This is a genomic window from Pseudomonas sp. ES1 (assembly GCF_050586605.1).
GTDB lineage: Bacteria > Pseudomonadota > Gammaproteobacteria > Pseudomonadales > Pseudomonadaceae > Aquipseudomonas > Aquipseudomonas sichuanensis.
This window is the reverse complement of sequence record NZ_JBOBDM010000017.1, coordinates 1-57,671: the sequence shown is the minus strand read 5'-3', so window position 1 is coordinate 57,671 and position 57,671 is coordinate 1. Positions and strand designations below refer to the sequence as shown.

43 protein-coding genes and 1 pseudogene (1 of these 44 running past the window's edge) are annotated in these 57,671 nt (G+C 64.3%); 27 read left to right on the top strand and 17 right to left on the bottom strand.

Going from position 1 to position 57,671, the window contains the following annotated elements; genetic code table 11:
- The 10 genes from ACQ4N9_RS09655 to ACQ4N9_RS09610 form a co-directional block, all read left to right on the top strand.
- Positions 1-502, top strand: partial view of a glucokinase gene (locus tag ACQ4N9_RS09655; RefSeq protein ID WP_125465298.1) — the 3' portion only. 455 nt of this gene lie to the left of the window's left edge; 502 of the gene's 957 nt are visible here — the last part of the coding sequence; its start codon lies off the left edge, out of view; it ends in the stop codon at positions 500-502.
- A 138-nt stretch (positions 503-640) separates the two neighbouring features.
- Positions 641-1,363: a response regulator gene (locus tag ACQ4N9_RS09650; RefSeq protein WP_430932742.1), complete on the top strand. Its 723-nt coding sequence runs from the start codon at positions 641-643 to the stop codon at positions 1,361-1,363.
- On the top strand, positions 1,347-2,801 hold the full coding sequence (locus tag ACQ4N9_RS09645) for an ATP-binding protein (protein WP_430932729.1): 1,455 nt from the start codon (positions 1,347-1,349) through the stop codon (positions 2,799-2,801). Before ACQ4N9_RS09650 ends, ACQ4N9_RS09645 begins: the two co-directional genes overlap by 17 nt.
- A 150-nt stretch (positions 2,802-2,951) precedes the next feature.
- Entirely contained in the window at positions 2,952-4,169 is a 1,218-nt protein-coding gene (locus ACQ4N9_RS09640; RefSeq protein ID WP_390968320.1) for an AGE family epimerase/isomerase, read from the top strand.
- Between the two features lie 116 nt (positions 4,170-4,285).
- Positions 4,286-5,572: an ABC transporter substrate-binding protein gene (locus ACQ4N9_RS09635; RefSeq protein ID WP_390968318.1), complete on the top strand. Its 1,287-nt coding sequence runs from the start codon at positions 4,286-4,288 to the stop codon at positions 5,570-5,572.
- Between the two features lie 134 nt (positions 5,573-5,706).
- Positions 5,707-6,615 (top strand): carbohydrate ABC transporter permease, encoded by a 909-nt coding sequence (locus ACQ4N9_RS09630; protein WP_323830273.1) that lies wholly within the window; start codon positions 5,707-5,709, stop codon positions 6,613-6,615.
- Positions 6,608-7,453: a carbohydrate ABC transporter permease gene (locus tag ACQ4N9_RS09625; protein ID WP_125465294.1), complete on the top strand. Its 846-nt coding sequence runs from the start codon at positions 6,608-6,610 to the stop codon at positions 7,451-7,453. Before ACQ4N9_RS09630 ends, ACQ4N9_RS09625 begins: the two co-directional genes overlap by 8 nt.
- A gap of 3 nt (positions 7,454-7,456) precedes the next feature.
- Positions 7,457-8,605 (top strand): ABC transporter ATP-binding protein, encoded by a 1,149-nt coding sequence (locus ACQ4N9_RS09620; RefSeq protein ID WP_390968315.1) that lies wholly within the window; start codon positions 7,457-7,459, stop codon positions 8,603-8,605.
- An 89-nt stretch (positions 8,606-8,694) separates the two neighbouring features.
- A complete protein-coding gene (locus ACQ4N9_RS09615) occupies positions 8,695-9,987 on the top strand; it encodes a carbohydrate porin (protein ID WP_390968476.1) in 1,293 nt (430 codons plus the stop codon).
- A gap of 119 nt (positions 9,988-10,106) precedes the next feature.
- On the top strand, positions 10,107-10,961 hold the full coding sequence (locus ACQ4N9_RS09610) for a D-hexose-6-phosphate mutarotase (RefSeq protein ID WP_258704990.1): 855 nt from the start codon (positions 10,107-10,109) through the stop codon (positions 10,959-10,961).
- On the opposite strand, the gene hexR is transcribed toward ACQ4N9_RS09610, so the two are convergent.
- Positions 10,954-11,817, bottom strand: coding sequence for a DNA-binding transcriptional regulator HexR (hexR, locus tag ACQ4N9_RS09605; RefSeq protein WP_178125804.1), 864 nt, complete (start codon positions 11,815-11,817; stop codon positions 10,954-10,956). The genes ACQ4N9_RS09610 and hexR overlap by 8 nt on opposite strands.
- Before the next feature lie 215 nt (positions 11,818-12,032).
- On the opposite strand from hexR, the gene zwf reads away from it, so the two are divergent.
- The 3 genes from zwf to ACQ4N9_RS09590 are packed head-to-tail and all read left to right on the top strand — an operon-like array spanning position 12,033 to position 14,894.
- Positions 12,033-13,502: a glucose-6-phosphate dehydrogenase gene (zwf, locus tag ACQ4N9_RS09600; RefSeq protein ID WP_390968313.1), complete on the top strand. Its 1,470-nt coding sequence runs from the start codon at positions 12,033-12,035 to the stop codon at positions 13,500-13,502.
- A complete protein-coding gene (pgl, locus tag ACQ4N9_RS09595; RefSeq protein WP_390968311.1) occupies positions 13,489-14,202 on the top strand; it encodes a 6-phosphogluconolactonase in 714 nt (237 codons plus the stop codon). The genes zwf and pgl overlap by 14 nt, the downstream gene beginning before the upstream one ends.
- Before the next feature lie 17 nt (positions 14,203-14,219).
- Entirely contained in the window at positions 14,220-14,894 is a 675-nt protein-coding gene (locus ACQ4N9_RS09590) for a bifunctional 4-hydroxy-2-oxoglutarate aldolase/2-dehydro-3-deoxy-phosphogluconate aldolase (RefSeq protein WP_390968309.1), read from the top strand.
- A gap of 206 nt (positions 14,895-15,100) precedes the next feature.
- Here the strand turns inward: ACQ4N9_RS09590 and ACQ4N9_RS09585 are convergent, their stop codons facing one another.
- The 5 genes and pseudogenes from ACQ4N9_RS09585 to xseA all read right to left on the bottom strand — a co-directional run bounded on the left by ACQ4N9_RS09585 (position 15,101) and on the right by xseA (position 21,763).
- Entirely contained in the window at positions 15,101-15,967 is an 867-nt protein-coding gene (locus tag ACQ4N9_RS09585; protein ID WP_374046961.1) for a methyl-accepting chemotaxis protein, read from the bottom strand.
- Positions 15,965-16,945, bottom strand: a pseudogene (locus ACQ4N9_RS09580) (nitrate- and nitrite sensing domain-containing protein); the annotation flags it as partial. The pseudogene ACQ4N9_RS09580 and the gene ACQ4N9_RS09585, both read right to left, overlap by 3 nt.
- 520 nt (positions 16,946-17,465) lie before the next feature.
- A complete protein-coding gene (gene leuA, locus ACQ4N9_RS09575) occupies positions 17,466-19,139 on the bottom strand; it encodes a 2-isopropylmalate synthase (protein WP_258642951.1) in 1,674 nt (557 codons plus the stop codon).
- 413 nt (positions 19,140-19,552) lie between these two features.
- A complete protein-coding gene (locus ACQ4N9_RS09570) occupies positions 19,553-20,380 on the bottom strand; it encodes a peptidoglycan DD-metalloendopeptidase family protein (protein ID WP_390968307.1) in 828 nt (275 codons plus the stop codon).
- Positions 20,381-20,383: 3 nt separating this feature from the next.
- The gene (gene xseA, locus ACQ4N9_RS09565) at positions 20,384-21,763 is read right to left on the bottom strand and encodes an exodeoxyribonuclease VII large subunit (protein ID WP_390968305.1); all 1,380 of its coding nucleotides are present in this window, start codon (positions 21,761-21,763) and stop codon (positions 20,384-20,386) included.
- Between the two features lie 138 nt (positions 21,764-21,901).
- Between xseA and ACQ4N9_RS09560 the strand changes: the two genes are divergently transcribed.
- The gene (locus ACQ4N9_RS09560) at positions 21,902-22,666 is read left to right on the top strand and encodes an N-acetylmuramoyl-L-alanine amidase (RefSeq protein WP_390968303.1); all 765 of its coding nucleotides are present in this window, start codon (positions 21,902-21,904) and stop codon (positions 22,664-22,666) included.
- On the opposite strand, the gene ACQ4N9_RS09555 is transcribed toward ACQ4N9_RS09560, so the two are convergent.
- Entirely contained in the window at positions 22,654-23,553 is a 900-nt protein-coding gene (locus ACQ4N9_RS09555) for a LysR family transcriptional regulator (protein ID WP_390968301.1), read from the bottom strand. The two genes, ACQ4N9_RS09560 and ACQ4N9_RS09555, sit on opposite strands and share 13 nt — an antisense overlap.
- A gap of 97 nt (positions 23,554-23,650) precedes the next feature.
- On the opposite strand from ACQ4N9_RS09555, the gene ACQ4N9_RS09550 reads away from it, so the two are divergent.
- The 4 genes from ACQ4N9_RS09550 to guaA all read left to right on the top strand — a co-directional run bounded on the left by ACQ4N9_RS09550 (position 23,651) and on the right by guaA (position 28,270).
- Positions 23,651-24,406, top strand: a complete 756-nt coding sequence (locus tag ACQ4N9_RS09550) for a sulfite exporter TauE/SafE family protein (protein ID WP_390968299.1) — start codon at positions 23,651-23,653, stop codon at positions 24,404-24,406.
- A gap of 46 nt (positions 24,407-24,452) precedes the next feature.
- Positions 24,453-25,010 (top strand): sugar ABC transporter ATPase, encoded by a 558-nt coding sequence (locus ACQ4N9_RS09545; RefSeq protein WP_390968297.1) that lies wholly within the window; start codon positions 24,453-24,455, stop codon positions 25,008-25,010.
- Between the two features lie 86 nt (positions 25,011-25,096).
- Complete coding sequence (gene guaB, locus ACQ4N9_RS09540; protein ID WP_125465273.1) at positions 25,097-26,566, top strand: IMP dehydrogenase; 1,470 nt, start codon at positions 25,097-25,099, stop codon at positions 26,564-26,566.
- A 126-nt stretch (positions 26,567-26,692) separates the two neighbouring features.
- A complete protein-coding gene (gene guaA / locus ACQ4N9_RS09535) occupies positions 26,693-28,270 on the top strand; it encodes a glutamine-hydrolyzing GMP synthase (protein WP_125859986.1) in 1,578 nt (525 codons plus the stop codon).
- A 45-nt stretch (positions 28,271-28,315) separates the two neighbouring features.
- Here the strand turns inward: guaA and ACQ4N9_RS09530 are convergent, their stop codons facing one another.
- The 3 genes from ACQ4N9_RS09530 to ACQ4N9_RS09520 all read right to left on the bottom strand — a co-directional run bounded on the left by ACQ4N9_RS09530 (position 28,316) and on the right by ACQ4N9_RS09520 (position 33,870).
- Entirely contained in the window at positions 28,316-28,789 is a 474-nt protein-coding gene (locus ACQ4N9_RS09530; RefSeq protein ID WP_390968295.1) for an OsmC family protein, read from the bottom strand.
- A gap of 43 nt (positions 28,790-28,832) precedes the next feature.
- On the bottom strand, positions 28,833-30,713 hold the full coding sequence (locus tag ACQ4N9_RS09525; protein WP_390968293.1) for a sulfatase-like hydrolase/transferase: 1,881 nt from the start codon (positions 30,711-30,713) through the stop codon (positions 28,833-28,835).
- 214 nt (positions 30,714-30,927) lie between these two features.
- Positions 30,928-33,870: a dermonecrotic toxin domain-containing protein gene (locus tag ACQ4N9_RS09520; protein WP_390968291.1), complete on the bottom strand. Its 2,943-nt coding sequence runs from the start codon at positions 33,868-33,870 to the stop codon at positions 30,928-30,930.
- A gap of 206 nt (positions 33,871-34,076) precedes the next feature.
- On the opposite strand from ACQ4N9_RS09520, the gene ACQ4N9_RS09515 reads away from it, so the two are divergent.
- Together ACQ4N9_RS09515 and tadA are read left to right on the top strand one after the other, a co-directional pair.
- Entirely contained in the window at positions 34,077-35,459 is a 1,383-nt protein-coding gene (locus ACQ4N9_RS09515; RefSeq protein WP_390968289.1) for a multicopper oxidase family protein, read from the top strand.
- A complete protein-coding gene (gene tadA, locus ACQ4N9_RS09510; protein ID WP_390968287.1) occupies positions 35,459-35,938 on the top strand; it encodes a tRNA adenosine(34) deaminase TadA in 480 nt (159 codons plus the stop codon). The genes ACQ4N9_RS09515 and tadA overlap by 1 nt, the downstream gene beginning before the upstream one ends.
- Positions 35,939-36,015: 77 nt before the next feature.
- Here the strand turns inward: tadA and mltF are convergent, their stop codons facing one another.
- Positions 36,016-37,473, bottom strand: a complete 1,458-nt coding sequence (gene mltF, locus ACQ4N9_RS09505) for a membrane-bound lytic murein transglycosylase MltF (protein ID WP_110993284.1) — start codon at positions 37,471-37,473, stop codon at positions 36,016-36,018.
- A 324-nt stretch (positions 37,474-37,797) separates the two neighbouring features.
- Between mltF and purL the strand changes: the two genes are divergently transcribed.
- Complete coding sequence (purL, locus tag ACQ4N9_RS09500) at positions 37,798-41,697, top strand: phosphoribosylformylglycinamidine synthase (protein ID WP_390968285.1); 3,900 nt, start codon at positions 37,798-37,800, stop codon at positions 41,695-41,697.
- Between the two features lie 2 nt (positions 41,698-41,699).
- On the top strand, positions 41,700-42,011 hold the full coding sequence (locus ACQ4N9_RS09495; RefSeq protein WP_390968283.1) for an NGG1p interacting factor NIF3: 312 nt from the start codon (positions 41,700-41,702) through the stop codon (positions 42,009-42,011).
- A 247-nt stretch (positions 42,012-42,258) separates the two neighbouring features.
- Here the strand turns inward: ACQ4N9_RS09495 and ACQ4N9_RS09490 are convergent, their stop codons facing one another.
- From ACQ4N9_RS09490 to ACQ4N9_RS09465, 6 genes are all read right to left on the bottom strand, one after another.
- Complete coding sequence (locus ACQ4N9_RS09490; protein WP_390968281.1) at positions 42,259-44,310, bottom strand: HET-C-related protein; 2,052 nt, start codon at positions 44,308-44,310, stop codon at positions 42,259-42,261.
- A 201-nt stretch (positions 44,311-44,511) separates the two neighbouring features.
- On the bottom strand, positions 44,512-46,545 hold the full coding sequence (locus tag ACQ4N9_RS09485) for a PhoX family protein (protein ID WP_390968279.1): 2,034 nt from the start codon (positions 46,543-46,545) through the stop codon (positions 44,512-44,514).
- 142 nt (positions 46,546-46,687) lie between these two features.
- On the bottom strand, positions 46,688-51,208 hold the full coding sequence (locus tag ACQ4N9_RS09480) for a hemagglutinin repeat-containing protein (RefSeq protein ID WP_390968277.1): 4,521 nt from the start codon (positions 51,206-51,208) through the stop codon (positions 46,688-46,690).
- Positions 51,209-51,235: 27 nt separating this feature from the next.
- On the bottom strand, positions 51,236-52,915 hold the full coding sequence (locus tag ACQ4N9_RS09475; protein ID WP_390968275.1) for a ShlB/FhaC/HecB family hemolysin secretion/activation protein: 1,680 nt from the start codon (positions 52,913-52,915) through the stop codon (positions 51,236-51,238).
- A 161-nt stretch (positions 52,916-53,076) separates the two neighbouring features.
- On the bottom strand, positions 53,077-53,634 hold the full coding sequence (locus ACQ4N9_RS09470) for a L,D-transpeptidase family protein (RefSeq protein WP_347148728.1): 558 nt from the start codon (positions 53,632-53,634) through the stop codon (positions 53,077-53,079).
- 20 nt (positions 53,635-53,654) lie between these two features.
- Positions 53,655-54,209 carry an NUDIX hydrolase gene (locus ACQ4N9_RS09465; protein WP_390968273.1) on the bottom strand — a complete coding sequence of 185 codons (555 nt, stop codon included), beginning with the start codon at positions 54,207-54,209 and terminating at the stop codon, positions 53,655-53,657.
- 135 nt (positions 54,210-54,344) lie between these two features.
- Between ACQ4N9_RS09465 and ACQ4N9_RS09460 the strand changes: the two genes are divergently transcribed.
- From ACQ4N9_RS09460 to purT, 5 genes are all read left to right on the top strand, one after another.
- Positions 54,345-54,944, top strand: coding sequence for a CoA pyrophosphatase (locus tag ACQ4N9_RS09460; protein ID WP_125465258.1), 600 nt, complete (start codon positions 54,345-54,347; stop codon positions 54,942-54,944).
- Between the two features lie 45 nt (positions 54,945-54,989).
- Positions 54,990-55,514 (top strand): gamma carbonic anhydrase family protein, encoded by a 525-nt coding sequence (locus ACQ4N9_RS09455; protein WP_125465257.1) that lies wholly within the window; start codon positions 54,990-54,992, stop codon positions 55,512-55,514.
- Positions 55,504-55,701: a DUF1289 domain-containing protein gene (locus ACQ4N9_RS09450; RefSeq protein WP_390968270.1), complete on the top strand. Its 198-nt coding sequence runs from the start codon at positions 55,504-55,506 to the stop codon at positions 55,699-55,701. Before ACQ4N9_RS09455 ends, ACQ4N9_RS09450 begins: the two co-directional genes overlap by 11 nt.
- Before the next feature lie 252 nt (positions 55,702-55,953).
- Entirely contained in the window at positions 55,954-56,421 is a 468-nt protein-coding gene (locus tag ACQ4N9_RS09445; RefSeq protein WP_125465255.1) for a VUT family protein, read from the top strand.
- A gap of 74 nt (positions 56,422-56,495) precedes the next feature.
- Positions 56,496-57,671: formate-dependent phosphoribosylglycinamide formyltransferase (gene purT / locus ACQ4N9_RS09440; protein ID WP_430932713.1), on the top strand; the 1,176-nt coding region annotated here is incomplete at its 3' end.

Sequence of the window (57,671 nt, the reverse complement as noted above, 5' to 3'; positions counted from 1 at the left end):
GGCGCTGCCGGGCGAGGGTGGGCATGTCGACCTGCCGGTGGGCAATGCCCGCGAAGCGGCGATTCACCAGGAGATTCAGCGCCAGATCGGCCATGTCAGTGCCGAGACGGTGCTCAGCGGTGGTGGGCTGGTGCGTTTGTACCAGGCGCTCTGCGCGCTCGATGGCGACACGCCCAGGCACAAGACCCCGGCGCAGATCACCGATGCGGCACTGGCCGGTGAGCCACGGGCGCTGGCGGTGGTCGAGCAGTTCTGTCGCTTCCTCGGTCGGGTGGCGGGCAACAATGTGCTCACTTTGGGCGCGCGCGGCGGGGTCTATATCGTCGGCGGGGTGATTCCGCGTTTTGCCGAGTTGTTCTTGCGCAGTGGCTTTGCCGCGAGTTTCGCCGACAAGGGCTGCATGAGCGGGTATTTCGCCGGGGTGCCGGTGTGGCTGGTGACTGCGGAGTTTTCCGGGTTGCTGGGGGCGGGGGTGGCCTTGCAGCAAGATCTGGGTAGCTGAAGCACAAGGCGATTGCTGTGGGAGCGGGTTTACCCGCGAATGCGGCGGCTGCCTTACCGACGCTTTCGCGGGTGAACCCGCTCCCACAGGATCCGTACAGCAGGCAGAAGATCTGCGCATACAAGAGGACGGACCATGATGACCACTGCCGGCAAATCGATCCTGATGGTCGACGACGACCAGGACATTCGCGAACTGCTGCAAACCTACCTGAGTCGCGCCGGTTTCCAGGTGCAGGCCGAGCCCGACGGTCAGTCCTTCCGCCGGGCACTGGACGCCAACCCCTGCGACCTGGTGATCCTCGACGTGATGCTGCCCGATGAAGACGGCTTCAGCCTGTGCCGCTGGGTGCGCCAGCACCCCCGGCTGTCGCGGGTACCGATCATCATGCTCACCGCCAGTTCCGACGAGGCCGACCGGGTCATCGGCCTGGAGCTGGGCGCCGACGACTACCTGGGCAAACCCTTCAGCCCGCGTGAGCTGCAGGCGCGGATCAAGGCCCTGCTGCGCCGCGCCGACTTCGGTCAGGCCGCACCGGCCAGCGCTGTGCTGGCGTTTGACGACTGGCGCCTGGACACGGTGAGCCACCGGCTGTTCCACCGCGATGGCGAGGAGGTGATTCTCTCCGGCGCCGACTTCGCCCTGCTCAAGCTGTTTCTCGATCACCCCCAACAGATCCTCGACCGCGACACCATCGGCAACGCCACCCGTGGGCGCGAGCCGATGCCCCTGGACCGCATCGTCGACATGGGCGTCAGCCGCTTGCGCCAGCGCCTGCGTGACACCGAAAAACCACCCCGGCTGATCCGCACCGTGCGTGGCAGCGGCTACTTGCTGGCGGCCCATGTCAGCCTGGCCTAGCGAGCGGCGCTGGCGCCTGCTGCCACGCTCTCTGCTGGGGCGCATGTTGCTGCTCACCCTGCTGGTGGTGGTACTGGCCCAGGGGCTTTCCAGCGTGATCTGGGTCGCCCAGCTGCGCGCCAGCCAGCTGCAGGGCCTGCGGGCCAGCGCCAGCAGCCTGGCCCACTCGATGAGCGCCAGCGTCAGCTACTTCCGTTCGCTGCCCGTGGCCTACCGGCCAATGGTGCTCGACCAGTTGCGCAGCATGGGCGGCACGCGCTTCTTCGTGTCGCTCAACGTCAAGCCGCTGGACATGCCGGTGCTGCCCGTCACCCCGCGCAAGCAGGCGGTGATCGAGGTGTTCCAGCAGGTGCTGCACGAACGCCTCGGGCAGCAGATGGACATCTCGGTGGAGTTCGTCAGCCCCGACGACCTGCGCATCTTCAACAGTGGCCTGAAGCTCGATGAGCTGCCGCGCTCGTGGGCGCATTACTCGCTGACCCTCGAACCGCTCAACCCGCCGGTGCTGGTCACCCAGATCCGCCTGGGCGAGGGCGAGTGGCTGTATATCGCCTCGCTGCTGCCCGAGCCCTACACCAGCCTTGAAGCCGAACGCCTGCCACGCCAGCAGATCGGCTTCATCGCCCTGACCACCGCCCTGTTGCTGCTGTTCATCGGCTTGCTGGTGCACTGGCAGAGCCGGCCGCTCAAGCGCCTGGCACGGGCGGCCCGGGAGCTGTCGCTGGGCGCCGATGTGGCACCGGTGGCCGAAGGCGGCGGCAGTGAAGTGGTGGAAGTGGGGCGGGCTTTCAACAACATGCGCGAGCGCATCAGCCGCTACCTGACCGAGCGCTCGCAACTGTTCAGCGCCATCTCCCACGACCTGCGCACACCGATCACCCGCCTGCGGCTGCGGGTCGAGCTGCTGGAAGACGAAGCCTTGCAGGCCAAGTTCAGCCGCGACCTCGATGAGCTGGAGCTGCTGGTCAAGGGCGCGCTGCAATGCGTGAAGGACACCGACATTCACGAGAACATCGAGCCGATCGATCTCAACCAGGTGCTGGAGCTGCTGGCCGAGGCTTATCTGCGCGACGGCCGCATCACCCTCGAAGGCCGGGCACTGGCGCCGTACCCGGGCAAGTCGCTGGCCCTGCGCCGCTGCATCGGCAACCTGATCGACAACGCCATCAAGTACGGCGAACGGGCGCAACTGCGCATCATCGACAGTGCCGAGAGCTTTGTGTTGCAGGTCGACGATCAGGGGCCAGGGGTGCCGGAGCAGCGCTTGGAGCAGGTGTTCGAGCCGCACTTCCGTTTGGCCGGGCAGCAGCAGGGATATGGGTTGGGGCTGGGGATTGCGCGCAATATCGCCCATAGCCATGGCGGTGAGGTGAGCCTGTTGAATCTGCGTGAGGGTGGGTTGCGGGTGACGCTTTACCTGCCGCGTACGCCTGATTGATGCCAATCGCGGGCGCTGACCCTGTGGGAGCGGGCTTGCCCCGCGATGAGGGCCTCGATGTAACGATGTGGTGACAATCGACCCAGTCTTCGTGACATGCCACCCAGGACGGCTGGCTAGAATCGGCTGACAACAACAAGGAAGACGCCAATGACCCGTAGCTGGCTCGATTCCCCTGTACACCACGCCTGGCTCACCACCGAGGCCTTGCGCCTGCTCGATTTCGCCAAGGCCGCACGCCTGCCCCAGGGCTTCGGCAACCTTGATGACGATGGCCGCCTGCCGCGCGGCGCCCTCGCCGAAACCCTGAATACCGCCCGCATGACCCACAGCTTTGCCCTGGCCCATCTGCAGGGCGTGCCGGGCTGCCTGCACCTGGTCGAACACGGCGTCGCCGCCCTGCAAGGTCCGCTGCGTGATGCCGAATACGGTGGCTGGTTCACCCATCCTGAAGGTCAGGCCGGCAGCGACAAGGCCGCGTACCTGCACGCATTCGTCGCCCTGGCCGCCAGTTCGGCGGTGGTGGCGGGTGTCGCCGCTGCTCCCGCGTTACTGGAGCAAGCGATCGAGGTCATCGAAACCCGCTTCTGGTGCGAAGCGCAGGGCGCCCTGCGTGAGTCCTTCAGCCGCGACTGGCAACAGGCCGAAGCCTACCGCGGCGCCAACAGCAACATGCATGGTGTCGAGGCATTCCTGGCGCTGGCGGATGTGACCGGCGACGCCTTGTGGCTGGACCGCGCCCTGCGCATCGTCGAGCGGCTGATCCTCGGCCAGGCCGCCAGCGACGGGTTCCGCGTCACCGAGCATTTCGACCCAGGCTGGCGAGCGCTGCCGGACTACAACCGCGACAACCCCACCGATGGTTTTCGCCCTTATGGCACCACCCCCGGACATGCCTTCGAATGGGCGCGCCTGCTGTTGCACCTGGAAGCTGCCCGGCTGCGTGCCGACCTGCCGGTGCCCAAGGCGCTGCTGAACGGCGCCAAAGGCCTGTTCGGCAGCGCTTGCCGCAACGCCTGGCTCGCCGACGGTACCCCAGGCCTGGTCTACACCCTGGACTGGCGCGACCGCCCGCTGGTGCGCGAGCGCTTGCACTGGGTGCATGCCGAGGCGAGCGCCACCGCCGCCGCCTTGCTGCGGCGCACTGGCGAGCCGCACTACGAGCAGTGGTACCGCTGCTTCTGGGACTTCATCGCCACGCATTTCATCGACCGCGTACACGGCAGCTGGCACCACGAACTGGACCCGAGCAACCAGCCCAGCGCGCGCATCTGGGGCGGCAAGCCCGATCTCTACCACGCGCTGCAGGCCCTGTTGCTGCCGCGCCTACCGCTGGCGCCGAGCCTGGCCACTGCGCTGGCTTTGTAACCAAACGCTGACATTCGCGCATCCGTTCGTTACCTGGCGCCGGGCGCGAGGTCCTTACACTCACTGCAAAGCAAGCGACAGTCTTGCCACGCATAACAACAAGAAAGGTATTCCCCATGCATTCGACGCTTCGTCTCGCCGCCGCGATCTCGTTCGCTTCCCTGTACGCCCTCAGTGCCCATGCCGCCGATACCAAAGGCAGCGTGGAGGTGGTCCATTGGTGGACTTCCGGCGGTGAAAAAGCCGCCGTGGATGTGCTCAAGGCCCAGGTCGAAAAAGACGGTTTCATCTGGAAGGACGGCGCGGTTGCCGGCGGCGGCGGTGCCACCGCCATGACCGTGCTCAAGAGCCGCGCAGTGGCTGGCAACCCGCCCGGCGTGGCGCAGATCAAGGGGCCGGATATCCAGGACTGGGCGTCCACCGGATTGCTCGATGCCGATGTATTGAAGGACGTTGCCAAGCAAGAGAAGTGGGACAGCCTGCTCGACAAGAAAGTCGCCGACACCGTGAAGTACGACGGTGACTACGTGGCCGTGCCGGTGAACATCCACCGCATCAACTGGCTGTGGATCAACCCGGAAGTGTTCAAGAAGGCCGGGATCGACAAGGCCCCGACCACCCTCGATGAATTCTACGCGGCAGGCGACAAGCTCAAGGCCGCCGGTTTCATCCCGCTTGCCCACGGCGGCCAGCCATGGCAGGACAGCACCGTGTTCGAGAGCGTGGTGCTCTCGGTGATGGGCGTGGAGGGTTACAAGAAGGCCCTGGTCGACCTCGATGAAAAAGCCCTGACCGGCCCCGAGATGGTCAAGGCGCTGACCGAACTGAAGAAGGTCGCCACCTACATGGACCCCGACGGCAAGGGCCAGGACTGGAACCTGGAAGCCGCCAAGGTGATCAACGGCAAGGCTGGCATGCAGATCATGGGTGACTGGGCCAAGAGCGAGTGGACCCTGGCCAAGAAAACCGCCGGCAAGGACTACCAGTGCGTAGCGTTCCCCGGCACCGACAAGGCCTTCCTCTACAACATCGATTCGTTGGTGGTGTTCAAGCAGAAGGACAAAGGCACGGCGGCGGGCCAGCAGGACATTGCCCGCAAGGTGCTGGGCGAGGACTTCCAGAAGGTGTTCAGCACCAACAAGGGCTCGATCCCGGTGCGTAACGACATGCTCGCCGACATGGGCAAGTACGGCTTCGACGCCTGCGCCCAGACTTCTGCCAAGGACTTCCTGGCCGACGCCAAGAGCGGCGGCCTGCAGCCGAGCATGGCGCACAACATGGCCACCACGCTGGCCGTGCAGGGGGCGTTCTTCGATGTGGTGACCAACTACATCAACGACCCCAAGGCAGAGCCTGCCGATGCGGCGAAGAAGCTGAACGCGGCAGTCAAGGCGGCCAAGTAAGGATCTGACGGCCCGATCGCCGGCAAGCCGGCTCCCACAGGTACATCGATCAGCCTGAGGGCACCTGTACCTGTGGGAGCTGGCTTGCCAGCGATGAGGCCAGCGCAGGCAACCTCGCATCGAGAATCCAGATCATGACTACAGCAACCGCCCGCCTGCGGGCCTCACCCCTGGACGCGCTCCAGCGCTGGCTGCCAAAACTGGTACTGGCGCCGAGCATGTTCATCATCCTGGTGGGGTTCTACGGCTACATCCTGTGGACCTTCGTCCTCTCGTTCACCACCTCGACCTTCCTCCCCACCTACAAATGGGCCGGGCTTGCGCAATACGCACGGTTGTTCGACAACGATCGCTGGTGGGTGGCGAGCAAGAACCTGCTGCTGTTCGGTGGCCTGTTCATCGCCATCACCCTGGTCATCGGCGTGTTCCTCGCCGTGCTGCTGGACCAGCGCATTCGCCGTGAGGGCTTTATCCGGACGATCTATCTCTACCCCATGGCACTGTCGATGATCGTCACCGGCACCGCCTGGAAGTGGCTGCTCAACCCCGGCATGGGCCTGGACAAGCTGCTGCGCGACTGGGGTTGGGAAGGCTTTCGCCTGGACTGGCTGATCGACCCGGACCGGGTGGTCTACTGCCTGGTGATCGCCGCGGTGTGGCAGGCCTCGGGCTTCATCATGGCGATGTTCCTCGCCGGCCTGCGCGGGGTCGACCAGTCGATCATCCGCGCCGCGCAACTGGATGGCGCCAGCCTGCCGCGCATCTACTGGACGGTGGTGCTGCCCAGCCTGCGCCCGGTGTTCTTCAGTTCACTGATGATCCTGGCGCACATCGCCATCAAGAGCTTCGACCTGGTCGCGGCCATGACCGCCGGCGGCCCCGGCTACTCCTCCGACCTGCCGGCGATGTTCATGTACGCCTTCACCTTCAGCCGCGGGCAGATGGGCATGGGCTCGGCCAGTGCGATCCTGATGCTCGGCGCCATCCTGGCGATCATCGTCCCCTACCTGTACTCGGAGCTGCGGGGTAAACGCCATGAGTAGCCGCCTCGACAAACCCGCATTGAGCTTCAGCCGCCTCGCCATCCACGCCGTGCTGCTGCTTGCCGTGCTGCTGTACCTGGTGCCGCTGGTGGTGATGCTGTTGACCAGCTTCAAGACCCCCGAAGACATCAGCACCGGCAACCTGCTGAGCTGGCCGACGGTGTTCACCGGCATCGGCTGGGCCAAGGCCTGGGCCACGGTCAACGGCTACTTCGTCAACTCGGTGCTGATCACCGTTCCGGCGGTGCTGATCTCCACCACCATCGGCGCGCTCAACGGCTACGTGCTGTCGATGTGGCGCTTCCGTGGCTCGCAGTTGTTCTTCGGCTTGCTGCTGTTCGGCTGCTTCCTGCCGTTCCAGACCGTGCTGCTGCCGGCCTCGTTCACCCTCGGCAAGCTCGGCCTGGCCAGCACCACCAGCGGCCTGGTGCTGGTGCACGTGGTGTACGGGCTGGCCTTCACCACGCTGTTCTTTCGCAACTACTACGTGAGCATCCCCGATGCCCTGGTCAAGGCTGCGCGCCTGGATGGCGCCGGGTTCTTCACCATCTTCGGGCGGATCATCCTGCCGATGTCGACACCGATCATCATGGTCTGCCTGATCTGGCAGTTCACCCAGATCTGGAACGACTTCCTGTTTGGCGTGGTGTTCTCCAGTGGCGACTCGCAGCCGATCACCGTGGCCCTCAACAACCTGGTCAACACCAGCACCGGGGCTAAGGAATACAACGTCGACATGGCCGCGGCGATGATCGCCGGGCTGCCGACGCTGCTGGTCTACGTGATTGCGGGCAAGTATTTCGTGCGCGGGCTGACCGCCGGCGCGGTAAAGGGGTAAGTCATGGCAACGCTCGAACTTCGCAACGTGAACAAGACCTACGGCGCCGGTTTGCCGGACACGCTCAAGGACATCCAGCTAGCGATCAAGGACGGCGAGTTCCTGATCCTGGTCGGCCCCTCGGGTTGCGGCAAGTCCACCTTGATGAACTGCATCGCCGGCCTTGAGAACATCAGTGGCGGGGCGATCCTGATCGACGATGAAGACGTCAGCGGCATGAGCCCGAAGGATCGCGACATCGCCATGGTGTTCCAGTCCTACGCGCTGTACCCGACCATGAACGTGCGCGACAACATCGCGTTCGGCCTGAAGATCCGCAAGCTGCCCCAGGCGGCCATCGACGAGGAGGTGGCGCGGGTCGCCAAGCTGCTGCAGATCGAGCACCTGCTCGGCCGCAAGCCAGGCCAGCTCTCCGGCGGCCAGCAGCAGCGCGTGGCCATGGGCCGGGCGCTGGCACGGCGGCCGAAGATCTACCTGTTCGACGAGCCGCTGTCGAACCTCGACGCCAAGCTGCGGGTAGAGATGCGTACCGAGATCAAGCTGATGCATCAGCGCCTGAAGACCACCACGGTGTACGTCACCCACGACCAGATCGAGGCCATGACCCTGGGCGACAAGGTGGCGGTGATGAAGGACGGCCTGATCCAGCAGTTCGGCACGCCGCAGCAGATCTACAACGATCCGGCCAACCTGTTCGTCGCCAGCTTCATTGGTTCGCCACCGATGAACTTCATCCCGGTGCGCCTGACCCGCCAGGACGGCCGGGTGCTGGCGCTGCTCGACAGCGGCCAGGCGCGCTGCGAACTGCCGCTGGGGGTGGATGCCGAGGTGCTGGACGGGCGCGAGGTCATCCTCGGTGTACGCCCGGAGCAGATTTCGCTGGGGGGCGTGGAAGGCAACGGCCTGCCGGGTATCCGCGCCGAAGTGCAGGTGACCGAGCCCACCGGGCCGGACCTGCTGGTGTTCGTCACGCTCAACCAGACCAAGGTCTGCTGCCGCCTGGCGCCGGATGTGGCGTGCCGGGTGGGCGATAGCCTGAACCTGCAGTTCGACCCGGCGCGGGTGCTGCTGTTCGACGCCGCCAGCGGCGAGCGGCTCGACCTGGTTGCTAGCGCCGTGAAGGACAACGTGACCCGCTTCAAAGGCCGTTAAACCGTTCTGTTAATAACAAGAAAAGAGGACGCAAAGGGATGGAACAGCGCAATCGCATCAGGACATTGGGCTCGCTGGCACTGCTGGCCATGGTCGGCAGCAGCGGGGCCCAGGCTGCCGAGGCTTTCTCGTCGGAATCGAAATGGATGACCGGCGACTGGGGCGGCACTCGCACCGAGCTGCTGGACAAGGGCTATGACTTCACCCTCGACTACGTCGGCGAGGTGGCCGGCAACCTGCACGGTGGCTACAACGACGACAAGACCGCGCGCTACAGCGACCAGTTCGCCCTCGGCGCGCACCTGGACCTGGAGAAGATCTTCGGCTGGCACGATGCCGAGTTCAAACTGGCGATCACCGAACGCAGCGGCCGCAACCTGTCCAACGACCGCATCAGCGACCCACGCGCCGGGCAGTTCAGCTCGGTGCAGGAGGTCTGGGGGCGCGGCCAGACCTGGCGGTTGACGCAGATGTGGGTCAAGCAGAAGTACTTCGACGGTGCGCTGGATGTGAAAGTCGGCCGCTTTGGCGAAGGCGAGGACTTCAACAGCTTCCCCTGCGACTTCCAGAACCTGGCGTTCTGCGGCTCGCAGGTGGGCAACTGGGTGGGGGGCATCTGGTACAACTGGCCGGTCAGCCAGTGGGCCCTGCGGGTGAAATACAACATCACCCCGGAATTCTTCGTCCAGGTCGGTGCCTACGAGCAGAACCCTTCGAACCTGGAGACCGGCAACGGCTTCAAGCTCAGCGGCAGCGGCACCAAGGGCGCGATCCTGCCGGTGGAGGCGGTGTGGTCGCCCAAGGTCAACGGCCTGCCGGGCGAGTACCGCCTGGGCTACTACTACAGCACCGCCAAGGCCGACGATGTATATGACGACATCAACGGCAACCCGCAGGCATTGACCGGGCAGGACTTCAAGTCGCACTCCAGCAAGCATGGCTGGTGGGTGGTGGCGCAGCAGCAGGTGACTGCCCACGCCAGTGATGCCAGCCGTGGCCTGAGCCTGTTCGCCAACTTCACCGTGCACGACAAGGCCACCAACGTGGTCGACAACTACCAGCAGGTCGGCCTGGTGTACAAAGGCGCCTTCGATGCTCGGCCCAAGGACGATATCGGCTTCGGCGTGGCCCGTATCCATGTCAACGACGACGTGAAGAAACGCGCAGAGCTGCTCAACGCCCAGTCCGGCATTGCCGATTACGACAATCCAGGCTTCGTGCCGCTGCAGCGCACCGAGTACAACGCCGAGCTCTACTACGGCTTCCACGTCACCAATTGGCTGACCGTGCGGCCGAACCTGCAGTACATCAAGAGCCCGGGTGCGGTGGACGAGGTGGACAACGCGCTGGTCGCAGGGTTGAAGATTCAGTCGTCATTCTGAGACGAATTGTTGTAAATTTACGCCATCTATTTTCGGCCCTCCGCTAACCACTGGTCTGCAGTGGTTAGCGGGTACGGGCTGAGACAGCGCTATCTCGAACAACAAAAGAGCTTGGAACCATGGCAGAACATCCGCTACATCGCTTCTTCACCTCGCAACGGCCGAGGCCGACCTTCGAGTGGGAGCGTTACCAGCAGCGCGATGTGCTGATCATCGACCACCCCCGCTGCCAGGCGGTGTTCAGCCGCCAGGGCGGGCAATTGCTGCATTTCCAGCCCACCGGTGAAAAGCCCTGGCTGTGGTGCGCCGAACAGTGGCCGCAGGTTGGCGCCATCCGCGGTGGCGTGCCGGTGTGCTGGCCCTGGTATGGGCGCCACCCCAGCGAGGACCTGTGGCCGGCCCACGGCTGGGCACGGCTGCTGGACTGGAAGCTGGTGGACAGCCGTGAGGACGAGGAGGGCGTGACCTTGAAGTGGCGCCTGGACCTGTGCGACTGGCAGGTCGACCTGCATGCGCGCCTGGGCGCCAGCATGGAATTGAGCCTGAGTACCGAGCACCAGGACAGCGAGCCCTGCCAGTTGAGCCATGCGCTGCTGGCTTACTGGCGGATCAGTGACGTGTCAAAGATAGCGCTGTCTGGGCTTGAGGATATCGAAGGCTACGACCGCCTCAACCGCCAGGCTTGCCGCGAAGACGGCGCGTTGAAACTCAAGGGCGGTTGCCAGAAGGTCTACCCCGGCACGCCCAGGGTGCAATTGCAGGACCCGGCCTGGCAGCGCGAGCTGTGCATCGACACCGGCGACAGCGACGACACCGTGGTCTGGCACCCAGGCAACCGCCCGCTGATGGGCGTGAGCGGGCGCGAGTGCCAGGGTTTCGTCTGCGTCGAGGCGGCCAGCGGCAGCGACGAGGGCCTGAGCCTGAGGCCGGGTGAACGTGCGCACCTGCGGCTGCAGGCGCATCGCCTCAGCTGAGGTCGTCGTCCTCGATCGGGTAGCGGCTGGCGTTGAGGCTTTCCTTGATCTTGCGCAGGTGCGGCTGGAAGTCCACGCCGCGGCGCAGGGTCATGCCGGTGGCGAGCACGTCGAGCACGGTGAGCTGGATGATCCGCGAGGTCATCGGCATATAGATGTCGGTGTCCTCCGGCAACGGGATGTGCAGGCTCAGGCTGCAGGCCTGGGCCAATGGCGAGCCGGCGGCGGTCAGGCCGAGCACCGAGGCGCCGTTTTCCCGCGCCACGCGCGCCACCTCGACCAGTTCGCGGGTGCGCCCGGTGTAGGAGATGATCACGAACAGGTCGCCGGTGTGGGCCACCGAGGCCAGCATGCGCTGCATCAGCACATCGGCATGGGCCGACACGGCCAGGTTGAAGCGGAAGAACTTGTGTTGCGCATCAAGGGCCACCGGGGCGGAAGCACCGAGGCCGAAGAAGTGGATCTGCCGGGCCTGGATCATCATGTCCACGGCGCGGCTGACCTGCTGTGGGTCGAGTTGCTGGCAGGCGCTGTCGAGCGAGGCGATGGCGCTGCCGAAGATTTTCTGGGTGTAGGCCGCCGGATCGTCGTCGGCCTCCACCGCTCGGCTGACGTAGGCCGCGCCGCTGGCCAGGCTCTGCGCCAGTTGCAGTTTGAGCTCGGGGTAGCCGTTGACGCCGAACGAGCGGCAGAAGCGGTTGACGGTCGGTTCGCTGACCGAGGCCGCCTGGGCCAGCGCGGCGATGCTGAAGCGGGTGGCTTGTTGCGGGTTGAGCAGGATGACTTCGGCGACTTTGCGTTCGGCCTTGTTCAACTCGTCCAGGCGGCCCTGGATCTGTTCCAGGAGGTTACGCACGCGGTCCATGGGGTGTCCTTGGTCGGCTCTAGGTGACAGCCGGCTGGCGGGGCAGCAGGCTTTTTGCAGTGTTGTGTATCCTACTGGCGGTGAGATTGTCACACCACTGGGTTGTAATAGATGTAAGTAATGTTGTGGTTTTTACTACATTAGGCCTTGAAAACCCGCTTTGAAAGCGGTATTCCTAGCTCAACTTTAATAAAAGAACCAACATCATGGCTGCGATAAGTGTCGAACCTTGCACATTTGCCCTCTTTGGCGCCTTGGGCGACCTGGCATTGCGCAAGCTGTTTCCTGCGCTCTACCAGCTCGACCGTGCCAACCTGCTGCACCCGGACACCCGGCTGCTGGCCCTGGCCCGTGAGCCGGGCACCGCGCAGGAGCACCTGGGCACCATCGAGGCGCACCTGCGCCGCCACGTCCCCGACGCGGACATCGACGCCGTTGCCCTGGGCCGCTTCCTCGAACGCCTGAACTACCTGCATGTGGACTTCGCCCAGCCCGAGGATTACCAGGCGCTGGTCGAGCAAGCGCCAGGCGAGCTGCCACTGATCGCCTATTTCGCCACGGCCGCCGCAGTCTATGGGGCGATTTGCGAGAACCTCGACAAGGCCGGCCTGGCGCCGCGCACCCGGGTGGTGCTGGAAAAGCCCATTGGCCACGACCTGGAGTCGTCGCGCCGGGTCAACGACGCCGTGGCGCGGTTCTTCCCGGAAAACCGCGTCTATCGCATCGACCACTACCTGGGCAAAGAGACGGTGCAGAACCTGATTGCCCTGCGCTTTGCCAACAGCCTGTTCGAAACCCAGTGGAACCAGAATTCCATCTCCCACGTGGAGATCACCGTCGCCGAAAAGGTCGGTATCGAAGGCCGCTGGGGCTACTTCGACAAGGCCGGCCAACTGCGCGACATGATCCAGAACCACCTGTTGCAGCTGCTTTGCCTGATCGCCATGGACCCGCCCAGCGACCTTTCCGCCGACAGCATCCGCGACGAGAAGGTCAAGGTGCTCAAGGCCCTGGCGCCGATCACCGGAGAGGGCCTGAGCACTCGCGTGGTGCGTGGTCAGTACATCGCCGGCTACAGCGACGGCAAGCCGGTGCCGGGCTACCTGGAAGAAGACAACGCCAACGCCCAGAGCGACACCGAAACCTTTGTCGCCCTGCGCGCCGACATCCGCAACTGGCGCTGGTCGGGCGTGCCGTTCTACCTGCGCACCGGCAAGCGCATGCCCGGCAAGCTGTCGCAGATCGTCATCCACTTCAAAGAGACGCCGCACTACATCTTTGCTCCGGAACAGCGCTTGCAGATCGGCAACAAGCTGATCATCCGCCTGCAGCCGGACGAAGGTATCTCGCTGCGGGTGATGACCAAGGAGCAGGGCCTGGACAAGGGCATGCAGCTGCGCAGTGGCCCGCTGCAACTGAATTTCTCCGACACCTGGCGCAGCGCGCGGATTCCTGATGCCTACGAGCGCTTGCTGCTGGAAGTGATGCGCGGCAACCAGAACCTGTTCGTGCGCAAGGACGAAATCGAATACGCCTGGAAATGGTGCGACCAGCTGATCGCCGGCTGGAAGACCAGCGGCGATGCCCCCAAGCCCTATGCGGCCGGTTCCTGGGGGCCGATGAGCTCGATTGCATTGATTACACGTGATGGGAGGGCCTGGTATGGCGATATCTGAACTGCAACTGCCGGCGAGCGTGAAGGCGCATGCGCTGGCCGATTCGAACAGCCTGGCGGCGACCCTGGCCCATGACGTGGCCGAACGCCTGCGCCAGGCCATCGCCAGCAAGGGCCAGGCCTGTGTGGTGTTGTCCGGCGGGCGCAGCCCGGTACCGTTCCTCGAGCAGTTGGCTGCGCAAGTGCTGGACTGGTCGAAGGTGACCGTGAGCCTGGCCGACGAGCGCTGGGTGCCGGTGGAGCATGCCGACAGCAACGCAGGTTTGCTGGCCCGTCACTTGCTCAAGGGCACGGCGGCCAAGGCACGCTTCATCGGCCTCTATCAGGGTGCCGCCAACCTGGAAGCCGCCGCCGAACAGGCCGACCAGGCACTGGCCGAGTTGCCGCCGATCGATGTACTGGTGCTGGGCATGGGCGACGATGGCCACACCGCCTCGCTGTTCCCGGCCAGCCCCAACCTGCGCCAGGGCCTGGCCAAGGTGGGTGAGCGCCGCTGCCTGCCGATGCTGGCGCCCAGCGTGCCGCACCAGCGCCTGAGCATGACCCGCGCGCTGCTGGCCAGCGCCGGCTTCACTGCGCTGTCCGTGCAAGGGGCCGGCAAACTCGCTACCCTGCGCGCCGCGCTGGCGGGCAACGACCTTACCGAAATGCCGATTCGCGCTTTTCTTCACGACCCCCTGAGCATCTACTGGTGCCCATGAGCCAAGGATCCACAGTCATGACCACCCTCGAACGCCCACAGCCTTTGCTCTCGATGGCCGAGAAAGCCGAACGCATCGACGCGATCTGCGCCAAGGCGCGCATCCTGCCGGTGATCACCATCGCCCGCGAGCAAGACATCCTGCCGCTGGCCGACGCCTTGGCCGCCGGTGGCATCCGCACCCTGGAAGTGACCCTGCGCTCGGCGCTGGGCCTGAAGGCCATCCAGGTGCTGCGTGAGCAGCGCCCGGAGCTGTGCGTCGGTGCCGGCACCGTGCTCGACCGCAGCATGTTTGCCGCCGTGCAGGCCGCTGGCGCGCAGTTCGTCGTCACCCCGGGCATCACCCAGGACATTCTCGAGGCCGGCGTGGACAGCGACATCCCGCTGCTGCCCGGCATCAGCACGCCGTCCGAGATCATGATGGGTTACGCCCTGGGCTACCGACGCTTCAAGCTGTTCCCGGCCGAGATCAGCGGCGGCGTGGCGGCGATCAAGGCTTTCGGCGGCCCGTTCGGCGACATCCGCTTCTGCCCCACGGGCGGGGTGAACCCAGCCAACGTGCGCAACTACATGGCACTGCCCAATGTGATGTGCGTGGGCGGCACCTGGATGCTCGACAGCAGCTGGATCAAGAACGGCGACTGGGCGCGCATCGAGGCCTGCAGCGCCGAGGCGATGGCGTTGCTGGACTGACCGATTTCGTTGTGTGCTACACGGCTTGTGGGGCGCTTGGTCGGCGCCCCTTTTTTTTGCCTGCGGATTATGTAGAGCCTGCCTTGGTTCAATCGCCGGCAAGCCGGCTCCCACCCGACCGCATTGGCCTCAAGCCCTGTGTCGCACCTGTGGGAGCCGGCTTGCCGGCGATAGGGCCGGGGCAGGCAACGAAAGAAGCGAGGCCGTCATGCCAGGCGGAAGCGGCTGACCAGTTGCTGTTGATGTTCTGCCAGGCGGGCCAGCTCCTGGCTGGTCACCGCAGTCTGCTGAGCGCCTGCACTGACCTGTATCACCAGGTCATTGATTGCGTTGACGTTGCGGTTGATGTCTTCGGACACCGCGCTCTGCTCTTCGGCAGCAGAGGCGATCTGGATGTTGCGGTCGCTGATGCGGGCGACGCCCTCGGTGATCGACGCCAGCAGCTCGCCTGCGCGGCCGATGCGGCTGGCGCCGGACTGCGCCTTGCCCAAGGTTTCCAGCATGGAACTGCTGGCCCGATCAGAGCCGGCCTGCAGGTTGCTGATCATCTGCTGGATATTGCCGGTCGATTCCTGGGTGCGCTGTGCCAGGGTGCGCACTTCCGAGGCCACCACGGCGAAACCGCGACCGTGGTCGCCGGCACGGGCGGCTTCGATGGCGGCATTCAGGGCCAACAGGTTGGTCTGTTCGGCGATACCCCGGATCACGTCCAGTACCGATGAAATCGCATCGCTTTCCTGCTTCAGCTCATTGATCAGGTTGGCGGTCTGTTCGGCCTGGGACGACAGCTCGCGGATCAGTTCGATGGTGCCTTCGACTTCGGCCTGGCCCTGGCTGGTACTGGTGTGAATCTGCTGGGACAGATTGGCCGCGTCGTTGGTGCTATGCGCCACTTCACGCACGGTGGCGCTCATCTCGTTGATCGCGGTGGCCACCAGCTCGGTGCTCTGGCGTTGCTGTTCGACACTGCGGCTGGTCTGCAGGGTCACCGCTGAGGACTCTTCAGCGGCGGTGGCGACCTGGGCAGTAGCGCTGCCGATCTCGCGGACGATTTCGCCGAGTTCGTCGGCCATGCGGTTGAGGTTGTCGGCGATCTGGCCGAACTCGTCCTTGCTGCGGTAACCGCTGCGCGCAGTAAGGTCGCGGCGGGCGAGGCCATCGAGGGCGCTGTTGATGTCCTGCACCGCCTTGCCGATGCTGTGGATGATCAGCCACGACAACAGGGCTACGAGGGCCAGCGCCAGGAGCGCGCCGCCGAGCGTCAGCCACAGGGCTTGGCTGGCGTTGCCATGGGCGTCGGCGGCAAGTTTGCCGACGCGCTCGGCCAGGGCCTGCTCGACCTCGCTCATCTGGTCGATGCGCTGGGTCGAAATGTCGAACCAGGCTTCCGGTTTGATCCCCAGCGCCTGGCCCAGCGGCACCTCGAAGGCCAGGCGTTGCAGCCTGCTCACTTCATTGGCGGCAGGCGATTGTTGGCGGGCCTGGAACTGGCTCAGCAGTTCAGCTGACGCCTTGCGCTGGAACCCGTCGGCATAGGCGGAAAACTCACCGAGGTTGCGGCTGAAGCGCGACAGCAGAGTAGCGTCGAAGTGATCTTGATTGAATGCCAGGCCAAGGATGACCCGCTCACGGCCGGCCCGCTCCTTCAGTTCGATGAACTGATTGAGTGCACTCAGCGCATGAACCACCGCGGTGTTGTTGACGCGTTTTTCCAATGAGTGGGTATAGCCGATCAATTGCTGGATCATCTCGGTGTAGCGGGCGCCGGATACAGTGCTGTCAATCGATAACTGGCTCACCTGCTGGCGCAGCTCGGTAATCGCCTGCAAGGTGCCGAGTAACTTGGCGATGTCGCTGTCATTGGCTGTCGGCAAGCGTCGGACCGCTTCGATGGCGGCGCTGCTTTCTTCGCGGATTTGCCCCAGGCGGTTGCCCATGGCCGTGCCGCGGCTGCCGATGAACACCCCGCTCGCACCGCGTTCACGCTGCAGGCTGGTGATCAACACGCTCAGCGATTGCGCCGTGCTGCTGGCGCTTACGGTGCTTTCCATGTCGCGCAAGGTTCGATAATTGTCGAGCAGGTAAACACTGCTCAGTAGTAGGAAACCGAGTAAGGGAAATATCAGTATCAACAACAGCTTCAGGCGAAGCGGGGCATTGGTCAGCATGCGTCTGGCCTCTGGGAAGTGGGCAGTAGGTTAATAGGCGAATGCCGCTGCTGTTGTTGTTTGATGGCTCGCTGCCACTATTTTACTTTTATTGTGTTGCACTAATAAAGAGTAAGTAGCGACAGGTTTTGACTAATGAAAATGCACTTATTTAGTTCAAGCAATAAAGTATTGATCCATATCAGTGCATCGGCGAATTAATAAGCTTTGATCGGAAGTTGTAAAGCAGGCTGCCTGCATTGTGCTTCCCTGTAGGCAGGCGGCTGCGCCGCTTGATCCAAGGCATCCTGCAAATTTTTCGCCATGGCGAAATGACGGCGTTGACTGACGCACCTTGCTGGATATTTCGGGCATAAAAAAACCCGCATCAGAGGATGCGGGTTTGCAGGCGAGCAGGGCGGGTTTATGCCGCCTTGGCTTCCTGTTGGCTCAGGGAGCGGTTCAGCGCGCTGAACAGCGCCTTGAAGCTGGCGGTGGTGATGTTCTCGTCGATGCCCACGCCGTGCACCGGGCGACCGCCCGCGACGCGCAGCTCGATGTAGGCCGCGGCTTTGGCGTTGGTGCCGGCGCCGATGGCGTGCTCGTTGTAGTCCATGATTTCCACGGCCACTGGCAGGCCGGCCACCAGCGCTTCCAGAGCACCGTTGCCTTTACCGTGCCAATGCAAGGTGGTCTCGCCTTCACCGGAGACTTCCACTTGCACGTGGCTGCTGCCGTTCTCTTCCTGCAGACGGTGGCTGACCAGCGCGTACGGCGCATTGGCTTGCAGGTATTCCTTTTGCAGCAGGGTGTAAATCTGCTTGGCGGTCATTTCCAGGCCCAGCCGGTCGGTCTCACCCTGCACCACCTGGCTGAACTCGATCTGCATGCGTCGCGGCAGGCTGATGCCGTATTCCTGTTCGAGCAGGTAGGTGATGCCGCCCTTGCCCGACTGGCTGTTGACGCGGATCACCGCCTCGTAGCTGCGGCCGATGTCGGCCGGGTCAATCGGCAGGTACGGCACTTCCCACAGCTCGCCTTCCTGCTGCTTGGCGAAGCCTTTGCGGATGGCATCCTGGTGCGAGCCGGAGAAGGCGGTGTGGACCAGGTCGCCAACGTACGGGTGACGCGGGTGCACCGGCAACTGGTTGCACTCCTCGACGACCTTGCGCACGCCGTCGATGTCGGAGAAGTCCAGCTGCGGGTCGATGCCCTGGGTGTAGAGGTTCAACGCCAGGGTCACCAGGTCGACGTTGCCGGTGCGCTCGCCGTTGCCGAACAGGCAGCCTTCGGCACGGTCGGCGCCGGCCATCAGGCCCAGCTCGGTGGCGGCGATGCCGGTGCCACGGTCGTTGTGGCAGTGCAGGCTGATGATCACGCTGTCGCGGCGGCTGACATTGCGGCAGAACCATTCGATCTGGTCGGCGTAGATGTTCGGCGTGGCGACTTCGACGGTGGCCGGCAGGTTGAGGATGACCTTGTGCTCAGGGGTCGGGTTCCACACCTCGATCACCGCGTCGCACACCTCTTTGGCGAACTCCAGCTCGGTGGCGCTGAAGGTCTCTGGCGAGTACTGGAAGGTCCAGTGGGTTTCCGGCTGCTGGGCGGCGTACTTGACGAACAGCTTGGCGGCGTTGACCGCGATGTCCTTGACGCCCTGCTTGTCCTGGTTGAAGACGATGCGGCGGAACGACGGGCAAGTGGCGTTGTACAGGTGGACGATGGCCTTCTTGGCGCCGCGCAGGGATTCGAAGGTGCGGGCGATCAGGTCTTCACGGGCTTGAGTGAGCACCTGGATGGTGGTGTCGTCCGGGATGTGGCCGTCTTCGATCAGGGTGCGCACGAAGTCGAAGTCGGTTTGCGACGCGGACGGGAACGAGGCTTCGATTTCCTTCACGCCGACCTGCACCAAGGTCTTCCAGAAACGCAGCTTCTTCTCCGAATCCATCGGCTCGATCAGCGACTGGTTGCCATCACGCAGGTCGGAGCTGCACCAGATCGGCGCCTGGGTGATGGTTTTCGACGGCCAGGTGCGGTCGGGCAGGTCGATGGTCGGGAAGGCGCGGTATTTCTTCGAAGGGTCTTTGAGCATGGTCATGGAAGCAATCCTTTTATGTGCGGCCGAAATCGGGCCTGCCAAACGATAACGAGATGAAAAGGCGAGGCGACGCGATTCACCCTGGTAGTCGTGCACTGACCAGGCAGAGGCTGCGGTGTTGTCGGAGAAGGATGAGGGTGCTGAAGGTTTTCATGTGCTCAACCCTAACCAGTGGGGTGGGGGATGGCAAGGCTTCAGAAAAAATTGAGAGGAATGCTTAAAAAAACAGGATTGGCGAGATTTTATGGCTGGTTATTGTTTGTTTTGTTTGTGTCGTTGCGCAGTATTTTTGGATGGCGCAAGACATGGGTACTGCGGGTGGCAGTACTGGCCTCTTCGCGGGTAAACCCGCTCCCACAGGTGTCACTGTGCCTGTGGGAGCGGGTTTACCCGCGAATGGGGGGATGCCGATTTCAGGGTTGGAACGCACCAATGAAAATCGCCGGATCCACCCGCGCATCATTGAGGCTGACGTTCCAGTGCATGTGCGGCCCGGTGGCGCGCCCGGTCGAGCCCACCCGGCCGACCACCTCGCCACGGCGCAGCACCTGGCCTGGCTTCACGTCGATCTTCGACATGTGGCAGAACATGCTGATGAAACCCTGGCCATGGTCGACGAACACCGTGCGGCCATTGAAGAAGTAATCGCCCACCAGGATCACCTTGCCATTGGCCGGGGTCTTGATCGGCGTGCCGGCGGGCACGGCGAAGTCCAGGCCGGCGTGGGGGTTGCGCTCTTCGCCATTGAAGAAGCGACGCACGCCGAACTTGCTCGACAGCGGGCCATTGACCGGTTTTTCGAGGATCAGGTTGCTCGGCAGCGTGGGGCTGAAGCTGCGGTAGGCCTTCACTTGCTCGGCCAGTTCGCGCTCGATGCGCTTGAGGTCGTCGGGCTCGGGGTTGACCTGGCGCTTGTTCTTCAGGGTGATGTGCTGTTCGGGGTACTTCTTGCTGCCGACGGTGAAGGGCAGGCTGCGGCCGCCCTGGGTGAGCACGGCGTTGCCGGGCTTTTGCGTCAGCGGGATGCCGACGATGGCCAGCCAGGTGTCCTGCTCCTTGACCACCAGCACCGGCTTGCCATCGAAGCGCGCGCTCGGGGCGCTGGCCGAAGGGCCAAGGTCGACCACCGCGACGCCGCCAGGCACCGGCTTGTCGAGGGTGCGGGTGATGTAGCTGGCCTGGGCAGCGGTGAGCGGCAGCAGCAGGAACAGGGCGAGCAGGGGGGCGAACAGGCGGGGCATGTGTCAGTCCAGTAGCGAAAGGGTGACCGGAGTCTGGTGGTTGTCTTCGACCCGCACTTTGAGTTCGCCTTCATTGAGGCGTGCGGTCAGGCGCTGGCCATTGTGGGTCTGGGCGGCGCTGCGAATGGCCTGGCCACGTTCGTCGAGCAGGATGCTGTAGCCGCGGGCCAGGGTCGCCAGCGGGCTGACCACCTGCAGGGTCTGCAGTTGCGCCTGGAAGCGCTGGCGGCGGTCCTTGAGCACTTCGCGCATGGCCCGTGGCAGGCGTTCGCCAAGGCTGTCCAGGCGTTGCTTGAGCAGCTTCAGCGAACGGCCGGGGTGTTGCGCGGCCAGGCGGGTGTCGAGACGGCCCAGGCGCTCGTGGCGGCGTTGCAGGCTGAGCATGAAGGCGCGGCGCAGGCGCATGTCCAGGTCATCCAGGCGCTGGGCCTGCTGGCGCAGGCGCTCGCCCGGGTGGCGCAGGCGCCGGGCCAGCCCATCGAGGCGCAGGCGGTCGTGGGCGAGGCGGTTCTGGATGCGCAGCAACAGGCGCCGCTGCAGGCTGTCCAGGCGCTGTTGCAGGCCGCTGCTGTCGGGCGCCAGCAGTTCGGCTGCGGCCGACGGGGTGGGGGCGCGCACGTCGGCGACGAAGTCGCTGATCGACACGTCGGTCTCATGGCCCACGGCACTGACGATGGGCGTCACGCACGCCGCCACGGCGCGGGCCACGGCCTCTTCGTTGAAGCACCAGAGGTCTTCCAGCGAGCCACCGCCACGGGCCAGGATCAGCGCATCGAAGCCTTGGCGGTCGGCCAGCTGCAGGGCGCGGACGATCTGGGCGATGGCCTCGCGGCCCTGTACCGCGGTGGGGATCAGGTTCAGCTCGACCTGCGGCGCACGGCGGCCGAACACGCTGATGATGTCGCGGATCACCGCGCCCGTGGGCGAGGTGATGATGCCGATGCGTTGCGGATGCACCGGCAAGGGTTTCTTGCGTTCGGTGCTGAACAGGCCTTCGGCGCCGAGTTTTTCCTTCAGGGCCTCGAAGGCCAGGCGCAGGGCGCCGTCACCGGCCGGTTCGACGGTGTCGAGGATCAGCTGGTAGTCGCCACGGCCTTCGAACAGCGAAACCTTGCCGCGCACCTTGACCGCCAGGCCGTCGCGCAGCGCCTGGCGAACGCGCAGGGCGTTCTGGCGGAACAGCGCGCAGCGAATCTGCGCGCCGCTGTCCTTGAGGGTGAAGTACAGGTGGCCGGAGGCGGGGCGGGCGAGGTTGGAAATCTCGCCTTCCACCCAGACGCTGCGGAACACGTCCTCGAGCAGCACGCGGGCGCGGCCGTTGAGCTGGCTGACGGTGAGGACCTCGCGGTCCAGGCCGAGTCTTTCGAAAGGGTCTCTGATCATGCCGGGCATCATAAAGGAGCCGTCGCGCGGATGCACTGTGCCGGCTGCTGGCACGCCCAACCTTGGGAGCATTTCCGGCTGCCGGCCCCGATACCCGGCGATGCAGGCTGGGCGCCTGATTCCATGAGGAGATCCGCCATGTATCCCATAGACGCCCACACCTACCGCTCCAAGGCTTTCAACCGACGGGTGCGATTCCTGGTGCTGCATTACACCGCCGCCAATTTCAACGGCTCGATCAATGCGCTGGTCAAAGGCACCCAGGTCAGCGCCCATTACCTGGTGCCCGACCCGTCCGATCCGAGCTTCGCGAGTGCAGGTTTTGACGCGATGCGCACCTTCAACCTCGTCGACGAGAACGAGCGCGCCTGGCACGCGGGTGTCAGCGGCTGGGCCGGACGCAGCAACCTGAACGATACGTCGATCGGCATCGAGCTCGTCAACCAGGCGTCGGTGAGCAACGGCCAGTTCGTGTTCCCGCCCTATCACCCCCAGCAGGTGGAAGCCCTGATCCAACTGGGCCAGGCGATCCTGCAGCGCTATCCGGACATCACGCCGACCCAGGTGGTCGGCCATAGCGACATCGCCATTGGCCGCAAGAGCGACCCTGGCGCCGCTTTCCCCTGGCAGGCCCTGTACCAGGCCGGTATCGGTGCCTGGTATGACGAGGCGCGCAAGGCGCACTACCAGCAGCGGTTCGCGGGTTGCCTGCCGCAGCTCGAGGTCGTCCTCGGCAAGTTGCGTACCTACGGGTACAGCTTCCCGACCAGCCCCGACCCGGCCCAGGTGCGTGCCTTGCTCAGGGCGTTCCAGCTGCATTTCCGGCCGGGCAACTTTGACGGTGTGCTGGATGCCGAGACCGCGGCGATCGCCTTTGCGCTGGTGGAGCGCTACATGCCCTGATCGCCCTGTGGCGAGCGCAGGCTGTCCAGCAGCTTTCTCGACAGCGCTCCCGCGTCGCGTCGGCAGGCCAGGGCCACGGTGCTCTGGCAGGCCTCGGCCAGCGGCACGAAGGTGACCGAGGGCGGGGCAATCTCGCGCATGCTCAGGGGCAGCAACGCCACCCCGAACCCGGCCTGGATCAGCTGCAGTTGCGTGGTCTTGCGCGACACCACCTGCGCCGCCTGGGGGAAGAATCCTTCGTTCATGCACAACGACGCCGACAGGTAGCTCAACCCGCCGCGCTGACGATGGGGTATGGAAATGAAGCGTTCCTCGCGCAGTTGCCCCAGCCGAACACTGCCGGCCGTGGCCAGTGGGTGGCTTGCCGACACCGCCAGCAGGAGGGGCTCGTCGAACAGTGCATGCAGCTCCACGCCCTCGTGCTGACGCAGCACCGGCAGGCGCAGCAGGCCGATCTCCAGGCGGCCTTCGGCGATGTCTTCCAGTTGCGCCTCCGACGATTGCTGGGCGATCTCCAGGGAGACGCCGGGGTTGTCTTTGAGGTAGCTGCCGAGGCGCTGCAGCAGCTGCCCTGTCAGCGGCACGGTACTGGAGTGGTTCAGCCGCAGGTTGCCGCGCAGGCCCTGGCCCACCTCGCGGGCCAGGCGTTCGGCCTTGTCCAGGTCGGCCAGCAGGCGTCGGGCGCGGTCGAGGAAGGCCAGCCCAGCGGCGGTCAGCCGTGGCTGGCGGGCGGTACGTTCGAACAGCGCGGAGCCCAGGTGCAGCTCCAGTTCCTTGATCTGACGGCTGAGGGCCGACTGGGCGATGTACAGCCGCTCGGCGGCGGCACTGAAACTGCCGGCCTCGGCGATTTCGACGAAATAGCGCAGTTGGCGGATCGAAGTCATGTCATGCCTTTTTCAGATGGCTCATGGCGTAAAGGCATATTAGTCGGCATGGCTTGTCGCTGGCTAACCTTCTGGGGTCTCCCGAGGAACTGCCGCAATGCTCGCTCAACTGTCGTTTTCCATGCTCGACTGGCTACCCATCCTGCTCGGTGTGGGGGTGGCCTACATCGTCTTCGGCATCGCCGGCTTCGGCACCGCGCTGGTCGCAGGCCCGGTCCTGATCCACTTCATGCCCCTGTCGCGGATCATCCCGCTGCTGGTGCTGCTGGACTTCGTCGCCGCCTTCGGCAACCTGCTGCCATCACGCCGGGATGTGGTGCGCGGCGAACTGCTGCGCCTGCTGCCCTGCATGGCCGTGGGCTGCACCCTGGGTGTGGTGTTCCTGCTGCGGCTCAAGTCCGACCTGCTGCTGTTGCTGATGGGCCTGTTCGTCACCGCCTATGCGATCTACGGCCTGGCGGTGAAAGTGCGCCCGGCAACTCTTTCGGGCCTGTGGGCGGTGCCGATGGGCACGGTGGGCGGCCTGTTCGGTGCGCTGTTCGGCAGTGGCGGGTTCCTGTATGCGATCTACCTGAGCGGCCGGCTGGCGTCCAAGGAGCAGGCGCGGGCCACCCAGAGCGCATTGATCAGTTGCAGCACGGTGGTACGCCTGTCGCTGTTCCTGATCGCCGGTGTGTATGCCGATACCAGCCTGCTGTTGCTGGCCGCCTGCCTGCTGCCAGTGATGTTCCTCGGGCTGTGGGTTGGCAGGCGGTTGACCCTGAAATTGTCCCGCGAAGCCTTCGTGCGCCTGGTGACCTGGCTGGTACTGGCCAGCGGCCTGGCGTTGATCGGTCGCTACCTGAGCGCGTGAGCGGTAGAATTGCGCCATTACCGCAGTCCGCAGGCGCGTTTCGTTCATGAACACCCAAAGCATCATCGTCCCTAAACTGTCCACCGTGCCGTCCCACGAAGCCCGCTCAAGGGCCATCCTGCGCTGGCTGGTGCGCGAGAAGATCGTCGAGGAGCAGCTGACCACCTGCGGGCGTACCGGCAACCGCATGGGCCATGCCCTGGCCGAGGGGGCGCGCAAGGTGGCCCTGCACCCGGAGAAACTGCCTTTCGGCGAGCAGGTCAACGGCCTTGAAGTGGTGCTCAAGCGCTGCATCTACACCCCCACCGACGCTTTTCTCGAAGAAGCCGGCTGCCCGGAATGCCGGCGCGAGGTCGGCGAGCCGCTGTTCGAGAGCCTGGAGGAGTGGACGCCGGGGGTGAGCGACAACTTCACCTGCCCGTTGTGCGGCTTCGAGGACGACATCAATGGCTTTCTTTACCTGCAGCCATGTGCCTTTTCCAACCTGGGGTTCATCTTCAACAACTGGGGCGAGGCCGGGTTTACCCAGGCCTTCCTCGACAGCTTTGCCGACTGGCTCGATCAGCCGGTGGCGGTGGTGCAGGTAAAACTGCCACAAGGCTGACCGAAGGCCCTTATTTTGCATTGAGCGGCGCGCCGTGCATGAGTATAATGGCGCGCTTCCATTTTTCCCGCCCGGGAGCCCCCGCGATGCTGCGTATCAGCCAAGAAGCCCTGACTTTCGACGATATCCTCCTTGTACCTGGTTATTCCGAGGTACTGCCCAATGAAGTCAGTCTCAAGACCCGTTTGACTCGTGGCATCGAGCTGAACATTCCCCTGGTTTCCGCCGCCATGGATACCGTGACCGAAGCGCGTCTGGCCATTGCCATGGCCCAGGAAGGCGGCATCGGCATCATCCACAAGAACATGACCATCGAGCAGCAGGCCGGCGAAGTGCGCAAGGTCAAGAAGTTCGAGGCTGGCGTGGTCAAGGACCCGATCACCATCGACGCCGACGCCACCGTGCGCGACCTGTTCGACCTGACCCGCCTGAACAACATCTCGGGCGTTCCGGTGCTGGCCAACGGCGACCTGGTGGGCATCGTCACCTCCCGTGACGTGCGCTTCGAAACCCGCCTGGACGCCAAGGTCCGCGACGTGATGACGCCTAAAGAGCGCCTGGTCACCGTGCGCGAAGGCGCCGACAAGAACGAAGTCCGCGAGCTGCTGCACAAGCACCGCCTGGAAAAAGTCCTGATCGTCGACGACAAGTTCGCGCTCAAGGGCATGATGACCGTCAAGGACATCGAAAAAGCCAAGGCCTACCCACTGGCGAGCAAGGACGACCAGGGTCGCCTGCGCGTCGGCGCTGCCGTCGGCACCGGCAAGGACACCGGCGAGCGCGTTGCCGCCCTGGTCGCTGCCGGCGTTGACGTGGTGGTGGTCGACACCGCCCACGGTCACTCCAAAGGCGTGATCGACCGTGTTCGCTGGGTTAAAGAGACCTACCCGCAAGTGCAGGTGATCGGCGGCAACATCGCCACCGGCGCTGCTGCCAAGGCCCTGGCCGAAGCCGGCGCCGACGCCGTCAAGGTCGGTATCGGCCCAGGCTCGATCTGCACCACCCGTATCGTTGCCGGTGTCGGCGTGCCGCAGATCAGCGCCATCGCCAACGTCGCCGCTGCGCTGGAAGGCACGGGTGTGCCACTGATCGCCGACGGCGGCATCCGCTTCTCCGGTGACCTGTCCAAGGCCATCGTTGCCGGTGCTTCCTGCGTGATGATGGGTTCGATGTTCGCCGGTACCGAAGAAGCCCCGGGTGAAGTCGAGCTGTTCCAGGGCCGTTCGTACAAGGCTTACCGCGGCATGGGCTCGCTGGGTGCCATGGCGCAGGCGCAAGGCTCCTCCGACCGTTACTTCCAGGACTCCTCGGCCGGTGCCGAGAAGCTTGTTCCTGAGGGGATCGAAGGCCGCGTGCCATACAAAGGCGCCCTGTCGGCGATCATCCACCAGCTGATGGGCGGCCTGCGTTCGTCCATGGGCTACACCGGCAGCGCGACCATCGAAGAGATGCGTACCAAGCCGGAGTTCGTGCGCATCACCGGTGCCGGCATGGCCGAGTCCCACGTGCATGACGTGCAGATCACCAAAGAAGCCCCTAACTACCGGGTCGGCTAACGCCTCCAGCGGTAAGCGACAAGCTTCAAGCTACAAGCGGTAGTTGCCCTTCTGCAACTACCGCGTTTTCCCCGATCAACTTGCAGCTTGCGGCTTGAAGCTTGCAGCTGCATCAGAGATTGAGTCATGGCCCTCGACATTCACGCTCACCGCATCCTGATCCTCGATTTCGGTTCCCAGTACACCCAGCTGATCGCCCGCCGCGTGCGCGAAATCGGCGTGTACTGCGAGCTGCACCCGTTCGACATGGACGATGAAGCGATTCGCGAATTCAACCCGCGCGGCATCATCCTCGCCGGCGGCCCCGAGTCGGTCCACGAAGCCAACAGCCCGCGCGCGCCACAGGCCGTGTTCGACCTGAAAGTGCCGGTGCTGGGCATCTGCTACGGCATGCAGACCATGGCCGAGCAGATGGGCGGCAAGGTCGAAGGTTCCGAGCTGCGCGAGTTCGGCTATGCCCGCGTTGACGTGGTTGGCAAGAGCCGCCTGCTCGACGGTATCGAAGACCACGTCGACGATGACGGCGTACTGGGCCTGGACGTGTGGATGAGCCACGGCGACAAGGTCACCCAGATGCCAGGCAACTTCAGCGTGCTGGCCAGCACCCCAAGCTGCCCGATCGCCGGCATGTACGACGATGCCCTGGGCTACTACGGCGTGCAGTTCCACCCGGAAGTGACCCACACCAAGCAGGGCGGCCGCATCCTGTCGCGCTTCGTCCAGGACATCTGTGGCTGCGAAGCCCTGTGGACTCCGTCCAACATCGTTGAAGACGCCATTGCCCAGGTCCGCGAACAAGTCGGCTCGGCCAACGTCCTGCTGGGCCTGTCCGGCGGCGTCGACTCTTCCGTGGTTGCCGCGCTGCTGCACCGCGCCATCGGCGACCAGCTGACCTGCGTATTCGTCGACAACGGCCTGCTGCGCCTGCACGAAGGCGACCAGGTGATGGCCATGTTCAAGGAGAACATGGGCGTCAAGGTGATCCGCGCCGACGCCGAGAAGCAGTTCCTCGACAACCTGGAAGGCGAAGCCGACCCGGAGAAGAAGCGCAAGATCATCGGCCGCACCTTCATCGACGTGTTCGATGCCGAAGCCAGCAAGCTGGACAACATCCAGTTCCTCGCCCAGGGCACCATTTACCCCGACGTGATCGAGTCGGCTGGCGCCAAGAGCGGCAAGGCCCATGTGATCAAGTCGCACCACAACGTCGGTGGCCTGCCGGAGGAGATGAACCTCAAGCTGGTCGAGCCGCTGCGTGAGTTGTTCAAGGACGAAGTGCGCAAGATCGGCCTGGAGCTGGGCCTGCCGTACGACATGGTCTACCGCCACCCGTTCCCGGGCCCGGGCCTGGGCGTGCGTATCCTGGGTGAAGTGAAGAAGGAATACGCCGACATCCTGCGTCGCGCCGACCACATCTTCATCGAGGAACTGCGCAAGGCCGACTGGTACCACAAGACCAGCCAGGCCTTCGTGGTGTTCCAGCCGGTCAAGTCGGTGGGTGTCGTCGGCGATGGCCGTCGCTACGCCTGGGTCGTGGCGCTGCGCGCCGTCGAAACCGTGGACTTCATGACCGCACGTTGGGCGCACCTGCCGTACGAGCTGCTGGAAACCGTCAGCGGCCGCATCATCAACGAAATCGCCGGTATCTCCCGCGTCACCTACGACGTGTCGAGCAAGCCGCCTGCCACTATCGAGTGGGAATGAGTTGAGCCACAAGGGCGCCGCAAGGCGCCCTTGTCGTATCTGGCCTCAGCCCTCGCGGTTGATCACCGGCTCACAATGCACCGGGAAGTTCACCGAGTTGGCGATGAAGCATTCGTGGTGGGCGTCTTCATGCAGGCGCAGGGCGACTTGCGCATCCGAATCGTTGCTCACCAGCACCTGCGGGCGCAGCACGATGGCCGTGAAATGCCCCTTGAGTTCGCCATCACCTTCGACCATTCGGCCCTCTGGCTTGTCGACGTACGCCAGCACATTCACGTTGTTCACCGCGCACAGGTGCAGGTACCACAGCTTGTGGCAGGCTGATACCGACGCGAGCAGCAGGTCTTCGGGGTTCCAGCGGCTGCGGTCGCCACGAAAAGCCGGGTCGGCCGAGCCGGGCAGCGCTGGCTTGCCCTGGGCCTCGATACTGAAGTCCCGTTGGTAAGCCGTATAGCTGGTGGTGCCCTGGCCGGCATTGCCGGTCCAGTTCACGGTCAACGCGTAGGTATGTTCCTTCATGACCCTTCCTTGCGAGTGTGTATGGACGGGGGATGATTGCACATCACTCGCCTGGCTTGGGGTCTTTTGCAAACAGCGCCTTCTGGTACGCGTCGTAGGACAGCAGGCGGTTCTTCAGGGTCGTGAACGCGTCGCCTTCGACCGGTTGAGGGTTCTTTTCTTGCGGGTCGTCTTCGAGGTGGTAGCGCACGAGAGTATCCGGGCTGTATTCGTAGATGTACTTGTACGGGTGCTCCACCAGTGCAGAGGACAGCTGGTCGAAGAACGTCGACATGTAAAACACCCGCTTGCCGTGGTCCCTGAGCAAGCTGATGCCTTGTACGTTGAATGGCGCGTCGGCCACCGCGAAGAAGTCGGCAATGGTGGGGGCGATGTCGGTCTGCTGGCTGGTGGTCGATATCGGCTTGGCCAGGGTCTTGCCCTTGGCCCAGAAAATCAGCGGCACGGTCACTTCTTCTTCGTGCATGGACGAGTTGTGAATGAACAGCCCGTGTTCGCCGAACGACTCGCCATGGTCGCCCACCAGCACGAACAGGGTGGAGTCGAGCAGGCCCGCCTTGTCGTACCCCTCGAGCATTTGCCCGATCAGGGTGTCGGTGGTTTCGATGCAGGTTTCGTACTTTTCCAGCGCTGACTGCGAGGCGGACGTGCCCGTGCAGTCGTAGGGGTAATGCGCGGCGCTTGGGAAGTACAAGGCGATAAACCCTTTGCCGGTTTTGCTGATGGCCTGCAGGTAGGGAATGCTGGATGCGTACAGCAGCTCGTCACTCTCGCCAAAACTGCTGTTGTTCTGCGCCAGTGTGTTGGCGGGCGCGATGTCGGCGACGGCATAGGCGTTGGCAACACCGATGGACTTGAGGAAACCGTCCATGTTCTCGAACTGCAGGAAGAGTGAGCTGAAGGCGACGGCCTGCATGTTGTTTTTCTGCTGCAGCTCATGGATCACGCCGGGCTGGTAGAGGGGCATCGCCTCTTTGATTTCAACACCGGGGTAGGCGTGCTGCCCGGTGAAGATCGAGTAGTAGCCCTTGGATGAATGGGGCACCGTCACATACGACTTGAACAGCATGCCCTCGCGCGAAAGCCTGTCGAAGGTGGGGTAGCGCTGGGCGGTGCGGACATCGGCGCCGAAAATGCTGTTCCAGCGCACCGACTCCATGACGATATACACCAGGTTCTTGAAGTCTGCTGCGGGCGCGCTGTCGAGTTTGGGCAGGGTGTTGATGGCGGACACGGGGTAAGCGGGTTGTTCGAAGGGCAGCAGGTTGGGGTGCAGGCTCGCATTCTCCTGGGTGGCGTTCTGCAGGGCTGAGACCAGCGAGCGGGTGACGATGTTGTCGTTCAGGTCATAGCGGGCGTCCTTGGCGAAGATCGCCCCCAGCAGCAGGCCGCACAGCAACACGACCAAGCCCAGGGTGCGTGCCCTTGCCGGCGCGGCAGGCGGGCGCTTGAACGCCTGGTAGGTGGCCAGGCCCACCAGCCCCCAAGCCGCCAGGTAAGCGAGGAACAGCACGAACACGATGAAGCGGAAGGTCAGGCCAAAGCCTGCCAGCTGGTTGAGGAACACCGGCGCCCCCGACGTCAGGTTGCTGGCATTTTCAAGGCTGTATTGGATCAGCGACCAGTCCAGCGGTTTGAGCCACAGCTCCCTCACGCGCATGTCGACGAGCAGCAGGAGCAGCAGGGCGCCGGCCAGGAAAGCGACCAGGAAGAAGCTGTACTTGCGCCTGCGCAAGGTAGTGATGGCAAGCAGGTAGACCAGCGCGGCCAACAGCACGTCCTGCAGCAGGTACAGGGCGATGCTGGACGGGCTGGTGTCGATCCAGCGATTGGCGAAGTAGCCAATCAGGATGATCTTCGGCGCCAGCAACAGGGATAAGGCGAGCAGTAGGGCAATGTGCAGCGGCCAAGTCCTTTTCCACATGGTTTCAAGCCCCGGGTTCGTCGAAGGGGTGCAACGTGCTGAACGGGTGCTGGGCAGGCCGTCGCTGGCAGGCCTCGATTGCAAGAACTTAAGCAGCCGGTCCGGAACTGTGCAAGGTCGGTGGGCCGTCGTGGGGCTGGCCCTTGCCTTGGATGTCGGGCACGACAAGTGCGCCATGCAGCGCACTTGTCGGTTCTGCCCGGTTCATTGGCCCTTAGGCACTGATGTAGCGCATCCCACGCAATGCGAGGAAGGTATGCAAGTCGGAGAGCTGCGGCAGCCGACGTTCGTGCACCGATTCCCATTCCGGTCGTTCGACGTAGATGTAGCGACCTTCGCGCTCAATGGGGGTGCGTCGCAGGGCCATGTCGCGGCCTCTGCTGACGACGACCGAATGGCCATCTTCATTGTCGAGGGTATAGTCGCCTGGGCGTGGCAGTCGCTTGTCGAAGTCTGCGGTGGTCGGGCGAGATGTGTCCACTGCGGCCCGCAGGCGCAGGTCGCTCTTGAGTTGATACACATGGCCTTCGGTGGGCTCGAGTCCAGGGTCGATGTCAAACCTGTCCGGCTGGCCCTCGCCCACATCCACGACGCGCAGGCCAATGGCACCTTCCGTCTCGGCAAGCCCCGCGACGCCTTCGAACGTATTGGCGTGGGTATTACCCACCAAAGCCACCCACCGCCCCGGGCCGCGCAGTGCTTGATCGGCCTGAATGATGCGGTGAGCGTAGAAATTCATCATTTCCTGGCGCGCTACCTTGGACGGCGTAGTGGACCACGCCTGCCTGTAGCTCGCCTTGCAGTCGATGGCCTGTATGCGCACGCCATTCTTCTGTGCCGCTATCAACACCTGGCGGAATGTGTAGCGGCCGGAGCGGTCTGTGAAATGGCCGTTGTCTTGAGTTTTGACATAGGTATCCAAGTCCGCGGGCATCTGGCCCGTGCGATTGAACGTGTCGAGGTCGGCCTGTTGGAAATCGGTCTGGTAGTGCTCCATGTACAGCGTTTTTACCTTCAGCTTACGCAGCAGGCTCATGTTGTCGATCAGCAAGCGCTTGCTGCCGATACCGCTGTGGGCTTCCCCGACGACCAGGCCATTGGTGTTGTCATAGATCTGTCTGAACAGGTCTTTGGGGGTCGAATTGGCGACAGGCTCAGGAATCGGTGGTCGCGGCGGCAGTTCAGGCGACTGCATGAACCTGGCCGCGTCAGCTGCCAATTGGTCGCGCAATGCGAGGAAGTGCTTAAGGGCCGCCATGCGCTGTGGATTGGTGATGTCCTCCCTCTGGCCAGTGAGCTCCAAGTCATGGAGATTGCGCAAGAGAGGGCGCTGATTCGCCGGAACCTCGTAAGGCGTTTCGGGAAGTGCAGGCAGGCTGGCCCCGTTGCCGACGCGCCCCCAGCTTTTTAGTCGCGAAAGCATGCCTCCCTTGAGGCCCAGGCGTTCGACGGGGTACCACTGACCGTCGTCTGCCAGGCGAATGGCTTGGCTCTTGTAGAAGGAGTACGGGTTTTCGGGGTCGACGATGGTCCAGGTCTTCAGCTCGTTCACATAACGCACCTGGTAGGGCAGCTCGTCGACCAGCACGTAGAATTGGCCGTCCTGGATGTAGACGCCTTCGAGTACGCCGGAGCCGGGGTCGCCGGTGAGCAGTACGTTGGTTTCGAAGGGGGCCAGCAGTTCCCAGCTCTCACCTGGCCAGAAGGGGCGAGGTACCCAGGCATGCAGGTCATCCGCCTCGATGGCGCGATCCTCTTCCTGGGGTTGCGTTTCGTCTGGCTCGGGCGAAGCGGCGTCTTCTTCGATGGCGCCCGCCTCCGAGGCTTGCGCTGACTCGCCCAGTTCCGCCAGAGGTTTGCCTGGTGCGCTGCGAAGGAAGGTGGCATTGAACAACGTGTTGATGGCGGCAAAGATCGCCCCGGTGACGCCAGCCTTGCGTTCGAGTGTGGTATGACCATTGATCGCCTGATCGATGTTCAGGCCTGTCTCGGCCAGGCCTGCGCCAACCACCGCCAGCGCGACGGGCCAGTCCACCGCAGCCATTGGCCCGAAGACCTGGCCGAAGGCTTTCAGGTAGCCGATCCACAACTGTTTGCGCAGGTCGCTGTTGGTGCGCAAGGAGAAATGCGCATCATCGAGCATGCGCTGGCGGGCCTTGTCCCGTAGCCAACTGAACGCGTCGCCCTGGATCGTCAGGTCCAGGGTGTTCAGGCCCGAGTGGTCGTTTCTGCCCCAGCCTTGGTACAGCAGGTCGATCAGGTGGTTGAGCCCGACATTGCTGTCGCCCTCTTCGCGATCGGCAAGCGAGAAGTGCCCCATGAAGCGGATGCGGTTCTGGGCGTGGTTGTTGTGATTGAGCACCCACCAGAACAGTTCGTTGCTGTCCGGGAACAACTGCAGGGCATCGACTTCGCCGGGTAGGTACAGCAGTTGTCGACCGTCCTGCATTTCTACTCGGAGAATATCGGTTGCCACATGGCCGCCGATATCCAGGGCGCACAGGCGAACTTCCGGGCTTGGGACGACTTCTTCCTGCAACTGTTCCTGAGTTGGCGGCCAGAGCTGCCCGCCAACAAGGGCCTGCGAGACCTCTGCGCAGCACTTGGCAAGCGCCGAGCCCGGGGCTTGGGCGCACACCTCCAGGACTTTGCTCAGGAAGTTGGCTTTGGCCAAAGTGCGAAAATGCGTCGGCTGCTCGGACCAGAACGCGCTGAGGCGGTTGTTGAAGTCGGTGGCAAAGTCGATGCTCCAGAAGTAGTTCAGGACTTGCCTGGCATCGAGCCTGACTTCGTTGTGTTCGTCGTATACACCCTTGTCCGGCCCATCGCTGTAGAAACCGACCAGGTAGCCGAGCAGGTCGGCATTGTCCTGCTCGCTGACGTTGAAGCGCTGCATTACCAACTGCGGCAGGGTGAGTGACTGGTAGGGGCGTTCGAAATGCTGCCATCCATTGAACGTTCTGGGGCTGCTGACGGCCTCTTTGAATCGATGCAGAAAAACTGTATCGGGGTCCAACGAGCGCAAGTCGTTGCGCTCGAGGACCTGCTGCGCGACATTGCGCGCCATTTCACGCATGTCCGGGCAGTCCGCGATCAGCTGGCTTGCCAGGTCGTGCAGGTCTTTTTGTTCATTGGTGTGCATGGGGTCGAGTGACATTGCTTTAATCCGTGTGGGAGGAACGGATGTCAGCGTTGTCGGAAGTGCAGCCGCGCTGGTGGTGCATATTGCTTGGGGCCTGGACAGGCTCGGGCTGAAATCTGTCCTTTCACTTAATCTTTCGCAAATGCAGGTGTATCGTATTCGCCCTTCATCGCCGGCCATTGCCGGTGTACTGATTGTGCAGAAAAGAGGTACCCGCACCGATGTCCTTTACCCGTCGACAAATGCTCAAGGGCCTGACCGGCCTGGTGGTGGTAGGCCTGGGCGCCGGGGGCGCAGCGCGCTACTGGCTGGGCAAGGTCGAGGATGACAACGCCGGGCACGACTACGAGCTGATCGCTGCCCCCCTGGATGTCGAGCTGGTGCCGGGTTTCAAGACCGAGGCCTGGGCCTTCGGCCCGTCGGCGCCGGGTACCGAGCTGCGGGTGCGTCAGGGCACCTGGTTGCGGGTGCGCTTCATCAACCACCTGCCGGTGGAAACCACCATTCATTGGCACGGCATCCGCCTGCCGCTGGAAATGGACGGTGTGCCTTATGTGTCGCAGTTGCCGGTCAAGCCGGGCGAGTATTTCGACTACAAGTTCAAGGTGCCGGATGCGGGCAGTTACTGGTACCACCCGCACGTCAGCAGCTCCGAAGAGCTCGGCCGCGGCCTGGTGGGCCCGCTGATCGTCGAGGAGCGCGAGCCGACCGGCTTCGCGCATGAGCGCACCCTCAGCCTGAAAAACTGGCATGTCGACGAGCAGGGCGCCTGGATGCCGTTCAGCGTGCCGCGCGAGGCTGCCCGCAACGGCACCGCAGGCCGGCTGATCACCATCAATGGCCAGCCCGACTCGGTCACCGAGTTGCCGGCCGGGCAGGTGGTGCGGGTGCGCCTGCTGAACCTGGACAACACCTGGACCTACCGCCTCAACCTCAAGGGCAACTGCGAGGCGATGATCTACGCCCTCGATGGCAACCCGGTCACGCCGCGCCCTCTGGACGACGATTACTGGCTCGGGCCGGGCATGCGTATCTGCCTGGCCATCCGTATCCCCGAGGCGGGCGAGGAGGTTTCCCTGCGTGACGGCTTCGTGCGCCTGGGTACCCTGCGCTCGGTGGCCAGCAACCAGGCGCCGGGCGACTGGCCCAAGGCGCTGCCGGCCAACCCGATTGCCGAGCCGGACCTGGACAATGCCGAGAAGCTCAACTTCAACTTCGAATGGGTCGGCAAGGTCTCGGTGAACACCGACAATGGCAAGCCGCCGAGCCTGTGGCAGATCAACGGCCAGGCCTGGGACATCACCGACAAGACCTGCGCCGACCGGCCGATTGCTACGCTGCAGAAGGGCAAGAGCTACATCTTCGAGCTGAAGAACATGACCCAGTACCAGCACCCGATCCACCTGCATGGCATGAGTTTCAAGGTGATCGCGTCCAATCGCCGCAAGATCGTCGAGCCGTGGTTCACCGACACCTACCTGCTGGGCAAGAACGAACGGGCCCAGGTGGCATTGGTGGCCGATAACCCGGGGACCTGGATGTTCCATTGCCATGTCATCGACCACATGGAAACCGGCCTGATGGCCGCGATCGCGGTGGTCTGATGCGCCCACAGATCATCGATCGCAGCCGCGATCAGGAATTCATGCGCCTGGCGCTGCAACTGGCCGCTGAAGGCGCAAGCCTGGGTGAAGTGCCGGTGGGTGCGGTGCTGGTGCAGCACGGCCAGGTGATCGGCCAGGGCTTCAACCGGCCGATCATCGACAGCGACCCCAGCGCCCATGCCGAGATGGTTGCCATCCGTGCTGCGGCGAAGTCCGCCAGCAACTACCGGCTGCCGGGCAGCACCCTGTACGTGACCCTGGAGCCCTGCAGCATGTGTGCCGGGCTGATCGTCCATTCGCGTGTGGCGCGAGTGGTGTATGGGGCGCTGGAGCCCAAGGCTGGCATCGTGCAGAGCCAGGGGCAGTTCTTCGGGCAGGGCTTTCTCAACCATCGGGTGATGGTCGAGGGCGGGGTGTTGGCCGAGGAGTGCGGGGCGATTCTGAGCGCGTTCTTCAAGGCCAGGCGGGCGAAGGCTTAGCTCTGGCAGTCTTGTGTCGCCTGTGCCGGCCCTTTCGCGGGTAAACCCGCTCCCACAGGCGCCATGGGAAGCCGGGATTACATCGCTGGCGACTGCTCCGCCGGCTTGTCCTTGTTCACCCCTGGCACATGCAGGTTGCCTTCGGCCACCTGGCCCTCGAGCTGCGGCTGGGTCACCCAGGTGAGGATGTCGTAGTAGCGGCGGATGTTGGCCACGAAGTGCACCGGCTCACCGCCGCGGGCATAGCCGTACTTGGTCTTGCTGTACCACTGCTTCTGCGACAGGCGCGGCAGCATCTTTTTCACGTCCAGCCATTTGTTCGGGTCGAGCTTTTCGCGCTTGGCCAGGGTGCGGGCGTCTTCCAGGTGGCCGCTGCCGACGTTGTAGGCGGCCAGGGCGAACCAGGTGCGGTCGGGCTCCTTGATGCTGTCGTCGAGCTCTTCCTTGATCTTCATGAAGTACTTGGCACCGCCCTGGATGCTCTGCTTGGGGTCGAGGCGGTTGGATACCCCCATGGCCTGGGCGGTGCGTTGGGTGAGCATCATCAGGCCGCGCACGCCCGTCTTGGAGGTGACCTCCGGTTGCCACATGGATTCCTGGTAGCCGATGGCCGCCAGCAGGCGCCAGTCCACTTGCTCGACCTTGGCGTAGCTCTTGAAGTGCTTCTCGTACTTGGGCAGGCGCTGCTGCAGGTGCTGGGCGAAGGTGTAGGCGCCCACGTAGCCGAGTACATCGACGTGGCCGTAGTAACGGTCTTTCAGGCGCTGCAGGGTGCCGTTCTTCTGCGCCTTGTCGAGAAACTCGTTGACCTCGTTGAGCAGGCTGTTGTCGTCACCGGCGGCCACCGCCCAGCGCTGGTCGCGGCTGTCGCCCAGGTCGAAGGCCACGCGTACGTTGGGGAAGTAGACCTGGTTCATCGCCAGCTCGTTGGAGTCGACCAGGGTCAGGTCGATCTGGCCTTCGTCGACCATGCGCAGCAGGTCGACCACTTCGACGGCGTCGGACTCTTCGTACTCAAGCCCCGGGTTTTGCTTTTTCAGTTCCGCCAGCTGGTCGGCGTGGCTGCTGCCCTTGAGCACCATGATTTTCTTGCCCACCAGGCCTTTGGCATTGGTGGGGCGCGAACGGCCGTTGCGGTAGATGACCTGGGGCGTGACTTCAAGGTAGGGGTGGGAGAACTTCGCCTGGGTGGCGCGCCGCTCGCTGCTGACCAGGCCAGCGGCGGCCAGCACCGGGCCGGACGGCTTGCCCAGTTGGTCGAACAGTTGGTCGAGGTTGTCGGCGGTCTCGATCTGCAGCTTCACCCCAAGGTCGTCGGCAAAACGCTTGACCAGCTCGTACTCGAAGCCGGTTTCGCCGTTGCGGTCCTGGAAGTAGGTGGCCGGGCTGTTGCGGGTAATCACGCGCAATACGCCGTCCTCCTTGACGCGTTCGAGGGTGCTGGGTTTTTCAACGCAGGCACCGAGCATCAGGAAGAGTCCGGTTGCGAAGAGCCATTTGGCGCAACGCTGGCGCAAAGCAGTGTGGGCGAACATAGCGTGCAGTATACGCAAAGGACTGCTGGCGCCATATCTCGACAATATGCGGGTTGTCTGGTAGCGGATTTTGCGCCACTGGCGGCATCAAGGCGCGCGTGGGGGCGGGCTTGCCCCGCGATTGGCAGGTGCTGGCGGCGCTTTTCGAGCCTCTGGCGCTATCGCGGGGCACGCCCGCTCCCACGTTTGGATAGGTGTTTTTTTTGACTCCCAGGTCCGGTTCCACCGCCCGGCACCATTGGCTTAGAGCGGGTGCCGAAAGCCTGCAAATTAGGCTAGAATGCACGGCCTCTAAGCACACCCCTTCCTGAGGCTGTCCCGACGATGTTGATCCTGCGCGGCGCTCCTGCCCTTTCTGCCTTTCGCCACGGTAAATTACTCGAGCAACTGAGCCAGAAAGTCCCCGCTGTTACTGGTTTGTATGCCGAATTCGCCCACTTCGCCGACGTCGACGGCGAGCTGACCGCCGACCAGCAGCAGGTGCTGGGCCGTCTGCTCAAGTACGGCCCGAGCGTGCCGGTGCAGGAGCCGACCGGCCGCCTGTTCCTGGTGGTCCCGCGCCTGGGCACCATCTCGCCTTGGGCCTCCAAGGCCAGCGACATCGCCCACAACTGCGGCCTGCAGTCGATCCAGCGCCTGGAGCGCGGCATCGCCTACTACGTCGCCGGTGAATTGTCCGACGCCGATGCCCAGCTGATCGCCGCCGAGTTGCACGACCGCATGACCCAGCGCGTGCTGGCCAAGCTCGAAGGCGCCGCCGACCTGTTCAGCCACGCCCAGCCCAAGCCGATGACCTCGGTCGACGTGCTGGCCGGTGGCCGCGACGCGCTGGCCAAGGCCAACATCGACCTGGGCCTGGCCCTGGCCGAAGACGAGATCGACTACCTGGTCAATGCCTTCCAGGGCTTGAAGCGCAACCCGAACGACATCGAGCTGATGATGTTCGCCCAGGCCAACTCCGAGCACTGCCGCCACAAGATCTTCAACGCCAGCTGGGACATCGACGGCGAAGAGCAGGAAAAAAGCCTGTTCGGCATGATCAAGAACACCTACCAGATGCACAGCGAAGGCGTGTTGTCCGCTTACAAGGACAACGCCTCGGTGATCGTCGGTTCGGTGGCCGGCCGCTTCTTCCCGAACCCTGAAACCCGCCAATACGGCGCGGTGCAGGAGCCGGTGCACATCCTGATGAAGGTCGAGACCCACAACCACCCGACCGCCATCGCCCCGTTCTCCGGCGCCTCCACCGGCTCCGGCGGCGAAATCCGCGACGAAGGCGCCACCGGCCGCGGCGCCAAGCCAAAGGCAGGCCTGACCGGCTTCACCGTGTCCAACCTGCGTATCCCGGGCTTCGAACAGCCATGGGAAAAAGCCTATGGCAAGCCGGAGCGCATCGTCGACGCGCTGGACATCATGATCGAAGGCCCGCTGGGCGGCGCTGCGTTCAACAACGAGTTCGGCCGCCCGGCACTGACCGGCTACTTCCGGACCTTCGAGCAGAGCATCAACACCCCCCACGGCGAAGAAGTGCGCGGCTACCACAAGCCGATCATGCTCGCCGGCGGCATGGGCAACATCCGTGAAGACCACGTACAGAAGGGCGAGATCACCGTCGGCGCCAAGCTGATCGTGCTCGGCGGCCCGGCCATGCTGATCGGCCTGGGCGGCGGCGCCGCTTCGTCGGTGGCCACCGGCGCCAGCTCTGCCGACCTGGACTTCGCCTCGGTACAGCGCGAAAACCCGGAAATGGAGCGCCGTTGCCAGGAAGTCATTGACCGTTGCTGGCAGCTGGGTGACAAGAACCCGATCGCCTTCATCCACGACGTGGGTGCTGGCGGTATCTCCAACGCCTTCCCCGAGCTGGTCAACGACGGTGGCCGCGGCGGGCGCTTCGAACTGCGCAACGTGCCCAACGACGAGCCGGGCATGGCCCCGCACGAGATCTGGAGCAACGAATCCCAGGAGCGCTACGTGCTGGCGGTCAGCGCCGAAGACTTCGAGCGCTTCCAGGCCATCTGCGAGCGCGAGCGCTGCCCGTTCGCTGTGGTTGGCGAGGCTACCGAAGAGCCGCACCTGACCGTCACCGACAGCCACTTCGACAACACTCCGGTGGACATGCCGCTGGACGTGCTGCTGGGCAAGCCGCCGCGCATGCACCGTTCGGTGACCCGCGAAGCCGAGCTGGGCGATGAGTTCGACCCGAGCACGCTGGAACTGGCCGACTCCGTCGAGCGCGTCCTGCGTCACCCGGCCGTGGCCAGCAAGAGCTTCCTGATCACCATCGGCGACCGCACCATCACCGGCCTGGTCGCCCGCGACCAGATGGTCGGCCCGTGGCAGGTCCCGGTGGCCGACTGCGCCGTCACCGCCACCAGCTTCGACGTCTACACCGGCGAAGCCATGGCCATGGGCGAGCGTACTCCGCTGGCACTGCTGGATGCCCCGGCGTCCGGCCGCATGGCCATCGGCGAGACCATCACCAACCTGGCCGCCTCGCGCATCGAAAAACTGTCCGACGTCAAACTGTCGGCCAACTGGATGTCCGCCGCTGGTCACCCGGGTGAAGATGCCCGTCTGTACGACACCGTCAAGGCCGTGGGCATGGAGCTGTGCCCTGAACTGGGTATCACCATCCCGGTCGGCAAAGACTCGATGTCGATGAAGACCAAGTGGAGCGAAGAGGGCGCCGAGAAGAGCGTGACCTCGCCGATGTCGCTGATCATCACCGGCTTCGCCCCGGTCACCGACATCCGCAAGACCCTGACCCCGCAATTGCGCATGGACAAGGGCGAAACCGACCTGATCCTGATCGACCTGGGTCGCGGCCAGAACCGCATGGGTGCCTCGATCCTGGCGCAGACCCACGGCAAGCTGGCCAGTGCCGCCCCTGACGTCGACGACGCCGAAGACCTCAAGGCGTTCTTCGCCGTGATCCAGGGCCTCAATGAAGACGGTCACCTGCTGGCCTACCACGACCGTTCCGACGGCGGCCTGATGACCACCGTGCTGGAAATGGCTTTCGCTGGCCACTGCGGCCTCGAGCTGGAACTGAACACCCTGACCAGCAAGCGTGAAAAGGTTGCTGCCATCCTCTTCAACGAAGAGTTGGGTGCGGTGATCCAGGTGCGTCAGGACGCCACCGGTGAAGTGCTGGCACAGTTCAGCGCCGCCGGGCTGGGTGAAGACTGCGTCGCGGTGATCGGCCAGCCGATCAACAATGGCGAAGTCCTGATCAACTTCGAAGGCATCGAGCTGTTCAAGGGCGATCGTCGCCTGCTGCAGCGCCAGTGGGCCGAGACCAGCTACCAGGTTCAGCGCCTGCGCGACAACGCCGACTGCGCCGACCAGGAATTCGACCTGCTGCTCGAAGAAGACAACCCTGGCCTGTCGGTCAAGCTCGGCTACGACGTCAACGACGACATCGCCGCGCCTTACATCAAGAAGGGCGTGCGCCCGCAAGTGGCGATCCTGCGCGAGCAGGGCGTCAACGGCCAGGTCGAGATGGCAGCAGCCTTCGACCGCGCAGGCTTTGCCGCGATCGACGTGCACATGAGCGACATCCTCGCCGGCCGTGTCGACTTCGAAGCTTTCAAAGGCCTGGTGGCCTGCGGTGGCTTCTCCTACGGCGACGTGCTCGGTGCCGGTGAGGGCTGGGCCAAGTCGGCGCTGTTCAACGCCCGTGCCCGCGATGCCTTCCAGGCCTTCTTCGAGCGTACCGACAGCTTCGCCCTTGGCGTGTGCAACGGTTGCCAGATGATGTCCAACCTGCACGAGCTGATCCCGGGCACCGAGTACTGGCCGCACTTCGTGCGCAACCGCTCGGAGCAGTTCGAGGCGCGCGTGGCCATGGTCGAGGTGCAGAAGTCCAACTCGATCTTCCTGCAGGGCATGGCCGGTTCGCGCATGCCGATCGCCATCGCCCACGGTGAAGGCCATGCCGAGTTCGCAAGCGAAGAGGCACTGCTGGAAGCCGACCTGTCCGGTTGCGTGGCCCTGCGCTACGTTGACAACCACGGCAAGGTCACCGAAGCCTACCCGGCCAACCCGAACGGCTCGCCGCGCGGTATTACCGGCCTCACCAGCCGTGACGGTCGCGTGACCATCATGATGCCGCACCCGGAGCGTATGTTCCGTGCCGTGCAGAACTCCTGGCGCCCGGACGAGTGGCAGGAAGACGCGGCCCTGATGCGCATGTTCCGTAACGCGCGCGTCTGGGTGAACTAAGGGTGCACAAGCTCGCCTTCTTCGTCCCCGACAGCCATGTCGAAGTGGTCAAGGCCGCTGTGTTTGCCGCCGGTGGCGGACGCATCGGCGACTATGACCACTGCGCCTGGCAGACCCTCGGCCAGGGCCAGTTCCGCCCGTTGCACGGCAGCCAGCCGTACCTCGGGCAGGCCGGCCAGGTCGAGGTGGTCGAGGAGTGGAAGGTGGAGCTGGTGGTGGCCGACGGGCTGATCATTCAGGTCGTCGACGCGCTCAAACGGAGCCATCCGTATGAGACACCGGCTTTTGAGGTCTGGCAGTTGCTGGACCTTTGAGGCGACGTTTGAATGGACCCCAAAAGGGTGGGCATAGGCCAATGCCAGTCAGTTAGCGCTTCATCGCACTTATTGGGGCTGCTCTGCAGCCCTTCGCGGGTAAACCCGCTCCCACAGGTTTCGCGCCAGCTTGAGGCTTTGCGAGATCCTGTGGGAGCGGGTTTACCCGCAAAGCGGCCCAAATTGGCTTAACTGACCGACATTAGGGCATAGGCCCACCCTTTTTTGTGCTCAAACGCTATTCCAATCAAAAGAACGGGAACAGATTGTTGAAACTTTCGCTGGTCTTGATCGGCGTGTAGTTCTTGTTCTCATCAAGCTTGCGCAGATGTTCTCGTGCATGTTTCTCGTAACTGTCACGCAGCTCGTCGAACAGGCTGGAAGAGGCACCCCGCGCAATTTCCTGCCCATGGGTACTTGCCCATTCGGCGACGATTGCATCCTGCCAGTCGGTGTCATAAGGGTGCTGAATGAAGGCGATGGCCTCTTCTGAGGGTGGCAGTGCAAGCTCACCCCTCCAGTACGCCTGCATGTGACCGCCCAACTGCCTCACTGCCTCTTCGGCGAGCAAGGTCGCCAGTCCGTGGAAGGGGTGGGTGTCGTGATCCTTGGCCAACTGTGAGTGGGTCGGGTCTACGCCCGGCGTAGTGTTGGGGTCATCAGCAAACTCTGTCTGAAAATCGTCCACCAGATCGCCGAGTTTTGTCAGCAGTGACTGGAAGACTTGGTTGCAGTAATGGCTGACCACCCGCAACGGCAGGGTCACTGCCCAATACACAAAATGGGCAAAGCGGAACAACGGCTTATCGGCGAGGTTGTCGCGCAGCGCCAGTAGTCTTTCCAGTGCATTCAGCCACATGGGATTTTCCTGCTCGCGGAGCAGAATCAGCATCATCTTCTCGGCATCGCTACGGTAGCCACGTTCAATGTCCTTGAACGCCGGAGGGCGGGTGGGGAACATCATCTTGGCCAAGGGTTCGGCAACACTGGCGAGGATGTCGAAACCGCTGAACAGGCCGGTAACCACCGGCAGGCCATGTTTACAGTCGGTTTCTGTTGTCCAGGTCAATACGTCCTCATAGCCAAGCTTGCGCAAGCTGAGCTCGACGAAGTTGGAGTGGGCGAAATAATCTTCAACGATATGCAGGGCCTCGCCGAAATGCCGCAGGCGATCAGCTTTTTCGTCGGAGTACCCAGCCCTTTGGATGTGGTGAAGCAGGTTATCGATCGGCCCATCCATGTAGACCTTTCTCGATTGACTGGGATAGACCAGGGTCGCGTCATCACCTGGCCTGACCGGCGCTTCGAAATCTTCGTCGATTTCCCTGGGGTCGAGGGGCATCTCGCTATAGTCGGTGGGGTTGTCGATGTGTTCCGATGGGCGATACACCCCGAGCAGCTCGGTAGTCACCCTGTAGGCTTCGCGCCCCTGCTCAGTGTTCTGCAGGCTGTTGAACGCTTTGAGTGCCAACAGATCGACGATCTGGGTGAGGACGTCTCTGGAGATCTTCCTGGGGAATTGCTTGGGGGCACCTTCGGGGCGAACGAGCTTGGGGTCGATCAGTTGTGAATGGTCGCGTAGCCAGTTGCCGAAGTAGACAGCCTTGACTTCCTGCGCACTGAAACCGACATCCCTCAGGACCTGGGCGATCGTTTCGTGGCCACCTTCGCCTGCGCCGAACCGTGGTTGTGGCCTGGGACGACGCAGTTCCTCCGGGATCACCGCCTCAACAGGGGGCGCGGCGCTCACATCCAGTGCCAGTGTGAGTTCTTCCCCGGCAACGGTGAAATAGCCGAACACCGTGCCGTCCTCGGGGGAACTGTCGATGAAGGTCATCATGCTGGCGTATCTGCCGGCAACCTCCTTCGCCTGTTCAGGTGACGGTGGTGACAGGTCGTCCTCGCCCATGGCGTGGTGCTCGATCTGGATCAGGTTGGCCAGATGGCCACCAAAGGCGCCGAGCAGTGCCAACAAGAATTCGGGTGTGTCTTGTGGGTTGGCGAGCACCCGGTCGATGGCCGTCTGGTCGATGAAGATGACCTGCAAGTCGTTGTCGTAACGAGTGATGGTGTCTTGCTGCGTCACCACCTGGAATGCAGGGTTGTCGAGGGCGCCTTCAAGTATGTCGGTGCGCAGCTTGAGATAGACCTCAGCCGGTACTTCCAGGCCGAACACCGGCATGAAGGTGAGCATGAAGTCGAGCTCCGGGGTATCCAGGGCAAACACGGTAAGCTGGTCGTGAGCGAAGGAACTCTCGAAAACGGGTGCTTCTTCCTCGTACATCGTGGCGTTGTTCATGTCGCGTCCTCTCATCAAATGTGTAGGACGTTCAGCGTGATGGTTCACAAGCGCCGGAAGAATATGGAACTGGAGCCTACAGTCACGCGGGAAATATCTGTCTTGGCGTTCCTCCAGGTCTGAGTTGGCTAGCCGCAGCAGCTGACGACCCTGCGGTCAGCTGCTGCCATGTGGCCTGTTGCAACCGATTTACCGCGCCTTTCAGGCGATGCCGATCTCCCCGCCGTCGTTACGCTGAATAACCACGGTCGAAGAGCGTGGGCGCACCTTTTCGCCGCTCGGCGTGGCATCGGTGGCGATACCGCTGGCTGGCCAGTTTTCCGGGTGCTGGATGTTGACGAACAGGGTCTTGTTATCCGGGGTGAAGGCGATGCCCGTCACCTCGCAGCCATTGGGCCCGACGAAGAAGCGACGCAGGTCCGCCTGGTTGCTGGCGTTGACCGGAATCTGCTTGCCGCTGCCATCCACCAGGTCGGTGGGGATCACCGCCAGCAACTGGTCGTTGGTGTAGCTGGTCACGCTCTGTTCGCTGTTGTCGGTCTCGAACCACAGCACGCCGCGGCTATCGAAGCGCATGCCGTCGGGGCTGGCGAACTGGTTCATCTCGGTCAGGCCGGAGCGGTTGATGTCGGGGCCGCCGGCGGCGTTGGCGCCGAACACGAAGATGTCCCAGGTGAAGCGCTGGTGATCGTCGCTTTCGTGCCAACGGATGATGTGGCCATGGCGGTTGGGGCCGCGCGGGTTGGCCGCATCGACCTTGTCCGGGCTGCGCGCGCTGTTGTTGGTCAAGGTGAGGTAGGCGTCGCCATTGAGCGGGTTGACCGCTGTCCACTCGGGGCGGTCCATCGGCGTTGCGCCCACGGCGTCGGCGGCGCCACGGGTATTGAGGATGATGCCCGCCAGGTCGCCATAACGTGCCCCCAGGGTGGTGCCGTCGGTCGTGGCGGTTACGGCATCGAGCAGCAGCCACACACCCTTGCCGTCGGCGTCGAACCGCGCCACGTAGAGCTTGCCCTTGTCCAGGTACTTGGCGCCGGTGGCCAGGCGGTCGGCAGGCTTGGCGTCGGCCGGGTCCCACGGCGCGTCCGAGACGAACTTGTACAGGTACTCGTTGTTGGAGTCGTCGCCGGTGTACCAGACCAGTGGCTTGCCGGCCACGGCCAGGCCCGGGCAGCAGCCCTCGTGACGGAATCGGCCCAGCGCGGTGCGCTTCACCGCCCGGGTGGCGCTGTTGTACGGGTCAATTTCGACGATGTAGCCGTAAGTGCTGGCCTCGTTGCGGAAGTCGTCGCTGGCGCTGGCACCGCTGGGGGTGAGGTTGAAGCGGGCGAATTCGTCGTCGAACTCGCTGGCGTCACCGGCGGCGGTTTCCCAGCTGTATTGGCCCGTGGTGGCGGAGACGCCGATGCGCACCTGGTCGGCAGGACGGGTGGCGGTGTTGACGAAGATGCCCGGCCAGTTCTCCTCGCAGGTCAGGTAAGTGCCCCATGGGGTGTAGCCGTTGCCGCAGTTGTTGTTGGTGCCACGGCATTCCACGCCACTGGGCGAGAAGCGGGTCTTGACGTGCTCTGTGCCACGCAGGGGGCCGGCGATGTCCATCACCGTGGCGGTGGTGAAGCGCCGGTTCAGCGGGTCGTTGTCGACCACCTGCCAGCGCCCGCCGACCTTGCGGATGCGCACCACGCCGGCGCCGTGGGCGTTGATTTCCTTGCGCACCTCTTCGGCCGGGCGTTTGCCGTCGACCGTGGTAGGGCCGGCCGGGTGCAGGGCGGCGGTGTCGATGTATTCGAAGTTGATCGCCAGCAGGCCGTCGTCGGAGCTGCCATCGATGGGGAAGAAATGCATGCCGTCATGGTGCATGCCCATGGCGTTGGCCTGGTCGGCGGCGCTGTTGCTGCCGTCCGCTTGCCAGGGTTTGCCGCTGCTGTTGAGCGGCGTGCCCCAAGGCGCCAGGACATAGGCGCTGTAGCCGGCGGCGACGACGCAGGCGTCGGTGCGCGAGCCCTTGATCGATTGGAAGCCAAGTTTGGGTGTGGCAGGTTTCGGCGTGGGGGCAGGGCTGCTGGCGCCGCTGTCGAAGCAGCCGGCCAGGCCTGCGCCGGCGATCATGGCGATCGCAGCGCCAAGGCCGCCGCGTACCACGGCCCGACGGCTCAGGTAGGTGTCCATGACGCTGGCCATCGGCAGGTTGCCGCTCAGGTTGCGGTCCAGGTTGTCGCCGCTGTCTCGACTCATCAGGTGTCCTTTTTTATCCGAGTTGAAGCAAACGCAAACTGTAGGTCGCAAATGTGACGATCAGTTTGCAGAAAGGTTACCGGGGCTCGGGGCCCCGGCGATTGCTGCGCAGGCTTTGTTTCTGCATGTTTAGCCGTGATGGCTACGGCTTGCCGTCGATCCGTGACACCCACTCGGCACTACGGCTATGGCCACTGGTCCGCAACAGGCCCAGGTCAAGCGAGTTGTCCCCCCCGGCGGTGCCTTTGCCTTGGATGCTTTCGAGCACGGCGGTGCCCAGGTCGATCGGCGAGTTGGACGCGTCCAGCGACAGCTCGCGGCGATAGTCACGACCGCTCAAGGTCTCACGGGTGACGCTGCTGCCGCCCAGGTCGACGCGGCCTTCGCTGGCCAGCAGCCTGGCACCGGTCAGGCGGGTATCGCCTGCCACTTTCAGGTCGATGCCCTGGGTGCCGGCGAGGGTGGTCTGCCGGGTGACGGTGTCACGTTGTTGATGGCTGACTTGCACCTTGAGCGTCGGTGACAAGGCGGGCTCCGACTTGGCCAGCCACTTGCCGGCCTTGTCGCGCACCTTGTCGCCAGCCGGCCCGGCCAGTGCGCTGGCAGCGTTGATATGCCCCTGCGGGTTCTTCTCCTGGCTGAGGCGCCCGTCAACCGTCAGCGCGAGGCTGTCGACGCGGTCCTTGCGGCTGGTGACCAGCAAGTCACCGCCCACCTTGCCACTGATGCGCTCGGCATCCAGGCGTGCGCCTTCGATACGTGTGTCGCTACGGCTGTGCAGGTCGATCTCCCCGGCGTTCAGGGTGCTGTCGTGCCAGGCCTGGTTGTCGCGTCTGTCGAGTACCACCTGCACCCGTCCGTGCAGGGTGCGCACATCCTTGTCGCGGGTTTCGCCACGGTTCAGCTTGAAGCCGGCCCCGGCGGTGATATCGCGATTGTCGCGGTGCTCCTGCTGGCTCGATGCTTCGATCAGCAAACCGCCGTTTCTGGCATCCAGGCCGATCCGCGCGGCACTGGCCTGCAGCCCCTGAACCTGCAAGGCGACGTCATCACGGGCCAGGCTGGTGAGCTGCAGCGCAGCCTTGCTGGTGAAGCGGGCGTCCACGGCCTGAAGGTCATGTTCATCCACCTTGGCGCTGGTGAAATGCCCGCCCAGGTTACCGCCTTTGCCTGCACCGACTGTGCCGGCGATTTCCAGCCCGCCACCGAGGGTGGAACCGCTGGCCGCATGGCTATCGCTGGCGGCGCCAACGGTCAGCAGGCCGTCGCTGTGCAGGGTGATGTCGCCGCTGGCATCAATGCGCGTGCCCTCCAGGTGCAGGTTGGAGGCGCTATTGAGTTCGACCGCGCCCTTGGCGTCGACCTGGGCCACCTGCGCCTTGGTGTCTTCGCCTTGCCGCCGGCTGTGATCGAGGTAACCACGCAGGTCGAGGCCCTGGCTGCCGGGGCGGTTGCCGCCCTTGGCCCAGAGGCTGGCGTCCAGTTGCGTTTTGTTCTGCGTGGTGCGGTCATGGGCCGCAGCCAAGGTCAGGTCGCCGGTGCTGGCCAGGCTGACCGCGCCATCGCCACCGTTGAAACGCGTGCCTTCATACCGCCCATCGCTGCCCAGTTGTACCTGGATACCGGTTTGCCCATACAGGCTGCCGGGGCGGGCGAGGGTAGTGGTCTGCCGGTTCGCCAGGGTGCCGCCTTTGCCTTCGAGGCGGCCGTTGATGTCCTGCCCGGTGCTGGTATCCACCCGCAAGCCGCCGTCGACTGCCAGGCGCCGCACTTCGTGCTGCTGCTCGTCGCTTGCAGCAAGCAGTTGATGCGTGTCGGCCTGGATCTGCAGCGGGCCGCTGCTGGCGTTGTAGTGGGTACCCTGGTCATCGATACGCTTGGCGTCGATGCTTACTGTGGCGCCACTGAAAGTGCTGGCCTGGGCGCTGCTGTTGGCGTCGGTCTGGGTGCGGGCAAGGTGGTTTAGGGTCAGGTCGGCGCCGAGACTGGGTGGCGCCAGCGCGTCTTCGATGCCGGGCTGTTGGAAGCGCGCGGCTTCATCGCCGTTGACCAGGCGTTCGACAGGCCGGGAAATATCGCGGTACTCGAGGCTCGCACCCAGGCTGCCCTGCCAGTGGTTGCTGCGCTGTTCGCGGGCCGTGCTGTTGTGCGCGGCACGATTGTCGATGCGCGGGGCGTTGACCAGCAGTGTACCTGCGGCCTCGACACTGGCCGCTTCGCTGGCCAGGTGCGGGGTGTCGATGCGCAGGTTGCCAGCGGCCTTGAGTTCGCTGCGTTGCAGGGTGCTGCTGGTTTCGTGCTGGCTGTCCTGCTTGCGATGGCCGTAGAAGGCACTGCCGATGCGGTCGATGCCGCCGGTCAAGGCAAGGCCGCCGCCGCTGCGAGTGTCGATCGTTTGGTTGTCCTCGATATGGCGCGCGGCGTCGAGCACCACCTTCTGCGCCTGCAGGCTCAGGTCCCCGGAACTGGCCAGCACCTGTGAGCTCGTGACGTTCAGCTGTCCGCCGCTGTGCAGCTCAACGGCAGCGCCGCTCAGCGTGCTGGCGACCTGCTGCGTTGCCGATTGCCGCTCGTCGACCTGGGCAACCTCGTAGCCGACCCTGGCGTCGTACTGGCGCGAGTCCGGGTTGCCATCCTGTGCCAGCCGGGTTTGTTGGGCGCTGGCAGTCAGATAGCGTTGTTGGCTGGAGCGTTCGGTGCTTTGGCTGGTTTGTGCACTTTCGATGTCGAGGTTGCCCTTGGCATCGAGCTGCAGCTTTTGCCCGGCACTGAGGGTGGCCCCTTGCACCTTCAACTCATCGGCGCTGGCCAGGCGCAGGTTGCTGGTGGAGCGCAGGTCGCTCTGCAGCACCTGTTGCGTGTTCTGCCGGGTTTCGCTGCTATTGCCGAGCAGGCCGAACACTTTGCTGTCACTGGCGTTCTGCTGCGATTGGCGGGTGCTCTTTGCGGCCTCGACCGTCAGCGCGGCCTTGTCGCTGTACAGCACGGCGTCGCCGCCACTGCTGACCGTGCTGCCGCGGATGGCCATGCTGTCGGCACTGACACTGAGCTTGCCTTCGGCGCGCAGGCTGCTGCCGCTGGCCTGGCTGCCCTGGGTCTGGTCGCCGTTGCGCTTGCCGAAGAAGGTGCCGGACACCAGGTCGCCGCGGTAGTCGCGCTGGTTGCCGCTATCCTTGAGCGCCTGCTCGCCCACCTCGACCTGGCGTGCCTGCAATTGCAGGTCGCCCTGGCTGTGCAGGGTGCTGGCGCGGACCCGCAGGGCATTGCCTGCGCTGGCCACGATCTGCGCGCCCTGGAGGGTGCTGGGGTTGGCTTTTTCGCGGTATTGCTGGCTGTCGCTGTCGCCGCGCCAGAGGTGTTTGCGATGGCGCACCTGTTCGTCGACGCTGCTGCTGTCGACTGCGGCGTCGATTGCCAGGTCGGCGCCGCTGTGCAAGGCCAGCGTGCCTCCGGCCTGCAGATGGGCGGCGCTCAGTTGCAGGTCGTCGCTGGCGTCGAGCGTGAGGTTGTCACTGGCCTGCAGGTCCGAGCCCTGTTGCGCAAGGTCGGTCTGGGTGCGTTCGCGGCTGTAGGTTTCGCTGGTGACGAACCACCATTTCTTGTCCCAGGCCTCGCGGTCTCGTTGCACCTCTTCGCGGGTGGCGGCATCCAGGGTCAGCGTCTGCCCCGAGCGGGCTTCGATGCGCTCGGCCTGGCCGCGGGTGGCGGTCAGTTGCAGGTCGCCGGCGGCGTCCAGGGTCAGTGCGCCGCGGCTGCTGGTCAGGCTGGCCTGCTGCTGCCCGGTACCTTGCACGCGCAGGTCGCCGGCGGAGCGGATGGTCAGCCCGTCATCGGCCTGCAAGGCCACGGCGCCGACCTTGACGCCTGCGCCTTCGGCGCTGCTCACCACGCGGATGCGCCCGGCACGCATGGCGCCGAACAGGCTGGCGTCGATGCTGCCCGGGGTGCCGGGCAGGTGCAGCAGGACCTCGCCGCTGGCAGCGTCGAGGCGTTGGCGGCCGACGTTCAGGTTCAACTCGCCCTTGGCCTCGAGCGGTCCGACGCTGTCGATGCGCGGGGCGATCAGGTCCAGCGCGCCTTCCTTGTTGGACTGGCCCCCCGCCAGTACTTGCAGCGCGCCCTCGGCCTTGAGCGTATCCAGGTACTTGAGCTGCTGGTCTTCGATGACCGGGATGCCGACCAGCAAACCGGCGCGAGTGGTGTTGATGAAGCTGCCGCCGTTGAGGGTGATGCCGTTGGGGTTGGCGAGGATGTAGTCGGCAGCACGGCCGAAGATTTCCTGTGGGCCTTCGATCAGTGAGGCGTTGCGGCTGATCACTTCGTTGAGGATGGTCGAGGCGGCCTGGCCCTGGAACTGCGGGTTGGCCGCCAGGGCACCGGCCAGTTGCGACTGGCCAGCGTGCACGGCGTTGTTCAGGACCAGGCCCTGGTTGCCGACGTTGTAGTCGAGGAACTGGTTGTGCGACAGGCCGCTGGCGTTGGGCGCAACGATATCGATCACCGGAACGCCGTGCGCCTCGCTGACCAATGGCGTGCCGCCCGGGCCGGGGGCAGGTTGCAACTGTCCGGCGGCCAGCAGCGTGGGCGAGGCGCACAGGCAGAGGAACATGGCCCAGCGCAGCCGGTCGGGGCGCAGCGGGCGGGGATGTTCGGTCGGTTTCATGGTGGTGCTCTCCTTTCGGTGGATGAATCAGAGGTTCAAGGTCCACTCCAGGCCCCAGAAGCCGGGTTCGAGCGCGTGGCGCGGGCGATCGCTGGCGTACAGGGCGCGTTGGTAATCGAGGCGTATGCGGTTGCCGGGCAGGCTCAGCTCCAGGCCCAGGGTGCCGCCGGCCAGGCGCTGCGAAGGGCTGCCGTGGTCGAAGCGGGTCCAGCCCAGGTCCAGGCCCAGGTAGGGGCGCAGTTGCACGGCGGGGGATGAAAGGAGGTCGAAGGGGTAGCTGAGGGTATTGCGCCAGGCGGCGCCGCTGGCGCCGGAGACGGTGCGCTGGCGCACACCGCGAACACTGTTGTTGTCACTGAGCAGCAGCTGCTCGATGGCGGGCAGCGGGTCGGGGCTGTATTGCAGGTTCAGCTCGCTTTGCCAGCGCCAGGGGTGCGCGGGCGGTGCCTGGGCCAGGTACAGCAGGCTGGCGCGGTACTTGCGAAAGTCGGGTTTCGGGGCGCCGGGGCGCAGCGCGCGGCGGTCGGCACCGAGTGCGTCGAGGCCCTGGCTGAGCCCCAGCGAGGCGCTCCACAACCCATGCTCCAGCCACAGCAGGTTGAGGCCGGCGTCGAGGGTGGTGAGGGTCGGGCTTTGCACGGCCAGGCGTTGGCGTTGCAGGTAGTTGTCCAGGCGTTTGTGGTCCAGGCGCAGGCCGGCGCTGAGCATGCCCTGCTGGTTGCGCCACAGTACGCGCTCGCTGCTCAGGCCCTGGAACTGGCTGCCGCCGCTGGCCTGGCGCCCGCCGGGCAACGGTGAGTGATAGCTCAGCCGGCTGGCGCTGAGCGCGAAGGACCAGGGCCCGTAAGGGATGCTGTAGTACAGGCTCACCCCCTGGCTGGCGCCGGGCGCCTGCAGCACGGTCGAGAACAGCGCTACCCGCAGGTCGTCGTTTAGCCCCAGCGGGCTGTCCAGGCCGAGCCCGAGGTTGAGGCGCTGGCGGCCGGTCAGCGGGCTGCCGCGGTTGTCGAAGCGGCTGTCCAGGTGCCAGCGGGCGCCGACCTGGCGAGGGACGATGCGTATGCGCGTCGCCCCGGCCACCTCGCCGGGCAGCAGGTCGGCGCCAAGGTCGTAGGCCCGCAGGCGATTGAGCTGGTCCAGGCCTTGCTCCAGGTCAGGCAGGTGCAGTGGCTGGCCTAGCAGGCCGGGGAAGGCACCGTGCAGCGACAGCGGCAGCTCGTCGCCGGCCAGTTCGATGGCTTCGACAAACCCCTCGACGATCAGGATGTCCAGTGGCAGGCCGGGCTGCGGTGCCTGCAGCAGATAGGGGCGCGCAAGTGGATAGCCGGCCTGCACATAGCGTTCGGTCAGTGCCCTGAACAGCTGGTTGATGGCCGCCACGTCCATGCAGGGCAGCACCAGCGGGCGCAAGGTGCCTTCGAGGTCGCTGGCCGAGAGGCGGCGGTTGCCGCTCATGCGCACCCCTGACACTGGCCAGCAGGGGCTGCCGGCATCGTCTGGCGAAGTGCCTTGTGGCGTGCGGCTGGACGGCTGGCGGTACTGCCAGCGTTGCAGCCGCTGGCGCTGTTCCAGTTCGCGTATCGACTGCTGCTGGTCGTGCAGTTGCAGGCTGGCCGGGTCTTCTGCCGCGGCGGCCGGCACGCTGCACAGGCTCAGCAGCAGGCAGGCGAGGTACAGCGGGATGGCACGACGGAGGGTGGTCGGCATGGCGAAATCCGGCAATTCGTGTACGAAGGGAGTACTCGTTTGCGTGGATTCTATGAATCTGCCTAGCCGATTGGATGCGGTCTCGCGCCCATCTGAATGCCAGATGGGTGGTGAGAATGTGTAGGGAATTTCCTAGGAAATTGCGCCGAGGGGGCGGCCGCTCAAGGGCGGATTTCGATCAAAGTACCGTCCTTGACCATGCTCCACACCTCGCGCATGTCGTCGTTGCGCATGGCGATGCAGCCCTCGGTCCAGTCGAGGGTGTGGAAGTACCACTCCGGGTATTCCTCGTTGATCGGGGTGCCGTGGATCATGATCATGCCACCGGCATCCACCCCTTCACGGCGGGCCTTGGCGGCGTCGGTGATGTTCGGGTAGGAGATGTGCATGGCCAGGTTGTAGCGGTCGCTGACCTTGCGCCAGTCGAGCCAGTACAGGCCCTCGGGGGTTTTCTTGTCGCCTTCGCGCACCTTGGCGCCCTTGGGTTGCTTGCCCAGGGAAATGCGGTAGGTTTTCAACGGTTCGCCACGGCTGATCAGTTGCAGGCGGCGTTCGGACTTGAGCACCAGCACTTTGTCGATCAACGGCCCCTGCACCACGGCGCTGGCGGGTGAAACGGTCTGCACGACCGGTTGTGGCTTGCGAATGATGGTTTCGGTGAACGCGGCATGCGAAACCGAGGCGACACTGAGGCAGAAAAGGGCAAGCAACCAGCGCATGAAACCGTATCCCTGAAAACTTAAGTGGTGGATGACGCGACATTCATCGGCGGCAGGTATTCATGGCCTATCGGGTAGTGCTGCCTGACGCGGTCGCGATAGTAGCATTCTAGTGTGCGTGTGACGGTGCGGAAAGCCAGCTCATCCCACGGGATTTCGTGTTCCTCGAACAAGCGCACCTCCAGGCTCTCGACGCCGACGGCGAAGTTCAGGTCGGCCAGTTCCGCGCGGAAGAACACGTGCACCTGGTTGATGTGCGGCAAGTCGAACAACTGGTACAGGCTCATTTGCGTGACCCGGGCGCAGGCTTCTTCGACGGTTTCGCGACGAGCGGCGTCGTCGAGGGTCTCGCCGTTCTCCATGAAGCCAGCGGGCAGGGTCCAGAAGCCGCGGCGTGGCTCGATGGCGCGGCGGCACAGCAGCACCTGGCTGCCCCAGGTGGGCAGCACACCGGCAACGATGTTGGGGTTCTGGTAATGGATGGTCTGGCAATGCTCGCACACATACCGCGGGCGGCTGTCGCCCTCGGGGATTCGCTGGATAACCGGCTGGCCGCACGCGCTGCAGAATTTCATGCTTTCATCATTCCTGTGGGGTCTGGCTATCTTGGCGCGCGCGGTCGGCCCACTGCAAGCAGCCCGGGGCAGGGCTTGGGTGCCCGCAGGCTTTGGTGCATCATGCACGGCAGGCCTTGGAATCGAGAGTGCGTAATGCTGGACGAGCTTCTTCGCCGAATGAGCAACCACACCCCTGCATCATTGCAGGTGGACAGCCGTTTTCCGGAAGCAGCGGTGCTGTTACCCATTACCCGCAGCGATGAGCCCGAGCTGGTGCTCACCCTGCGTGCCAAGGGCTTGTCCACCCACGGTGGCGAAGTGGCGTTCCCAGGCGGGCGGCGCGATCCCGAGGACCCGGACCTGGTGTTCACGGCCCTGCGTGAAGCAGAAGAAGAGATCGGCCTGCCGCCCGGCCTGGTCGAGGTGATCGGCCCGCTCAGCCCGTTGATTTCATTGCATGGCCTGAAGGTGACGCCCTTCGTCGGGCTGATCCCCGATTACGTCGAGTACCACGCCAACGATGCGGAAATTGCCGCCGTATTCACGGTGCCGCTGGCGTTCTTTCGCCAGGACCCGCGCGACCACACCCACCGTATCGATTACCAGGGCCGCAGCTGGTACGTGCCCAGCTACCGCTACGGCGACTACAAGATCTGGGGGCTGTCGGCGATCATGATCGTCGAGCTGGTCAACCTGCTGTTCGATGCCGGCATCAGCCTGCACAAGCCGCCAGAGCGTTTCATCCAGAACTGAGCGGGGCACACCCCGCCACCGGCGTTCAACCGTGAGGAGCGACACATGAAATACCGCCTGGGCGACCTGCGGGTCGAGACCCATCCCACCAGTTGGGCCGCACCCAATGCCACGCTGATCGGCAAGGTACGCCTGCAGGCGCGTGCCAGCGTGTGGTTCGGCGCGGTGCTGCGCGGCGACAACGAGCTGATCGACATCGGCGAGGACAGCAACGTCCAGGACGGCACGGTGATGCACACCGACATGGGCTCGCCGCTGACCCTCGGCAAGGGCGTGACCATCGGCCATAACGCCATGCTGCATGGCTGCACGGTGGGCGACTACAGCCTGATCGGCATCAACGCGGTGATCCTCAACGGTGCGCGCATCGGCAAGCACTGCATCATCGGCGCCAATGCACTGATCCCCGAAGGCAAGGAAATCCCCGATGGCTCGCTGGTAATGGGCTCGCCTGGCAAGGTGGTGCGCGAGCTGACCGAGCAACAGCAGCGCATGCTCGAAGCCAGCGCTGCGCATTACGTGCACAACGCCCAGCGTTACGCCCGTGAACTGGTGCCCGATGAAGACTGACGAACGGCCCGTGGCCTCGCCCTGCGTCAGCATTTGCGCCCTGGACGAGCAGGATGTCTGCACCGGGTGCCAGCGCACGGTGAGCGAGATCACCCGCTGGGGGCGGATGGACAACCAGGAGCGCCGTGAGGTGCTCAAGCGCTGCCATGAGCGGGCGGTGGCGGCGGGGCTGATCATCGGCATGTGAACCGTTGCGGTTTCCTTCGCGGGTAGATCGCAGCGGCGAACCGCCGCTCCCACAGGTTCAGCGACGAGCCTGTGGGAGCAACTGTCTTATGCCGTCAATGCTGGCCTCATCGCTGGCAAGCCAGCTCCCACAGGTACGATGCTTGCCTCAAGGCTAGCGCGATCCCTGTGGGAGCGGGTTTACCCGCGAAGAGTCTGGCGCTGACTTTGAATTCAAGTATTCTGTGCGGCTTGCCCAACATCCAGATAGCCCATGTTCTACCTCATCGCCTATATCAGCAGCGTGGTGCTGATCAACTACGCCTTCTCCAGCGCACCGCACCTGGATGTGATCTGGTCCGCCTGGGGTGGCCTGGTGTTCATCCTGCGCGACATGGTGCAGACCCGCTACGGCCATGGCGCGCTGCTGGCCATGCTGGCGGCTCTGGTGCTCTCGTATGCCACCTCCGAGCCGGCCATCGCCCTGGCCAGCGCTACCGCGTTCTTCGTCTCCGAACTGATCGACTGGCTGGTATTCAGCGTCACCCGCCGGCCCCTGCGCGACCGCCTGTGGCTGAGCTCGGCGCTGAGCATCCCGGTGGATACCTTCATCTTCTTCGGCATGATCGGCGCATTGACCCCCGTGGTGATCGGCACGGCGCTGGCGTCGAAGTTCGCCGGAGTCACCGCGGTATGGCTGATCATGGCCTGGCGTGCCCGGCGCGCGATGGTCGTATCCTGATGTAGAATGCGGGTCCAATTTTCAGCGGGCGGCAGCCAGCGTGGCGCGGCCCCGGACGCCTTCGAGGACCTGAAATGACCCGTATCGGAACCCCATTGTCGCCTACCGCGACCCGTGTACTGCTGTGCGGCTGCGGCGAGCTGGGCAAGGAAGTGGTGATCGAGCTGCAGCGCCTGGGCGTCGAGGTGATCGCCGTCGACCGTTACGCCAATGCCCCGGCCATGCAGGTCGCGCACCGCAGCCACGTGATCAACATGCTCGACGGCGTGGCCCTGCGCGCGGTGATCGAGGCGGAAAAGCCGCACTACATCGTCCCCGAGATCGAGGCCATCGCCACCGCCACGCTGGTGGAGCTTGAGAACGAAGGCTTCAATGTCGTCCCCACCGCCCGCGCCACCCAACTGACCATGAACCGCGAAGGCATCCGCCGCCTGGCCGCCGAAGAGCTGGACCTGCCGACCTCGCCTTACCACTTCGCCGACACCTTCGAGGACTACAGCAAGGCCGTCGCCGACCTCGGCTACCCGTGCGTGGTCAAGCCGGTGATGAGCTCGTCGGGCAAGGGCCAGAGCCTGCTGCGCAGCGCCGACGACCTGCAGAAGGCCTGGGACTACGCCCAGGAAGGCGGCCGCGCCGGCAAGGGCCGGGTGATCATCGAGGGCTTCATCGACTTCGAATACGAAATCACCTTGCTGACCGTGCGCCATGTGGGCGGCACCACCTTCCTCGAGCCGGTCGGCCACCGTCAGGAGAAGGGCGACTACCAGGAGTCCTGGCAGCCTCAGGCCATGAGCCCGAAAGCCCTGGCTGAGTCGCAGCGGGTGGCCCAGGCGGTCACCGACGCCCTGGGTGGGCGTGGCCTGTTCGGCGTCGAGCTGTTCGTCAAGGGTGACCAGGTGTGGTTCAGCGAAGTCTCTCCGCGCCCGCACGACACTGGCCTGGTGACCTTGATTTCCCAGGACCTGTCGCAGTTCGCCCTGCACGCCCGGGCGATTCTCGGCCTGCCGATCCCGGTGGTGCGCCAGTTCGGCCCGTCGGCTTCGGCGGTGATCCTGCCCGAAGGCCAGTCGCAGCAGACCGCCTTCGCCAACCTGAACGCCGCCCTGAGCGAGCCGGACACCGCCATCCGCCTGTTCGGCAAGCCTGAGATCAACGGCACCCGCCGCATGGGCGTGTGCCTGGCGCGTGACGAGTCGGTTGAAGCGGCACGGGCCAAGGCCACCCGCGCTTCGCAGGCGGTCAAGGTCGAG

What these genes read in the sequence shown, in the direction of transcription:
- ACQ4N9_RS09650 (WP_430932742.1), top strand. Translation starts at nt 641, where the DNA reads ATGACCACTGCCGGCAAATCGATCCTGATGGTCGACGACGACCAGGAC.
- ACQ4N9_RS09645 (WP_430932729.1), top strand. Translation starts at nt 1,347, where the DNA reads ATGTCAGCCTGGCCTAGCGAGCGGCGCTGGCGCCTGCTGCCACGCTCT.
- ACQ4N9_RS09640 (WP_390968320.1), top strand. Translation starts at nt 2,952, where the DNA reads ATGACCCGTAGCTGGCTCGATTCCCCTGTACACCACGCCTGGCTCACC.
- ACQ4N9_RS09635 (WP_390968318.1), top strand. Translation starts at nt 4,286, where the DNA reads ATGCATTCGACGCTTCGTCTCGCCGCCGCGATCTCGTTCGCTTCCCTG.
- ACQ4N9_RS09630 (WP_323830273.1), top strand. Translation starts at nt 5,707, where the DNA reads ATGACTACAGCAACCGCCCGCCTGCGGGCCTCACCCCTGGACGCGCTC.
- ACQ4N9_RS09625 (WP_125465294.1), top strand. Translation starts at nt 6,608, where the DNA reads ATGAGTAGCCGCCTCGACAAACCCGCATTGAGCTTCAGCCGCCTCGCC.
- ACQ4N9_RS09620 (WP_390968315.1), top strand. Translation starts at nt 7,457, where the DNA reads ATGGCAACGCTCGAACTTCGCAACGTGAACAAGACCTACGGCGCCGGT.
- ACQ4N9_RS09615 (WP_390968476.1), top strand. Translation starts at nt 8,695, where the DNA reads ATGGTCGGCAGCAGCGGGGCCCAGGCTGCCGAGGCTTTCTCGTCGGAA.
- ACQ4N9_RS09610 (WP_258704990.1), top strand. Translation starts at nt 10,107, where the DNA reads ATGGCAGAACATCCGCTACATCGCTTCTTCACCTCGCAACGGCCGAGG.
- zwf (WP_390968313.1), top strand. Translation starts at nt 12,033, where the DNA reads ATGGCTGCGATAAGTGTCGAACCTTGCACATTTGCCCTCTTTGGCGCC.
- pgl (WP_390968311.1), top strand. Translation starts at nt 13,489, where the DNA reads ATGGCGATATCTGAACTGCAACTGCCGGCGAGCGTGAAGGCGCATGCG.
- ACQ4N9_RS09590 (WP_390968309.1), top strand. Translation starts at nt 14,220, where the DNA reads ATGACCACCCTCGAACGCCCACAGCCTTTGCTCTCGATGGCCGAGAAA.
- ACQ4N9_RS09585 (WP_374046961.1), bottom strand. Translation starts at nt 15,967, where the DNA reads ATGGCCGACGAACTCGGCGAAATCGTCCGCGAGATCGGCAGCGCTACT.
- leuA (WP_258642951.1), bottom strand. Translation starts at nt 19,139, where the DNA reads ATGACCATGCTCAAAGACCCTTCGAAGAAATACCGCGCCTTCCCGACC.
- ACQ4N9_RS09570 (WP_390968307.1), bottom strand. Translation starts at nt 20,380, where the DNA reads ATGCCCCGCCTGTTCGCCCCCCTGCTCGCCCTGTTCCTGCTGCTGCCG.
- xseA (WP_390968305.1), bottom strand. Translation starts at nt 21,763, where the DNA reads ATGATCAGAGACCCTTTCGAAAGACTCGGCCTGGACCGCGAGGTCCTC.
- ACQ4N9_RS09560 (WP_390968303.1), top strand. Translation starts at nt 21,902, where the DNA reads ATGTATCCCATAGACGCCCACACCTACCGCTCCAAGGCTTTCAACCGA.
- ACQ4N9_RS09555 (WP_390968301.1), bottom strand. Translation starts at nt 23,553, where the DNA reads ATGACTTCGATCCGCCAACTGCGCTATTTCGTCGAAATCGCCGAGGCC.
- ACQ4N9_RS09550 (WP_390968299.1), top strand. Translation starts at nt 23,651, where the DNA reads ATGCTCGCTCAACTGTCGTTTTCCATGCTCGACTGGCTACCCATCCTG.
- ACQ4N9_RS09545 (WP_390968297.1), top strand. Translation starts at nt 24,453, where the DNA reads ATGAACACCCAAAGCATCATCGTCCCTAAACTGTCCACCGTGCCGTCC.
- guaB (WP_125465273.1), top strand. Translation starts at nt 25,097, where the DNA reads ATGCTGCGTATCAGCCAAGAAGCCCTGACTTTCGACGATATCCTCCTT.
- guaA (WP_125859986.1), top strand. Translation starts at nt 26,693, where the DNA reads ATGGCCCTCGACATTCACGCTCACCGCATCCTGATCCTCGATTTCGGT.
- ACQ4N9_RS09530 (WP_390968295.1), bottom strand. Translation starts at nt 28,789, where the DNA reads ATGAAGGAACATACCTACGCGTTGACCGTGAACTGGACCGGCAATGCC.
- ACQ4N9_RS09525 (WP_390968293.1), bottom strand. Translation starts at nt 30,713, where the DNA reads ATGTGGAAAAGGACTTGGCCGCTGCACATTGCCCTACTGCTCGCCTTA.
- ACQ4N9_RS09520 (WP_390968291.1), bottom strand. Translation starts at nt 33,870, where the DNA reads ATGTCACTCGACCCCATGCACACCAATGAACAAAAAGACCTGCACGAC.
- ACQ4N9_RS09515 (WP_390968289.1), top strand. Translation starts at nt 34,077, where the DNA reads ATGTCCTTTACCCGTCGACAAATGCTCAAGGGCCTGACCGGCCTGGTG.
- tadA (WP_390968287.1), top strand. Translation starts at nt 35,459, where the DNA reads ATGCGCCCACAGATCATCGATCGCAGCCGCGATCAGGAATTCATGCGC.
- mltF (WP_110993284.1), bottom strand. Translation starts at nt 37,473, where the DNA reads ATGTTCGCCCACACTGCTTTGCGCCAGCGTTGCGCCAAATGGCTCTTC.
- purL (WP_390968285.1), top strand. Translation starts at nt 37,798, where the DNA reads ATGTTGATCCTGCGCGGCGCTCCTGCCCTTTCTGCCTTTCGCCACGGT.
- ACQ4N9_RS09490 (WP_390968281.1), bottom strand. Translation starts at nt 44,310, where the DNA reads ATGAACAACGCCACGATGTACGAGGAAGAAGCACCCGTTTTCGAGAGT.
- ACQ4N9_RS09485 (WP_390968279.1), bottom strand. Translation starts at nt 46,545, where the DNA reads ATGAGTCGAGACAGCGGCGACAACCTGGACCGCAACCTGAGCGGCAAC.
- ACQ4N9_RS09480 (WP_390968277.1), bottom strand. Translation starts at nt 51,208, where the DNA reads ATGAAACCGACCGAACATCCCCGCCCGCTGCGCCCCGACCGGCTGCGC.
- ACQ4N9_RS09475 (WP_390968275.1), bottom strand. Translation starts at nt 52,915, where the DNA reads ATGCCGACCACCCTCCGTCGTGCCATCCCGCTGTACCTCGCCTGCCTG.
- ACQ4N9_RS09470 (WP_347148728.1), bottom strand. Translation starts at nt 53,634, where the DNA reads ATGCGCTGGTTGCTTGCCCTTTTCTGCCTCAGTGTCGCCTCGGTTTCG.
- ACQ4N9_RS09465 (WP_390968273.1), bottom strand. Translation starts at nt 54,209, where the DNA reads ATGAAATTCTGCAGCGCGTGCGGCCAGCCGGTTATCCAGCGAATCCCC.
- ACQ4N9_RS09460 (WP_125465258.1), top strand. Translation starts at nt 54,345, where the DNA reads ATGCTGGACGAGCTTCTTCGCCGAATGAGCAACCACACCCCTGCATCA.
- ACQ4N9_RS09455 (WP_125465257.1), top strand. Translation starts at nt 54,990, where the DNA reads ATGAAATACCGCCTGGGCGACCTGCGGGTCGAGACCCATCCCACCAGT.
- ACQ4N9_RS09450 (WP_390968270.1), top strand. Translation starts at nt 55,504, where the DNA reads ATGAAGACTGACGAACGGCCCGTGGCCTCGCCCTGCGTCAGCATTTGC.
- ACQ4N9_RS09445 (WP_125465255.1), top strand. Translation starts at nt 55,954, where the DNA reads ATGTTCTACCTCATCGCCTATATCAGCAGCGTGGTGCTGATCAACTAC.